Raw genomic sequence first — 57,671 nt, forward strand, 5'->3', positions numbered from 1 at the left:
TAACCGAGTTCGCGCGCGCCGGTGGAAAAGCACGATGGATTATCTCTCCTGAGCTTTCCGAGGAGGACTTTCGGGCGCTTGTCGTTGATGCAGAGCGCGCGGAAAAGCAGGTCCGGGATGCTATATCTCGATCCTATGAAGAGCTATTTTCGAAACTAACACAGCGCACTCGTGAAGCTATGGGTTGGTTGATCTTAGACGGCGTCCTTACCTTCAAGATTGGCATTCCGCGCAACCGCCTGTCAGGTATTATGCATGCAAAACAGGGACAGTTCCGCGACAAGGAAGGCAATCGAATCGGTTTTCTTGGCTCATACAATCTGACTGGCGGTGCGCGGACAAATTGGGAGGCATTCAGCGTTTTTTGCGATTGGTCCTCAGAGGAGAGCATGAGTCGCAACGATGCGATCGGATCATCTTTTGAGCGCATGTGGCTGGGCCACGACCCGAACTTAGCAGTATATGATCCGAAAGAAGCCGATCTAAGTGCCTTTGTTGCACAAGCTCGCGGATCGGCTCGCCACTACGATCTTTTCCAAGATCCCAGAATAGAATCCCCTCGTATTCCCTCACATTTTTTGAATGATGGTGGGCTTCGGGATTATCAGGAGGAGGGAATAAAAAACTGGTTCAAGAACAACGGAAAAGGCATTCTCCACATGGCGACGGGAACCGGAAAAACCGTAACCGCACTGACCGCCGTAACCCGATTGAACGAGTACATCACGTCGAAGCAAGGTGAGCTTTTGACCGTTATTGCGGTGCCCTACCAGCATCTAGCTGAGCAATGGGCGAAGGAAGCAAGCGAGTTCGGGTACGACCCCATACTGTGTTACGGCGGCTTAAACCGCTGGATGAACAAAGCACAGAGCCTTCTCAATGATCTACGGGCGAAGGTCCGTCACCATGGAATGTTCATCGTTGTAAACGCATCCCTACGTGACAACCCCTTTCAAGTGCTTATCGAGCAAGCGCCTGGTCATCTTCTGTTCGTTGGTGATGAAATGCACAATTTAGGCGCGCGCAACGCGCTCGAAGCATTGCCGCAGAACGCGCAGTTCCGGCTCGGTCTGTCTGCCACACCTGAACGTTCCGGTGATGAGGAGGGCACATCAGAGCTTCAACGCTATTTTGGGCAAACGGTCCTTGAGTTTGGCCTCGATAAAGCAATCAACGGCGGCTTTCTATGTCGCTATTTCTACTATCCAGTATTGGTTCATTTCGATGAAGAAGAGCAGATTGAGTATGATGAGCTATCCATTCAAATCAGCAAACTATTCGCCCAAGGCGAAAAACCCGACGATCAGGATGGAAGTGAAGCTCTCAAACGCCTGCTAATTCGCCGCGCACGGCTTATCGGGAAGGCCCGGGGAAAGCTGCCAGCGCTCCTCCAGCTCTTGAAGAACCAAGAGAAAGTACACCATACCCTCGTGTACTGTGGCGACAGCAAAGAAGAAGAAAAGCGGTACATCGACACGGCACTTGAGCGGATTGGATCTGGTCTAGGATTACGCGCGAACAAGTTCACTTCTGAGGAAAATGCTGCAGAGAGAAAACGGCTGCTATCGCAGTTCGCATCAGGAGAGCTTCAAGTTCTCCTTGCCATTCGTTGCCTGGACGAGGGCGTCGACGTGCCAATGACACAAACAGCATTTATCCTTGCTTCATCAACAAACCCCAAGGAGTTCATACAACGAAGAGGTCGTGTTTTGCGGAGGTTCCGCGGCAAGGACCGCGCGAAAATTTACGACTTCATTGTGACGCCGAGCCCTGAGCTCCTGGATGACAAGGGTGTTTCCAGTGTTGAACGATCGCTCATGAGGCGGGAGCTTGCCAGGTTCAATGAGTTTGCAGGTCTTGCCGAGAACCATGGAGAAGCGCTATCCAAGATACGGGAGATCAAGGAGAGGCTCAGACTTCTTGATCACTAGATTGTTTTTTCCCAACAATACTTACGCTTACGCCGAGAAAGGGCCGACGTCAGATGAGCAGTGAGAACCTGTCACCCCGCGATATACTACAGGCAGCGTCACCGCGCGTGAGGTCTAGTGTAAATGAGATACTCGAAATCGAGCATGAATATCAGAGTTACCGCAACCTGAGTTCTGCAGGTGGCGTTGAAAAAGAGATCGCGCAGCGCATCAAACAGCTTATTGAACGCGAGGTGAAAAGGTGAGAATTCAACGCCTTGTTCTTCGGAATTTTAGACAGTTCTACGGCGACTGCGTCATTGACTTCGAAACCGATGAGCAGGCGCGTATTACCGTTATACATGGGGAAAACGGCTCTGGCAAAACCTCGCTTCTAAATGCCTTTAAATGGGTGCTGTATGGACAAACTGACTTTGATACAGGCGAGCAAACGATCCTTAACGAGCTCGCTCTTTCAAAAACAGAACCGGACAACATCGTAGATCTATTTATTGAGCTTGAGTTTGAGCACGAGGGATCGATTTATACGGCGAGTCGGAAACAAGAGTATCGTCGTCTGGATGAAGGCCTAAGGGCAGAACCTATAGGAAAGTCTGTGCCCAACCTAAGTTGGGTGGATGCAGAAGGTAAATTTCAGCGCTCCCAAAACCCATCCAACCAGATCAATCAACTTATACCGGATAAGATGCACTCATATTTTTTCTTTAATGGTGAAAGAATTGAGAAGCTCGCAAATGTTTCGGCGGCTGGTGAAATTCGGGATGCAATTCGTACGTTGATGGGACTAGAAATCGTTGAAAGGGCGAGCGACCATTTGGGGCGGCTTGTCATAAAAGAGCTTCGTCGCGAGGCAAGTGAGACAGCGTCTTCAGATTATCGCGAGCTTTTGTCCCGTCAGGAAAAATGTATTGGAGATAAAGAGCAGCAGAAAGAAGCCAAGGCATTGGCACAGCGCAATCTAGCTGGTTATCAGACGGAAATTGACTCGATCAACGCTGCCTACGAGGAAATTTCCGACGTCAAAGCGAAGGCTGAGCGGCGTCGTGCGCTTGAAGATGAAAGCCAGGGCGTAAAAAACGACCTTGAAGAACTGCGTCGGGCGCGCATGGAGATGATTTCTCAAGTGGGGGCTCTTGCGTTTCTTCCGGAGAGCATTTCAAAAGTGTCTGAAAAGCTGGAAGATTGTAGACGACGGGGAGAACTTCCTTACAAGATACGCCGCACATTCGTTGATGATCTGTTGCATGCACGCCGGTGCATCTGCGGAAGTCCACTAGAGGTCGGGTCTTCCGAGCGAGACGCCGTCGAGGCCTATCGTGACAAGGCAACCGGCGAAGATTTGGAGGCTGCCTTCACAGAGACGGTAAGCAATCTGCGTGCAATGCCTCGAGAGCGTGAAAGGCTTTATAGGCAAATAGATATTTGGTCTTCTAAGGAGGCGGAACTTAGACAGCGCCAAAAGTCGATTGCCGAGGAATTGGATGAAATAAGCAACACCTTCGGTTCATCCGAAATTGAAGACGTGAAACGCCTAGAAGAGCGGCGAACAAAGCTTGGTCGACTCCAAGCAGGCGAACAGGTCACAATCGCCAAGGCAAGTGATGCGATCCAACAGCACGATGAAGAGCTTGCTGAACTAAAAAAGAATATCGAAAAAGTTAAGTCGAAGTCCGAAAAGGAGGACGTGTCCCGCCGGCGCTTGGAATTCGCAGAAGACTGTAAGAGGCTGGTGGACAATTTACATGAAGCGCTTGCTGAGGAAACTCGGAAACGCCTTTCTGAGAGGGTAAATGAAACTTTCCGTGCGATCCTGCGGAAGGACTTCTATGCTGAGATTGACCCCGACTATACGTTAAATATCTTCAAGGAGCTTCCAAATTTTGGAAAGCAACTTGTCTCAGAGAAGTCCACGGGTGAGAATCAGGTTATTAGTCTAAGTTTCATCGCGAGCTTGGTAAGCCTCGCCAAGGAACGCAAACGTGCTAAAGGATCATTCTTCAAAGGTGGTGTGTTTCCAATTATTATGGACTCGCCGTTCGGCGCGTTGGATCGGGAATACAGAGAGAAAATTGCAGAGCACATACCTCAACTTGCAGATCAGGTGGTGATTTTTGCTTCCAACTCGCAATGGAGCAAAGAGGTAGACGAGAAATGCCGGCCGTACATTGGTAAGGAGTACAGTCTCGTCTATCACGCACCGAAGTCTGCAGGAAGAAATGAAGACGACAGCTACGTGAAGCGCACGGATGGCCCGGAATTTACAAAGATTGAGGAGGGGTACCTTGGCCGCTAGAGTGAGACGACCTGCCGAATTTGATGACATGCTCAACGAGCTACGGGAGGGAGGATTTTTTTCGACCTACAAGGATGTTTTGGTTTTCGCAGCCGCTCTCGGTTTTCGACGTGGCAATCGAAAAGAGTTTAAGAAGAGCTCTGAGCCAATTGATCTCGAGATTTTTCGAGGTGATTTCGATCGAACGGTTATGAGCATTTTGGCAATCGAGGAATCGGGCGATCCGAAGATGATTGCACCTTCCAACGAGGTTGCGAGGGTTTTGTGTTTCGAGGAGTACGCAAATGGCGGCTTGGAGATCATGAAACGCGAGATTTGGGATGGCAAGCAAGACTGGCGCGAAGGCCTGCTGGCACTCGTCCAGCGAGAGGAGGATGAACATACGATGCTTGATGACATTACAGAGTTGGCAAATTTTTAGAGGGGTACTTGTTGCTTACCTTCGCCTGTGGATGAAAGTGAACATGTGCAGCCGGCTGTATTCATAGTATCCGATGCTGCAGGCGCACTAAATCTTTTGATGATTCCTGTATAATCCACGTAGAGCCGTTAGGTTGCCGAATAACCTTTTTGACAATATTTAATTCAATACCTTAGGCGGAGAACGTTCGATTTCGGTCCTGTCCCCTCCGCCACCAACCATTCGCGAACCCGTGATGAGGTCCCCAGCGGGGCCTTTTTTCTTTTTGGTTCAATAGGGTTTAGCAAGGCTGCACGACTTTCAAAGACTGGCAGTCCGGCTGAAATCGGTCTCTGAACGCCCCGGGGCTCTTTCCATCCGCCCCGTATCCAGATTGAGACGGATTCGAAACTGGATTTCTTTTCAGACACTTGGCGAGAATGGACTGCGCCGCAGTTGAGGTGATTTCGACTGCCATCGGTGCGAACAGAGACACCCAAAGGCGGCGTGACTGTGCACGCTGACGCAAAAGGCCGCGAAAAGTCTTTGATGACAAAGAGACTTTCCGCTCATAGCCTGGCGGCATGTCGAATGGGCCCTGGACAGACAAAGAAAACGACCTGATCGTCACGGATTACTTTGCGATGCTCGTCGATGACATCGCTGGGCACCGCTATAACAAGGCCGAGCACCGGCGGGCGCTTCTGCCATTGCTGCACGATCGGTCCGAGGGATCGGTCGAGTTCAAGCATCAGAACATCAGCGCAGTGCTCAAAGGGCTCGGGGAAAACTGGATCCTCGGCTACAAGCCAGCGTTCAATTTTCAGATGACGCTGGTGGATGCCGTGGCGCGGTGGCTGGCGCTGAACCCCTCCTGGCTCGATCGTACGAAACCTACAGCCAATGCAGGGGTTCTTCGCGAGGCGGTACCGATATGGATTGGCCCGCCGCCAACCTTGTCCAATCAACCGCCGCCGCAGGAACTGGAGCAGATGCTGCACATCGCGCGCAAGTTCAATGTGGCGGAGCGAGATGAAAGGAACATGGCGCTTGGGCGCGAAGGCGAAGAACGAGTCTTGCAGCACGAGCGCAGCGCTTTGAGATCGGCAGGACGCGCTGATCTGGCACGCAAGGTGCGCTGGGTGTCCGAGGAAGATGGTGACGGCGCGGGCTACGATATTGCGAGCTTCGCGCTGGATGGCAGGTCCCGTCTTATCGAAGTAAAAACCACGAATGGCTGGGAGCGGACTCCATTCCACATATCGCGCAATGAGTTGGCAGTCGCGAACGAACGGCGCTCAGAATGGTGCCTGTTCAGGCTGTGGAATTTCGCACGTGAGCCAAAAGCGTTTGAGCTCCATCCGCCGCTAGATGCGCATGTCTCGCTGACGGCTACTTCGTTTCAGGCGAGCTTTCATTGAAGCTCAGCGGAAAGCGCGCGTCGATTGCTCGTGCCACGGCGACGTCTGGAGAACTTGGATTGCTACGGGGTAGGCTGCTTACATGCGTCCCGGCATGGCGAGAGGCGACCTGTTCAAGTACTTTAGGACTAGCCGAGAATGCATCCGCGTCGCGGTGATGATGTATGTGCGGTTTCCACGTTCGCTACGGAACGTTGAAGACGTGCTGCACGAATGCGGCATCGATGTCAGCCATGAGGCGGTGCGATTTTGGTGGCACCGTTTCGGCCCAATGTTCGCGGCCGAGAGCCGCCAGAAACGCGCCGAGCGGTTACGCTCCAGGCCACAATGGCGATGGCATTTGGACGGGATGTTCGTGAGGATCAGTGGGGAACGCCACTACCTTTGGCGGGCGGTCGATCACGAAGGCGAGGTTCTCGAAAATCCCGTGACGAAGACGCGCGACCGGAAGGCGGCATTGAAATTCATACGAAAACCAAAGAAGCGCTGCGGCCGACCGGAAGTCATCGAGACCGACCGGCTCCGAACCTATGGTACCGCGGCGAGGGAAATCGGCGCCGTAGATCAGCAGGAAACGGGCCGCTGGCTCAGCAGTCGGGCAGAGAATTCGCACCTGCCATTCCGACGACGAGAGAGGGCAATGCAGCGCTTTCAGCGAATGCGAAGATTGCAAATGTTTGCCGCCGTCCACACCTCAGTCTTCAACTACTTCAATTCGGAGTGCGGCCTCTCCACCAGAGCCAACTCTGAAAAAATCCGTGCCGCCGCTCTCGCCGGGTAGCGTGGTCTTGGCGCTTTGTAAGGGGCAGGGCTATTGTCCGACCTGAGACCGGTTCGAATTCGTATCGCAGCACCAACTTGGAATATGCGCGATTGCGCGGGTTCTTTCGCCGGGAGTGTTCGGGAATCCATGAACCGGTGTTCGGAGCCGGGTGCGATCTGACACTACCGCGACTTTCCTAGAGCACGCTCAGCAGATTCTTGAGTCTGCTCCGGCACCTGTCCGCGACGAAGTCGATGAAGAGCCGCACCTTGGGATCCTGAAATCGGCGGTGCGGATAGAGGCACCCGAGTGTCGATGCCACAGGTCGGTTGTTGGGGAGCACTTCGACCAGTGCGCCCGACGCGAGATGGTCCGCCACGTCGAATAGTGGCTTGTTGGCAATGCCGCGACTGGCAAGCGCCCAATCGGTCAGTACATCGCCATCGTCCGCGTCGTAGCGACCGCGAACTGAGACGTTTTGCGAACCATCCGGGGTTTTCAGGGTCCAGAAGTACTCCGGAGAGCGCGGAAAACGGAGGAGCAGGCAGTTGTGGTCCTGATCAATCAGGTCGTCGGGTGTATCCGGCATCCCGCGCGCTTCCAGATAGTCCGGAGCGGCACAGAGCACACGTTCGCATTCCAAGATGTTGCGCAGTTTGAGGGTCGAATCCTTCAGGGCGCCGAGGTGGAAAGCAACGTCGAGCCCGTCCTCCAGCATATCGACCTTTCTGTCCGAGAGACGCAGTCGGACGGTCACATCAGGGTAGGCATCGGTGAATTCGGGGACCAGCGGCGCCACGATGCGCCGCCCGAGACCGAGCGGTGCCAGGACCCGTACTGTGCCGCGTGGCGCTCCGGATATCCCGGCCACCGCAGCCTCTGCATCCTCCAGCGCAGCGACGACCTTGATGGCATGGTCGTAGAAGACCTGCCCCGCCTCTGTCGGTGTCAGGGTACGAGTTGTGCGGTTGAGCAGGCGCACTCCGAGCCGGGATTCCAACTCCTTGATCCGTTTGCTGGCCACCGCCGGGGTCAGACGCAGATCGCGCCCGCCTGATGTGATGCTGCCCAACTCGACCACGCGCGCAAAGACCTTAAGGCTTTCAAGGTACTGCAACCGACCCGCTCCCATTTTCAACGATCCGTTGAAATAACTTATCCAATCCGCTGTCTTTGTTGAAGACGGACGCTCGTCTAGCGTCAACGGCGTTTGGAATCGTCGGTAACGGAAAGGGAAGCCATGCAAACCCGCAGCGAAATTCGTTTCCTCCTGAACGAACGACAGGTGTCTCTTTCCGACGTCGAAAGTGACTCGACGCTTCTGGACTTTCTGCGGATCGACCAACGCCTGACCGGAACCAAAGAAGGATGCGCGGAGGGGGACTGCGGCGCCTGCACCGTACTTGTCGGGCGGCTTCATGGCGGTGAGCTCCGCTACGAAACCGTCAACGCCTGTATTCGTTTCCTGGCGTCCCTGGATGGCTGCCACGTTGTTACCATCGAGCATTTGCGTGGACCGAAGGGCGCGCTGCATCCGGTCCAGCGAGCCATGGTGGATTTCCACGGCAGCCAGTGCGGTTTCTGCACGCCGGGTTTTGTCATGTCGCTCTACGCGCTCTGGATGCAGACCCCGCGCCCGAGCGTCGAACAGGTCGAGACGACCGTACAGGGCAACCTGTGCCGCTGCACCGGCTACGAACCCATTGTGCGCGCGGCGATGTCGGTGTCTGACTACGGCACGCCGACGGGCGATTTTCTCGAGGACCTGCGGGATACAACGGCGCGACGGTTAACCGCGTTGCGAGACGGCGTGCGGGTCGATCTGGACACTGGCAACAGCAGGTCGATCCTGCCAGCCGATGCCGCCGATCTTGCCGCCGTACTTGCCGAGGTGCCGGATGCAACGATCATTGCGGGCGCGACCGACGTTGGCCTCTGGGTCACGAAGTTCCTGCGTCGTTTCTCCCCGGCGGTATTCATCGGTCATCTCGATGAACTGAAAGAAATCGTACTCACCGAGGACACCTTGGTCCTTGGCGCAGGTGTGACGTATTCCGAGGCTCAGGACGCGATTTCCGAGGCATTCCCCCACCTGTCCGCATTCTGGGACAGGATTGCCGGCTGGCAGGTGCGCAATATGGGCACGGTCGGCGGCAACATCGCAAACGGCTCTCCCATAGGAGACACTCCGCCGGTGCTGATCGCCTTGGGGGCCGAGATAACGCTGCGAAGCCGCGATGGTCAGCGCCGGTTGCCCTTGGAAGACTACTTCGTTGATTACGGCAAGCAGGACCTTCGGCCGGGGGAGTTCCTGGAGTCGATCCGCGTGCCACGGAACGCAGGGAAGCTACATGGCGCCTACAAGATATCAAAGCGTCGGGACGAGGATATTTCCTCGGCCTGTGTCGGCTTCAATATCTCGGTCGAGGATGGGGTCGTCACCTCTGCCCGCATTGCCTTCGGCGGGATGGCGGCCACGCCAAAACGTGCATTCAACGCCGAAGCCGCGTTGGTCGGTCAACCCTGGTGCGAAGCGAGCCTGCAGCACGCCGCCTCACGTCTGCCGGAGGATTTCACTCCGATCACCGACATGCGCGCCTCCGCCGATTACCGGATGAAGGTCGCACAGAACCTGTTTCGCCGATTCTATCGCGACAATGTCAGCGCGCCGGTCTCCGGCCGCAAGACGGCCTGAGGAGGAGAGTGCAGATGCGCGATACCGTGACGATCCAAGGCGCTGCCCACACCGATTTGCGCCACGACTCCGCCGTCAAGCATGTGACCGGACGTGCCGACTATTGTGACGACATTGCCGAGCCTGCGGGCACGCTGCACGCATATCTCGGGACATCCGAGTTTGCCCACGGGCGCATCAAGGCACTTGACCTCGCTGCGGTTCGGGCCGCGCCTGGTGTTGTGGACGTTCTGACCGCGGCCGACCTTCCCGGCGTCAACGATGTCAGCCCGACGGGTTTGCACGACGAGCCGGTCCTTGCGACCGATCTTGTGCAATTCTGGGGGCAGCCGCTTTTTGCCGTGGTTGCCGAAAGCCGGGATGCCGCACGGCGCGCGGCCGCTCTTGCCAATGTCACATATGAGGCGCTGCCACATGTGTCCGACACTGAAGGTGCAATGGAGGCAGGCTATCCGCATGTGACCAAACCGCTGAAGCTGGAGCGGGGCGATGTCGATGCGCATATCGGCAGCTCCGAGCACCGTATTTCCGGCCGGCTCAAGGTTGGTGGGCAGGACCACATGTACCTTGAGGGGCATATCGCCTTCGCGATCCCCGGCGAGGATGACGACGTGGTGATCCACTGCTCTACCCAGCATCCGAGCGAGGCACAGCACATGGTGGCCCACGTGCTCGGCGTGCCGTCGAATGCGGTTGTGGTGAATGTCCGCCGCATGGGCGGGGGGTTCGGCGGCAAGGAAAGCCAGATGAACCTGTTCTGCGCGGTTGCAGCCGTGGCCGCCAAGCGCCTGAACCGCCCGGTCAAGATCCGCCCCGACCGCGATCAGGACATGACCTCGACCGGCAAGCGCCATGACTTCGTGATCGACTATGACGTCGCCTTTGATGGCGACGGGCGCATCCGGGCTCTCGAAGGCCAGTTCGCGGCGCGCTGCGGTTACTCGGCAGACCTCAGCGGCCCGGTGACGGACCGGGCGTTGTTCCACGCCGACAACGCCTATTTCTATCCCCACGTCCGGCTGACGTCGCGACCGATGAAGACGAACACGGTCTCCAACACCGCCTTCCGCGGTTTCGGTGGTCCGCAGGGGGCTGTCGCGGCGGAGCGGATCATTGAAGAGATTGCCTTTGCGCTGGGAAAAGACCCGCTGGAGATCCGCAAGCTCAACTTCTATGGCGGCGAGGGACGCAACCTCACGCCCTATCACCAGACGGTCGAAGACAACGTTATCGCGCGGCTGGTAGACGAACTTGAGCGGAGCTCCGACTATCAGGCGCGACGCTCTGCGATCATCGCCCACAATGCGAGTTGCGACACGGTCCGAAAGGGCATCGCTCTGACACCGGTCAAGTTCGGTATCTCGTTTACCGCAACCTGGTACAATCAGGCCGGCTCGCTCATCCACATCTACAATGACGGCTCGATCCACCTGAACCATGGCGGCACGGAAATGGGACAGGGGCTGAACACCAAGATCGCGCAGGTGGTGGCCAGCGAGTTGCAAGTCGATATCGGCCGGATCAAGATCACCAAGACCACCACCGAAAAGGTGCCGAACACCTCGGCCACTGCCGCGTCCTCCGGGGCGGACCTCAACGGGATGGCCGCCAAGGATGCCTGCGATCAGCTCAAGGCACGTCTGGTCGCCTTTGCCTGCGATCGCTGGAACGTATCCGCCGAAGAGGTGCGCTTTGCCCCGAACGAGGTTCGGATCGGCTCCGAGGTCATGCCGTTCGACGCTTTCATCGGAGAGGCCTATCGCGCCCGCGTCCAGCTCTCGGCGGCCGGTTTCTACAAGACTCCGAAGATACACTGGGACCGTGACAGGGGCGTGGGCCGGCCCTTCTACTACTTCGCCTATGGCGCGGCGGTGTCCGAGGTCAGTATCGACACGCTGACCGGCGAGTATCGCGTTGAGCGTACCGACATCCTGCACGATGTCGGAAAGTCGCTGAATCCGATCCTCGACAAGGGGCAGGTCGAAGGCGCCTTCGTTCAGGGCATGGGCTGGCTGACCACCGAAGAGCTCTGGTGGGATGATCGCGGCTGCCTGCGTACGCATGCGCCTTCGACCTACAAGATCCCGCTTGCCTCGGACCGGCCGCGCATCTTCAACGTGGACCTTGCAGACTGGTCCGAGAACCGGGAGCTGACGATCAAACGGTCGAAGGCGGTGGGCGAGCCACCTTTCGTCCTTGGGGTTTCGGTGCTGGAGGCGCTGTCCATGGCTGTAGCCTCGGTCGCCGACTACCGCAAATGCCCGCGCCTTGAAGCTCCTGCCACGCCGGAACGCATCCTGATGGCGGTCGAAAGCCTGCAGGCCGGTGGGTCATGACAACGGATCCCTTCTCCAACCTATTGTCCGGCAATGCGCCGGTGATGCGCGTGGAACTCACGCGCGTCCGCGGATCCTCGCCGCGGGAAGCTGGGGCATTCATGCTCGTGGCGGAGGGAGCCATTGCCGGTACGATCGGCGGTGGACAGCTTGAATACATGGCCATCGACAAAGCTCGTGCGCTGCTCCGTTCCGGTGAGACCAACGGCCGTATGGACGTGCCGCTCGGACCGGAGATCGGCCAGTGTTGCGGGGGGAGGGTCGAGATATCGCTGACGATGATGACCGAGGCGGATCGTGCGTGCGAGCGCAACGAGGCGCGCGCCCGGCACTCCGCTCTTCCGCATGTCTACGTGATGGGCGCCGGTCACGTGGGGCGGGCCCTTGCCGATCTGTTCCAGCACATGCCGGTGCGCTGCATTCTCGTCGACAGCCGGGCGGAAGAACTCGCGCTCGATACGGCGATGGTGGAACATCGCCTGAGTGTTCTGCCGGAAGCGGATGTGCGCGCCGCGCCGCCGGGCAGTGCCTTCGTGGTGCTCACCCACGATCACGCGCTGGATTTCCTTCTGACGGCCGAAGCACTCGGCCGTGGAGACGCGGCCTATGTCGGCATGATCGGCTCGGCCACGAAACGGGCGTCGTTCGAACGCTTCTGCCGCACGAACTGCGGCGGTGCGTCGACCGATGCCCTTATCTGCCCCATTGGGGCAAGCGGTAGCCGCGACAAGCGGCCGCCCGTGATCGCCGCGCTGGTTTCAGCCGAAGTGATCACGGCATTGACCTCTGAAACTGCCGCGGAGCGCCCGGAACGGGCAACGTCCTGACGCGTTAGGGACGGGAACCGGGGATGGCTGCCGGGAGAGCGGCTGCATGTCCCCTGCTTTGGGAGGAGGTCCGCCATGAGCGGAGCAAGTTACAGCTACAGGACGTTCGTACGCGCCGATTTCAGCGCGTTCTGGGCGTTGTTCACCGATAACCTGATCAACCTGATGGTGCTGGCGGGCATCTGCCAGTTCGTGTTCCAGATGCCGGCCGAGATCGTCTTCGGCCGCATTGTGCCCGGTGCGGCGGTAGCCATCCTGGCCGGGATCGCCGTCTATACATGGCTCGCGCACCGCGTGGCCGAGAAGGAGGGGCGGGACGTTACCGCCTTGCCCTACGGCATCTCTACACCGGTCATGTTCGTCTACCTCTTCGGGGTAATCGGGCCGATCTATTGGTCCACCAACGACGCCGTGCTGGCCTGGCAGGTCGGTATCGGCGCGGGCTTCATGGGTGGCATCGTCGCCGCGCTCGGCGCGCTGGTGGGCCCTTGGCTGAAGCGCGTCACCCCGCGCGCCGGGATGCTCGGCACGCTCTGTGGCATCGCGCTGGTGTTCATTGGCACCGTGCCCATGGCGACGATCTTTGAGGAACCCTTCATCGGGTTTGCTTCGATGATCATCATCATCTGGGGGCTTGTGGGCCGCTTTCGCCTTCCGCTCAACATTCCCGCTGGTCTGCTGGCGCTGATTGTCGGCACGCTCGTCGCGCTGTTGACTGGCAAGGCGAGCGTCAGCTTTGACGGAGTGGGCGTCTATCTGCCGCTGCCCTATCTGGGGGACCTGATCGCGGGCATCCAGCACCTGTTTGCAAACCCGGAACTGTTCCTCGTTCTGGTGCCGGTGCAGATCTACAATTTCATCGAAACGATGAACAACGTGGAGAGCGCCGAAGCAGCGGGCGACCACTACCCCGTGGCAACCTGCCAGGTGACCGACGGCGTCGGCACGATGATCGGTGCGGTCTTCGGCTCGCCCTTTCCGACCACGGCCTACATCGGCCATCCGGCCTACAAGCGCATGGGCGCGCATTCTGGCTATATCATCGCGGTTGGGCTCGTCATCCCCTTGGGCGCGTTTTTCGGGTTGCTGGCATTCCTCAACAACCTGATCCCTGTCGCGGCTGCCGCACCGGTGCTGGTCTATGTGGCGCTCAGCCTGATCACCAATACCGCGCATTCGGTCAAGACCGACCACATGGCCGCCGTGACCATCGCCATGATCCCGCATGTCTCGTCTTTCCTGATGATCAAGTGGGGCTCGATGATGGGCGCTCTCGGCGCCGTGGGCGTGGCCGCGCTCCCGCAACTGGGCGATCCGGACCTCACGGCCGCGCTGCTCCAGCAAGGCGCCCATTTCGAAGGCCATCAGGCGCTGGCGCAAGGTGCCATCCTGACCGGTCTGATTTGGGGCGCAATCGTCGCCAGCGTCATCGACGGCAACTTCCGTGTTGCTTTCGGCTTTGCCCTCGCTGCCGGTTTCATGTCGTCCATCGGGATCATCCACTCCGCCAGCCTGCACTGGCCGATGCTTGATGGTGTGACTTCCGGCTACCTGATCATCGCGGCCTTCCTGTTCCTCTACCCGGTGTTTCATCGGGAAGACGAACTTGAAAACCCGAACGTGGTGATCGACGAACCCACTCAACCGGCCGAATAGTCCTTCCCTCGGCCAACCGGGCGCGGACCTGCAGAAGGTCCGCGCTACCTTTCCTGAAATGAGAGAGCCCATGACCCGGAAGCTGATCCGCGCGCGCCTGCTGACATTTCATACCGAGCCGAATGGCCCCGACGACACACAAGCCTACGACTATATCGAGGACGGAGCGTTGCTGGTCGCCGGTGGTCGTATCGAGGCGATGGGCACGTTTTCGGATGTTTCTCCAATGGCCTGCGACGTGCCAGTGATAGACCACCGCCCCTACCTCGTGATGCCTGGGTTCATCGACACCCATATCCATTTCCCGCAAGTGCAGGTCATCGCGTCCTGGGGAGCGCAACTCCTGGATTGGTTGAACAGTTACACATTTCCAGAGGAAACCCGCTTTGCCGACACCGGTCATGCGACAAGAATGGCGAGCACCTTCTACGACGAGTTGGTGGGTCATGGAACGACCACCGCCGTCGCCTTCTGTTCCGTCCATCCGCAATCCGTTGACGCGTTCTTCTCCGAAGCCGCGCGTCGGAACATGGCGATGATTGGCGGCAAGGTGATGATGGACCGCAACGCGCCAGACGCGCTACTCGATACCGCGCAACAGGGTTACGACGAGAGCAAGGCACTGATCGACCGCTGGCACGGAACGGGGCGCGCGCGCTATGCGGTCACCCCGAGGTTTGCCATCACCTCGACGCCGGACCAGATGCGGGCCGCGGGAACGCTCGCGGCCGAGCACCCAGATTGCCTGATCCAAACCCACCTGTCGGAAAATCGTGACGAGATCGCCTATACCGCCGAGCTCTATCCGCAGGCGCGCGATTACCTCGATGTCTACGAGAGGAACGGACTGCTCGGTCCGAACACCTTCCTGGGGCATTCGATCCACCTCGAACCGCGCGAGATCGATGCCATTGCCGACAACGGGGCGCACCCGACTTTCTGTCCGACGTCCAACCTGTTCCTCGGCAGCGGGTTGTTCGACGATGCCGGGCTGCGCGCGCGCGGGATCGGCAACGCGATTGCAACGGACGTGGGCGCGGGGACGAGCTACTCGATGCTTCAGACGCTTCAGGATGCCTACAAGATCCTTCAGTTGCAGGGACAGAAACTGCATCCGCTCAGGGCATTCCATTGGATCACCCGTGGCAACGCTGTCGCGCTTGGCATGGAGGATCGTATCGGCACGCTCGATGCGGGGTCAGTCGCCGACTTCGTCGTTCTGGACTCCGCTGCGACCTCCGCAATGGCCCTCAGGATGGAACGCGCGCAAGATCTCTCTGAGGAGCTGTTCGTCCTGCAGATGATGGGTGACAGCCGGTCGGTCGTGGAGACCTATGTGGCGGGTGTGGCCCAGATCGGAGATCGTGCCGCCCGGGCAGATACAGGTCTGAAGGAAAGCGGCCCGATCCTCGCTGCTTGAGGTTCTCGCCACGAGACGCTGTCGGGATTGATTGCGGCTGGCAACCTTCGTGTCAAAGCAAGTCAATCTGATGACATGCTAGCGGATCGGTTGTGGATCTCGGGGGCGCTCTGGGAAGTTGTTTCCACGCCGATCAATACACTACGTCCTGCGGTTGCTCGGGAGGCCGGAGTAGGGCCGCAGGCGACGATCACTCTGACAACGCCTCCGGACGCTCGTCGCAGGTCTTGGCGATGTCACGTTCGAGCACAATTCGATCGTTCGAACGCCGAGCAGCCAACGTGGAGTTTTGACCCGGATCAATGCTTGAACGTGATCAGCGTTTTAGAAGTCGTTTATGAATTACAGGCCAAAGCGAAACGAAATCATCGTTGGTACGTTCACGGTCGCTTATGTTTTTGCCTTCACAATCTGGTTTCTTTCAACCGGCAACTACGAGTTCATCGTCTATGTCGCGACGATGTTTGCGCTTCTGCTAGTTGTTGGTCTCTCTCTCCGGAAAGCCGAGTACCCGACCCTCATGCTTTGGGCGCTCTCGATCTGGGGGCTCGCGCATATGGCTGGGGGAGGCGTAACCGTATCAGGCTCGGTGCTTTACAACCTGCACCTTGTCCCAATCGTCGACAATGAACGGATGTTCATTCTCAAGTACGATCAGCTTGTTCACGCTTTCGGGTTTGGCGTGACAGCATGGCTGCTGCACCATCTCCTGACGCGCAACTTTCCCGCGACCCGCGGGACCGCAACAGCCCTGATCTATCCGGCCTTGGCGTCAATGGGGTTGGGAGCGGTCAATGAGATCATCGAATTCTCGGCGGTGCTCATGGTCCCCGACACGAACGTGGGAGGGTACATGAACACCGCACTCGATCTCTGCTTCAACGCACTTGGCGCGGCAGTTGCAATGATGATCATTGCGTTCACACCCCCCCGTACCCCATCGGCCCGATCACCGTCACCACCAAGGCGCAGGCAATCGAAACTGTGATGGGCACAGGCGATTTAGCCTGAAGTGCCGGCGGATTCTGCCCGTTCCGCAACGGCCGTGTTCCGAGCGTGATTGCGATGCCCGCCAAATGCAGGAACCAAGCCATCCCTATGAAGCCGTGAAAGCCGATCCAGGGGCGCTGTCACGGCGACTCGCGGTGGCACACAGCACCCTCCGGATATTGCTTCGGGCCGCCACGATCGCACGCCACTCGGCGAGAGCAACGGGGCCGTTCGTCTGGAAGTGGCGTCAAGTCGGCGCGGGGAAAAGACAGTCATACTGCTCGTGTAGAGACCGCCACTCGCAAGTCTGACATCCACTTCACCCGTGATGCCTTGAGACGATGCGGTGTCAAAGGCGTCTCCCGGAGGCGTCAAACCGCATCTCGTCATCTTCGCGCCACGACAAGCCGACCTGTTCTCCCTCGGAGGGGATTGCAACCGCGCCATCCTGACGGACGGTGACAGCATTGCCGCCTGCAATGGTGAGGTGAATGAGCGTTTCGGCCCCGAGCGGTTCCGCATAGAGGACCAGCCCGGTCGTCCTGCCTTGTCCAACTGGCGCGATGGCCACATGTTCGGGGCGAATCCCGATCTTCGTGCCAGCTGGTGCGCCAAGGATTTCAGCTTCGATGAAATTCGTCGGGGGAGAGCCAATGAAGCCCGCGACGAACTCTGTCTGCGGGTTTGCATATACCTCCAGAGGCGCGCCGATCTGGTCCGCCACGCCTTCGTTCATCACGATCATTCGATCCGCCAGCGTCATCGCCTCAACCTGGTCATGGGTCACGTAGAGCGCGGTAACGCCGAGTTCGCGCTGGAGATTCTTGATTTCCAACCTCATCTGCACCCGAAGCTTGGCATCGAGGTTCGAAAGCGGCTCGTCGAACAGGAATACCGACGGTCGACGGACAATGGCGCGCCCCATGGCGACTCGCTGGCGCTGGCCACCCGACAGTTGGCGCGGACGCCGCTTGAGATAGGGTTCGAGTTGCAAAAGCTCCGCGGCCTCGGCCACTCGCGCATTGATCTCCGCCTTGGGCATCTTCGCGATCTTGAGCCCGTAGGCCATGTTCTGCTCGACCGACATATGCGGGTAGAGCGCGTAGTTCTGGAACACCATCGCGATGTCGCGATCCATCGGTTCCTTCTCGTTTACACGCTGGCCGTCTATGCGGATTTCGCCTTCGGAAACGCCTTCCAGCCCGGCCACCATGCGCAACAGGGTGGATTTTCCGCAACCCGAGGGGCCGACGATGACGATGAACTCGCCATCTGAAATTTCGATATCGACGCCGTGGATGACCTCGGTCTTGCCGTAGGATTTTTTCAGGGATTCGAGAGAGACGGTTGCCATTTACTTCTCACTGTCCACGAGGCCACGGATGAATAGCTTCTGCATGCCGATGACGACCACCACCGGCGGGATCATCGCCAGGATCGAGGTCGCCATGATGACCGGCCAGTCGGCGGTATCATCGCCACTTGGGAACATCTGCTTGATGCCCATGACGATGGTATTCATCGACGGGTCGGTGGTGATCAGAAGCGGCCAGAGATACTGGTTCCAGCCATAGATGAAGAGGATGACGAAGAGCGCGGCGATGTTGGTGCGGCTCATCGGCAGAAGAATATCGACGAAGAAGCGCATCGGTCGTGCTCCGTCCACCCGCGCCGCCTCTGCGAGTTCGTCCGGCACCGTCATGAAGAACTGGCGGAACAGGAAGGTCGCCGTGGCCGAGGCAATCAGCGGGAAGATCAGGCCGGAATAGCTGTTGAGCATTCCGAAATTCGCCGCGACCTCGTAGGTCGGCACGATGCGCACTTCGACGGGCAGCATCAGCGTCAGGAAGATCAGCCAGAAGAAGACATGCCGCCCGGGGAAGCGGAAATAGACGATCGCGAAAGCCGAGAGCAGCGAGATCGCGATTTTGCCGAGCGAAATACCAAAGGCCATGATTGCCGAGTTGAGCAACATCCGTGCCACCGGCGCATTTATGCCGGAGGTCAGTGCCTTGGAATAATTCTCGTAGAACTGGTCGCCGGGCCAGAGTGGCATCGGTGGACGCACGATCTCGGGCTGGGTCACGGTGGAGGCGACGAAGGCCAGCCAGATCGGGAAGAAGATGAAGGCCACACCGATGATGAGGCCGAGATGGGTGAGCCAGAGGCCGGCGCCGCGACGCTCGACCATGCCGGTATGTGCATCATGCGCCATCAGTAATGCACCCTCCGTTCGATGAACTTGAACTGGATGATGGTGAGGATGCCGACGATCACCAGCAGGATCACCGATTGCGCCGCCGATGAGCCCAGATCCTGCCCGACGAAACCGTCGGCATAGACCTTGTAGACGAGGATCGTCGTCGCCTGTTGCGGCCCGCCCGAGGTAATCGTGTGGATCACGCCGAAGGTCTCAAAGAAGGCGTAGACGATATTGACAACCAGCAGGAAGAAAGTGGTGGGTGACAGGAGCGGGAAAACGATGGTGCGGAAGCGGGTCCAGAAGCGGGCGCCGTCAATTGCTGCGGCCTCGATCACCGATTTCGGGATCGCCTGAAGCCCGGCGAGGAAGAACAGGAAATTGTAGCTGATGCGCCCCCAGGAGGAGGCCACGACGACGAGCCCCATGGCCTCGCCCTCGTTGAGCACGTGGTTCCAGTCGTAGCCGAGTTGGCCGAGATACCAGGTCACGACGCCGACGCGGGTGTTGAACATGAAGAGCCACAATACGCCGGCAACGGCCGGGGCCACCGCATAGGGCCATATGAGCAGCGTCCGGTAGGTGCCGGAGCCCTTGATCAGCCGGTCGGCGAGGACGGCGAGATAGAGTGCCACGCCCATCGAGACGAGCGTCACCAGGATCGAGAACACCGCGGTCGTGGCGAAGGATGCGCGGTAATACGGGTCCGAGAGCAGGAACTCGAAATTGCCCAGCCCCACCCATTGCATCGAGAGCCCGAACGGGTCGGGGATGAAGAGCGACTGCCAGACTGCCTGACCAGCCGGATAGAAGAAGAAGATGGCGGTGATGAGCATCTGCGGCGTGGCCAGCAACAGCGGCAGCCAGATGCCCTTGAAGGTGACCCGTTTTTCCATGTCGCGTGGAGGCGCCCCGGAGTGCCGGGGCGCCCTTTTTCCCTAGCGTGTGGATTGCTCGAAGCGACGCAGGAGCGCGTTGCCACGCTCGACGGCGCTGTCCAGCGCTTCCTTGGCGGTCTTGTCTCCAGCCCAGACGCCTTCGAGTTCTTCGTCGATGATCCCGCGGATCTGGTCGAACGAGCCAAGGCGGAGACCTTTGGAGTTGCCGGTCGGTTCCTTGGCGGTCATCTGGATGACGGCAATGTCCGTGCCGGGGTTGGAGTCGTAGAAACCCTGACTGCGCGTCAGTTCAGATGCCTCTGCCGTTATAGGCAGGTAACCTGAATCCTGATGCCATTGTGCTTGCACTTCGGGCGAGGAAAGAAACTTGAGATACTCCGCGACGCCCTTGTATTCCTCAGGATCGTGACCGGCCATTACCCACAGGGACGCGCCGCCAATGATCGTGTTTTGTGGCGCGTTGCCCTGACCTGCCCAATACGGCAACGGGCGAATATCGAAGTCGAACTCGGCCTCGGTGCTGATACCTCCGTATCCGGCCGAAGATTCAGTGAAGAGTGCACATTCTCCGGCCCGGAAGTTCGCTCCACCCTCATTTCGTCGCCCGGTGTAGATGAACTTTCCGTCCTTTGCCCATTCGCCCATCTTGGCGACATGCGCGACCTGGGCTTCCCCGTTGAATGCAAGTTCGGTGTCAGTACCGCCGAAGCCGTTCTCCTTCGTTGCGAACGGAACATCGTGATAGGCCGAGAAGTTTTCGAGATGGACCCAGCTTTGCCACGCCGTGACCAACGGGCAATCCACGCCGGCGTCCTTCAACTGCGTGAGAGCTTCGTCGACCTTCTGCCAAGTCGAGAGGTCCATGTCCGGATCTAGTCCAGCTTCTTCGAACTTGTTTCGGTTGACCCAAAGAACCGGTGTCGATGAGTTGTAGGGCATAGACAGCATCTCGCCGTCGGGCGTCGTATAATACCCTTTGACCGCGCCGATGTAGACGTTTGGGTCCCAGTCAATCCCAGAGTCGGCCATCACTTCGTAGACCGGCTTGATCGCGCCCCCGGCTGCCATCATGGTTGCTGTTCCGACCTCGAACACCATCAGCATATGGGGCTGCTCGCCTGCGCGGAACGCGGCGATCCCGGCATTCAGGGTCTCGGAGTAGTTTCCTTTGTGGCTTGGCGTAACGACATAGTCACTCTGGCTTGCATTGAAGGCTTCGGCCTGTCCAGCGAGACGATCTCCGTTGGCACCCGTGAAGGCATGCCAGAATTCGATCTCGGTCTGCGCGGCAGCTGATCCCACCGTTACAACAACAGCAGCAAACGCCATTATCGATGTCTGTAGCTTCATGTTCTTCCTCCCTTGAACATTGGTTATCCACTCTTCGAAATGAAACGCTCCGGTTTTGCCGGAAGGTGGTTCGTTGGTGTGACGCAACCATAGCGAGGTCTATTATTCGTGCATAGAATCGGGTGACGCCACAACGAATTCCTTTGAGCTGCGCCGGTCGGTTTCGTGGGCCTTGTCAGAACGGGTCCAATTGAGCGGGGCAGGGTGGCCTCGCCGGGTCCTGGGAGGACGAAAGACGCCCCGTCCGCGTGCTTCCGGTCGAGCCGCGAGATCATCCGCCTGGCGGTCATAATGTACGTTCGCTACCCGCTCTCGCACGGCAATGTCGAGGACCTGCTGCAGGAACGAGTCATCAATGCAATCCCGTAGCGTTCCGCCCCGGTTCGATCCGGTGTTCGCAACCGTCCGCACCTCGGTCTTCAACCGTTTCAATCCGGAGCGCAGCCTCTCGTCCAGAACCGACCTCAGTAAGAACCGCGCCGCCGCTCTCGCGGAATGATTCGGTCTCTACGCGACATAAGGGACTGCCATTCTGCCATCGTGGAGACGAGACCGGTGTGATCTGACACCTCCTGCTTGCCTCTCTCCGGACACCGCCCAAGCCATAGCGCGCGCGGCGGCAACGGCCATGCTGGTCCGAACCGGGGACAGCCCTATCCTAGTCGACATGAGCAATCGCACCGGCACCAAAACCCATCGCGGATACCAGGTCATGTGGTTCAAACGCGACCTGCGCGTCGAGGACAATGCCGCTTTGTCTGCGGCGGCGGCCCGCGGGCCTGTCCTGCCGCTCTACATCGTGGAGCCGGACTACTGGCGATTGCCGGAGACCGCGGCCCGGCATTGGGCCTTTATCGCCGAGAGCCTACGCGCGCTGTCACGTTACCTTGCACGACTCGGCCAGCCCCTCGTCCTGCGCACCGGCGATGCCCCGGCAGTGCTGGAAGAGCTGCACGTGCGGCACGGGATCGCGGAGTTGCACGCGAACGAGGAAACCGGCGGCGGCTGGACCTATGCGCGGGACCGTCGCGTCGCTGCCTTTTGCCGTGCGCACGGCATCCGGTGGCACGAATATCGCCAGCACGGGGTCGAGCGCGGCCCCGGTTCGCGCGACGGTTGGGCGGCCCGTTGGGATGCCCTGATGCGCGAGCCACAGGCGCGTGCGCCTCATCTGGCCCCGCTCGCCGGTGTTGACCCCCAAGGCGTGCCGGCAGCGGTCGATCTCGGCCTACTTGCAGACCCGTGCCCCGAACGCCAGCTGGGCGGGCGCAAGGCAGGACTGGCCCTTCTGTCGAGCTTCCTTGGCGAACGCGGGGCGACCTATCGGCGCGGCATGTCCGGCCCGGAAACCGGTGCGCGGGTATGTTCCCGCCTCTCGCCGCATATCGCCTATGGGACGCTCTCGGTGCGAGAGATCACTCAGGCGACCTGGGCGCGGCAGTCGGAGCTGCGGCGCAACGGCACCGCCGGTGGCTGGAGGCAATCGATGCAGTCCTTTTCCGGCCGCCTGCACTGGCATTGCCATTTCATCCAGAAACTGGAGGACCGGCCAGATATCGAGACAAGGAACCTGCACCGCGCCTATGACGACCTGCGCCCGCGCGTACCCGACCGGACCCGTCTGGAGGCCTGGTGCAAGGGCGAGACGGGCCTTCCTTTCGTCGATGCCTGCATGCGCTCGCTCGCCGCGACCGGCTGGTTGAACTTCCGCATGCGGGCAATGCTGATGTCGGTTGCGAGCTACCACCTATGGCTGGACTGGCGTGCACCGGGGCTGCACCTCGCCCGGCGCTTCACCGATTTTGAACCGGGCATCCACTGGCCCCAGGTGCAGATGCAATCGGGCACGACCGGTATCAACACGCCGCGGATCTACAACCCGGTCAAACAGGGTCGGGATCAGGACCCGAAGGGCGAGTTCGTCCGGCGCTGGCTGCCGGAGCTGCGCGACATTCCGGACCGGCACATTCACGAGCCCTGGCAGGCAGAGAACGCCGACGCGGTGCTGGGCCGGATCTATCCATTTCCCATCCTCGATCACCTGGCCGCAGCGCGGGATGCGCGGCAAAAGATCTGGGCGGTCCGCGCTCTGCCCGGTTTCCGCGACGAAGCCGCCGCCCTGGTCGTCAAACATGCCAGCCGCCGAAAGACGCGCCGCCGAAAGAAGAGCTCCGATGCGCAGATGTCGCTCCCGCTCGATGCCCCCGGGGGACCGTAATGCCGCGCAAGCCTCTGCCCGAGAAAACCTGTCTCCAATGCGGCCGGCCATTCGCGTGGCGCCGGAAATGGCGGCGCGACTGGAACGATGTGCTGTATTGCTCGAAGCGCTGTCGCGGTGTGGCCGGGACCGCGCGCAGGGCTGGCCGAAATTGTAGGCCAGCCGCCGCCACCGCGCCCCGGACAGGACCGTGATGACACCGGACCGCCCCCATCGTCGCGCCGTTCCGGCTGGCCGCATCTCGCGCTTGCATCGGCTCGGCGCGCTGACAACCGGAATTTCCGGGCGGCTCGCCGTCGATGGCGCCCGCAGCCTTTTGCGCGGTGACCCGCTCGACCTGCAAAAACTCCTGCTCACCCCCGCAAATGCCCGCCAGTTGGCGGACGACCTGGCCCGGATGCGCGGCGCCGCGATGAAACTCGGGCAGTTGATTTCGATGGAAGCGGGCGATGTGTTGCCGCCGGAGTTGGCGCAGATCCTGTCCCGGTTGCGTGCCGCAGCCGACCCGATGCCGCCGCAGCAACTCAAGACCGTTCTTCGCGACGCCTGGGGCAGCGACTGGCGCCGCGCCTTTCGGCGTTTCGACACTCGCCCCATCGCCGCTGCCTCCATTGGCCAGGTGCACCGCGCCCGCCTGCGCGACGGGCGGGAGCTCGCGATCAAGGTCCAATATCCCGGGATCGCCGAGAGCATCGACAGCGATGTCGCCAATCTCGGCGCGCTCGTCCGTCTGTCCGGGCTGCTTCCGAAGGGTTTCGACCTTGTTCCCTACCTGGACGCGGCGCGCGTGCAGTTGCGAACCGAGGCCGATTACCTGCAGGAGGCCCGCGAGATTACCACCTATGCACGGATGCTGGGGGACACGGAGGCCTTCCTTCTGCCCGAGGTTCTGCCGGAGTGGTCGACCCGCTCCGTGTTGAGCATGAGCTACATACCATCCCGACCCATCGAAACGCTGGCTGAGGCTTCGCAGAGTGAACGCGATCAGGCCATGCGGCGCCTGCTGGCGCTGTTTTTGGACGAGCTCTTCCGATTCCGGACCGTCCAGACCGATCCGAACTTCGCCAATTTCCGGCATTGTCCGACGACCGGCCGCATCGTGCTGCTGGATTTCGGGGCCGTCCGGACATTCGAACCGAAGCTTGTCGAGGCCGTGCACAGTCTCGTAGCGGCGGGAATGGCGCAGAATCTCGCGGCCGTCGAAGCCGCTGCCGAAACACTTGGCATCCTGTCGAACACGACGCCCGCCGCCTTTCGAAAGTCGTTTCTGGAGATTGCGGCGATGGTGTTTTCCGACCTGCGGCAGGAGGTGTTCGACTTCGGAACCTCGGACCTTCTGGAGCGGCTCCGCGAGACTGGCCGCGCTCTTGCTGCGGAGCCCATCGCCCCGCCCGAGATCCCGATCGATCTGCTCTATCTCCAGCGCAAGGCGGCTGGCCTGTTCCTCCTGGGAACGCGTCTGCGTGCCCGGGTCGCGGTCGCCGAACTGGTGGAACCGCATCTCGGACCCCGCGGGTCCTACGGCGCCGGTGGTGTATTGAGCAAAACCACGTCATTCAAACACGGATAAGGTCCCTAACGGGCTGTTGGCCTTGACCTCGGCTGTGGTAACCACGTGCAGGTGTGCCTGATCGTGAGCACATTCCGAGTGACTGACTGCGGAACAGCCCGTCCTCGGTAATCGAAGCGGAACGGAATCGCTGGCAACGATCGCGTTCGCACTCTGATGCATCACATGCCTGATTCAATGATTGCACGCACTCCGCGAAAGGTTTTGCGATGGTGATGCCAAAGGAAGTTGGGTTGCCGCGGGGCAGGGGGCTGAACGGCGTCGTCTGTCGGCGAAACGCAATCCGTTCAATTGCTTAAGTGCCAGCCGTAAATCTGTCAGGCTCTGATGGCATCGGTTTGACCCAATACTTGCATCCGGGCACCGGCAGAAACGCGCTTCGCGTCACCGAACCGGCACGTAATTCCGTTGGCGTACAGACAATATGTTCGCGAGGATCAACGGCGAGCGCCACTGCCGTTGGCGAACATTTGATCATGAGGTCGCGGTTCTGGAAAGCTCCGCTACGAAGACGAAGGTCAGTGAAGGCTGCGAGAGAACGTTCAGCGTGCGGCCGACGTAGCCGGCACCATAGCCGGGGAGCGAGCCGGAGAGTTCCGATCCGCAAAGCGGCCCAGTACCAACTCTGACGTGGCCGCGACTGCGCCGGCAGTCGGAATGGGGGTCCTACAGCGTCTTCCACATATATTGTGGCGCGGATCGAAGTTTCTACAAGACGCCGTATTTTGTGAAGGCGTCGGTGCTGGACATGCCGGCTTCGACGGCTTTCCTGACCACCTTTTCCGTGCTTGCCTTCTCAAGTGCCTTTTCGAGCACTTCAGCTTCGTGCTTCTGAGGGATGATCAGCACACCGTCGAGATCGCCGAACACGATGTCGCCGGGGTCGATCCAGACCCCTCCGATCTCGATCGGACAGCGGTAATCCGCGACCTTGGTCCGAACACTCGAATCCTGAGCATAGCGGCCCCGGCTGAACACCGGCCAGTCCTGTTCGAGGATCTGCGGCGTGTCGCGATGGTATCCGTTCACCACCGCGCCGACCGCGCCGCGCGTGCGCGCCGTGGCCGTCAGCAACTCGCCCCAGTAGGCGCAGCGCATGTCGCCACCGCTGGCAAGGTAGATCTCGCCCGGCTCAAGCTGGTCCAGCGCCTGTGTCAGCACGCCAAAGGGCTGTTTCTGCGGACCGTAGACGTCGATCATCACCACGGGCATCGCGCGGCCGACGAGTTTCATGTCTTCTTTCATCGGCTGGACCGGTTGCGGTAGGAACTGGTGCATCAGCCCCATACCGTCGAGAATATCGCCAACGACGGGGGTGTAGAGTTCCGCCTTCACGCGGTCGAAAAGGTCCTGGTCTTTCATCTTGTCACCTATCGAGGGGAAACGGGCATTCGGGCTCAGAGCTCCGCCTGGAAGTAGCGGATGGCATTGTCGAAACAGATATCCTCGACCATGCGCCCCAGGAGCGCAGCATCGTTGGGGATCTCGCCATCGCGCACGCCATGGCCGAGGAACTGGCACAGGATGCGGCGGAAGTACTCGTGGCGGGTGTAGGAGAGGAAGCTGCGACTGTCGGTCAGCATGCCGATGAACTGGCTCAGGAGGCCGAAATTGGCGAGCTGCGTCATCTGCCGCAGCATCCCGTCCTTCTGGTCGTTGAACCACCAGCCGGAGCCGAACTGAACCTTGCCCGGGATCTCGCCATCCTGGAAGTTGCCGCACATTGCGGCGATCATCTCGTTGTCGCGCGGGTTGAGGCAATAGAGGATCGTGCGGGGCAGTTGCCCGGTCGTCTCCAGGGCATCGAGCAGCTTTCCGAGCGCGCCGGCGATGGGCTCGTCATGTATCGAGTCGAATCCGCAGGCCTCGCCGACTTCCGCGACCTTGCGGGTGTTCACGTTCCGAAACGCGCCGATATGGTATTGCTGCGCCCAGTCGCGCCGGTGGTATTCCCGCCCGAGGAAGAGGAGCAGGTTCGTCCGGTAGGCCGCAAACTCGCTGTTGCTTGGTATGATGCCTTCGCGGCGCTTCTTCAGGATAGCGTCCAGTTCGGACTCCGTGGCTTCGGAATAGGTCACCACATCGAGCGCATGGTCGGAGATAGTGCAGCCAAGCGCGGCGAAGTGATCCATTCGTTGGATGAGCGCTTCGTAGAGCCGTTCCATCGAGTTGATCGCGACGCCCGAGGCCTGTTCGAGTTTTTCGAGGTAGTCGACGAAACCGGGATGCTGGATGTCACAGATCTTGTCGGGGCGGAAACAGGGCACCACCCGCGCCGTGAAACGGTCGTCCTTCTGGGCGGTAGCGTGCGGCGCCAGGTCGTCTACCGGGTCGTCCACGGTGACGGCGGTGTGAACGTTCATCCGATCCATGATGTTGCGGGCCGTGAAATCGGGCTGCGCGAGCATCTCCTGCCCACGGGTCCAGATATCCTCGGCAGTGTCGGCCGAGAGCAGAACATCGTCGATACCGAAGGGGCGGCGCAGTTCGAGATGGGTCCAGTGATAGAGCGGGTTGCCGATGGTCGCGGGCACAGTGCGCGCCCAGGCGTCGTATTTCTCGCGCGGGCTGGCCGAACCGGTGCAATAGGTCTCGCAGACCCCATTCGCGCGCATGGCGCGCCATTTGTAATGGTCGCCGCGCAGCCAGATATCCCAGAGATCCTTGAACTGGTAATTCCCTGCAATCTCCTGCGGGGGCAGGTGGCAGTGATAGTCGAAGATCGGTTTGTTTTCTGCGTAGTCGTGGAAAAGGATGCGCGACATCTCGGTATCGAGAAGAAAGTCGTCATGGATGAAACCGGGCATCTCTGTGGTCTCCTTGAATCGCTCAGGGGCGAAGAACGTCTGTCTGGGATTGCGGGGTGCGGAAATGGTCAGAACCCGTGCAGCGCGCCACCGTCGACGACGACAACATGACCGGTCACGTAGCGCGCGGCATCGGCGGCAAGATAGGTCATCGCCCAGCCGATATCCTCCAGCTCGCCTGTGCGGCCCATGGGGATGCGGCCAAGTATCTTGGCAAGCCGCTCCGGGTCTTTCGAAGTGGCGAGACGGAACAGCGCCGTATCGATCCAGCCCGGCGCCACCCCGTTGACCCGAACGCCGGAGGGCGCGAGTTCCGTCGCCAGCGAGCGGATCAGGCCAAGATAGGCTGCTTTGGAGGCCGAGTAGCCGGTGACATTCGGAATGCCGAGGAACGAGCTCATCGAAGCGGTGAAGAGCACCGAGCCGCGCCCGGTTTCCTTGAGCTGGGGCAGGAAGGCGCGGGTCATGGCGAAGGCGCCCGTGACATGGACGTCGTAGACGGAACGGAAGTCCTCGACCGACATGTCCTCGATTGGTTTCTTGCAGGTGCCGCCGGCGTTGTTGACAAGGATGGAGATCGGCCCGGCTTTTCTCTGGACGTCTGCGGCCAGCGTCTCCGCGGCGCCGAAATCCGTCACGTCATAGGGCAGTCCGGTGGCCTTCGGGCCGAGCGCCGCAACCGCGGCTTCGACCTTTTCGGCATCGCGGCCGATGACGACCACTTCGCCGCCGGCCTTGACGAAACACTCGGCCATGGCAAGGCCGAGGCCAGATGTCCCGCCGGTGACAAGGGCGCGATGCCCAGCGAGAGAGAAGGCTGATTGAAAATCCATGTTATTCTCCGATCCGTTTTTCCGGGTCCGCCGCCGCTTGATCAGGCGACGCTGGTCTTGTGAGAGACGCACAGACGGTCGATCTCGCTCCAATCCAGTTCGACGCCCAATCCGGGCGCCTGTGGGGCTATCGCCCAGCCGCGTTCGTCGATGGGCAGCGGCTCCTTGAGCGGGAACTGGAACGCCTCCTCCGGCACGAAAAGCTCGAAATACTCGCAGTTCTTCACCGCGCAGGAGACGTGGAGGTTCGCGATATCCATAAAGCCCATGGTGGTGGTATGGATCTCGCAGTTCATTCCAAAGGCCTCGGCGAGGTGGCAGATCTTCATGGTTCCGGTAACACCGGCCTTCCACGAGACATCGGCGCGCACGATGTCGGCCGCCCGCTGGGCGATGGCCTGCGCCACGCCCCAATGTGCTCCACGGGTGGTTTCGGTTGCAGCGACCGCGATGTCGAGTGTCCGGCAGAGCTCGGTGTACTTCGCCAGTTCGAAATCGCGGAATGGCTCCTCGAACCACACATAACCGAGTTTCTCGAGGTTGCGGCCGACGCGGATCGCCTGCTCGAGCGTGTAGTCGCCCACGGGATCGCTGAAGAGAAGGAAGTCATTGCCCACAGCCTCACGCACGGCCGCATGTACCTCGATGTCGCGCCGCCAGGGCGACGGCGAATGCACCTTGTAGCCGGGCAGGCCCTTTGCCTTGTAAGCAAGCGCCTCGTTGACGTAGTCGTCGTCCTTCTCGTGAAAGAGGCCGCTGGCATAGGCGGGAAGGCCATCGCGCGCTCCGCCGAGGTGTCGATAGAGTGGCAGGTCCGATGCCTTGGCTGCGATGTCCCATAGGGCAACATCGATGGGGCCGGGCAGGTAGACCGGGAAAAAGGTAAGATGCCGGTCAACGGTCCAGAGATCGTGCCAGATGCGCTCGCGTTCCCCCACTCCGCGGCCAAGGACAACCGGCGCAATGATGTCGTGCAGGTAAGTTTCGGTGATCTTGCCGGAACGGGCGGCGAGCGCGGAGGCATACCCGTCGATGCCGGCATCGGTCGACAGGCGCAGAACGACAACATCCCAGGACATATTGTCCCCGGCGCGATTCTCGGGGAACAGCGAAAGGTCCCGCTTGCAGTGCCATGTTTCGAGCTTGGTGACTTTCATCGGTGAAACATCCTGGGTCTGGTGTCCTGTGCATTGGTTGCACGCAAAGCGTTTCGTTGCGCGTGCCGGTGGTGGCCGCGGGGTTCGCCTTTGGCGAGCATTCGGGTTTGGTGGGAAACGCCGCCCAAGCAGCGCCTCCGGATCAGACGAACATGTCGTCGCGCTTGGAGAAGATTTCCTCGCGGAACTCTTCCAACATCTTGAGGTGGGCGGTCATCTGGTGCGACGCGCGGTCAGGGTCATTCGCCCGGATCGCCTCGACGATCTTCCTGTGATGCTCGATCGCCGCCGCGTCGTGGTGCGCCACCTGCAATTCGACATATCGAATACGGTTCAGGTGGGCGCGGATCGCTGAGACCGTATCCAGTAGCGTCGTGTTGCCGGCGAGCCGCATGATCGCGCAGTGGAATTCCTCGTCGAGCCGCGTGAAGGCGGTGTAGTCCTTTGCTTCGACCGATCTGGTCTGAGCGGCGATCAGCCTGTCGATCTCGTCGTCGAACAACCGGCCTTCGGGGTCGCTGGCCGACCACTTCCGCGCCGCCTCGGCGACTGCGTGCACCTCCAGCACTTCGCGCACTTCTTGCGATTCGCGCACCTTGTCGCGCGACAGGTAGCTGACCCGCGCACCGCGCTGCGGCAATACCTCCAACAGGTCGGCCATTGCGAGCCGAAAGAACGCCTGACGTACGGGCGTCCGGCTCACGCCGAATTCGGCGGCAATCTCGTTCTCGAAGATCATGTGGCCAGGCGGGTATTCGAGCGTCACGATCCGTGTTTGCAACTGGTCGAAGATCACGCCTTCGAGTGTTCCGCCCGCGGCGCGCCGTTCAGCGACAAGTCTTTCAGCCTTTCCGCGGCTCACTTCATTCCTCCCGATTCTGACACGCGTTGCAGCATGTCATTGCAGCTCGTGCTTTTCTTCCTCCCGTCTATTTGCTTCCGCCTTCGAAAGCACGTTTCAAACTATCAGTATCCAACCTGACACGTTCAAGAGCGGCGTGGTCGAAGACCACCCCGTGCCCGGGCCGATCCGGCGGACGGGCGACCGCGCCCTCGACGACAATGGGCTCGGCGAGAAGGCCCAGTTCCGTGAAACTCCCGCCAACGACATTCTCCAGCATGAACCCGTTGGGGATACCGCATAGACCCTGCAGAGACAGTTCCATCATGTAATGCGGCGCCATCGGGCGGCCGAACGCCTGTGCCAGATGCGCGATCCTGAGCCATTCGGTGAAACCGCCGACGAAGGCGATGTCGGCCTGGACAAAATCCACCGCGCCCACGGTTAGATAGTCGAGAAACTGGCTCCGGGAAAACAGGCTTTCACCGAGCGCAATCGGTGTGTTGATGGACCGCTTGAGTGCCGCGTGCCCGGAGATGTCATCGCAGCGCAGCGGTTCTTCGATCCATCCAAGCCCGAGGTCGGCGAAACGCGACGCCTTTGCTACAGCCTCGCTCGCAGTCCATTTCTGGTTCAGATCGACAAAGACCCTGCCACCACTCCCCAGCAATTCGGATGTGCGGACGATCCGCTCCAAGTCGTTGTCAATCTCGGCGCGGCCGATCTTGATCTTGATGGCACGGTAGCCGCGCGCGATGTAGTCTTTCACGCGTCCCAGGTAATCGTCGATCCCGTCGCTCTCGGAGAGGTTGATTTCCGATATGTAGGCCGGGATTTCCGGGCGCGTACCTCCAAAGAGCCGCCAGAGCGGCTGTTGATGTATCTTGCCGATCAGGTCCCACACGGCAACGTCGAACGCGGCAATTGCAAGGGTATTGACCCCGGTTCCGAGGCGGCGGGACTGGCGTTGCAACTTCTGCAGAATGCGTTCGTAGTCGAGTGGGTCCATGCCGATGACCAGTGGCGCAAGGTAGGTCTCCGCCAATTCCGCAATCGCGCTGCCGCCTATGTCGACCGAATAGGTGAACCCAACACCGTGCAGTCCGGTACTGGTCTTCATTTCGACCATCACGAATTCCAGCGCCTGCACCTTGTTGGTGGCGTCCTCCCACGGAACGCTCGGCGGGAGTCGATACGACGAAACCTCAATTTTCTCGATCTTCATGGCGCCCGTCCTGGCCCGGAAACTCATTTCTTTCAGGCAATAACTACCGTGTTGCATACTTGGATACAAGTGTGTAAGTTCTGCCTGCCGCGAAATGGAGGAGATTTCGAGCGTGCAGATCAGGGGCAGTTCAGGGAGAGGTCGGTGTTGCAGCGAACGCGGCAGAACACCCAATTCCGGGACGGCACCGGTGGGCGCTCGGCGGGCAGTCAGGCGAGGGGATAACGCCGTCGCAGGCGTCCCGGATCTCGCGCGGCCGTCGCGATCAATCGGAACCGAGAACGCGCTTCGGTATCGCCGGGGCCTTGTTTCGACCCTTCTTGAGCGCCGGGCGTCTGACCGGCGTTGTGAACCTGACCAAAGCGACCCTTGCCAAGGCCATTCATCCGAACGGCAGAACCGACCACCAGACCCTTAGGGAGAGAAGAATGAAGCAGATATTCGCATCAGCCGTCGCGGCACTCATCGGCGGCATGCTTGTGACCGGCAGCACCGAGGCGCAGTCCGTCGTGCTCAAATACGGCGAACTCAATCCGGATTCGCACCCGATGACCGTGATCGCGAATGAATTCGCACGCCTGGTCAAGGAAAAGAGCGATGGCGATATCGTCGTTGATGTCTTCCCGTCGAGCCAGCTTGGCGACGAGCGGACCGAGCTTCAGGCGCTTCAAATGGGTGCCGTCGACATGTTCCGCGCCAATGCTGTCAGCCTTGGCGACTTTGGCGCAACGAAGTCCAACCTCTTCTCGCTTCCCTATCTGTTCCGCGACCGTGACCACCTCTGGGCCGTCCTGAACAGCGAAATCGGGCAGGATATCCTGGGCGATGTGCAGGCCTCCGGCACACGCATGGTAGGGGTCGCTTTCATGGAAGAAGGGCAGCGTAACTTCTTCTTCCGCGATGCGCCGGTCTCCGACCTTGCCGGTATCCAGGGCAAGAAAATCCGCGTTCCGCAGACCCAGATCCTGCTCGACACAGTCAAGGCCTTCGGTGCTTCGCCGACGCCGATTTCCTATTCCGAGCTCTACTCCGCCCTGCAGACCGGTGTCGTGGACGGTGCCGAAAACCCGCCGACCGGATATCTTGCCAACAATTTCTACGAAGTCGCGCCCTACTACATGATTGACGGCCACACTTACAGCCCGTCGATCATGGTCATGTCGGAACTGACGTGGAACAAGATGACACCGGAGCAGCAGGCGATCATCAGCGAAGCAGCTCGCGAGACGGAAGAGTTCAACAAGACGCTTGCAGCAGATGCGGACGCCAAGGCATACGACGAACTCAAGGAGAAGGGTGCCACGATCATCACCGTCACCGACCTGGCCGATTGGCCGAAATCGGTGGAGCCGGTTTACCAGAAATACGGTGCCGAATTCACCGACGTAATCCAGCAGATCCTCGCCGTCGAATGATCTGAGACAGTGAAAGCGGGGGCCCAGCCACGTTGCAAGTCAGGGCCCCCGACTTCACCGCTGGATGAAGGGCGGAATTTTTCCATGAAACTGCAAACCTTTACCGAGCCCGTCTACGCGTTCGTGCGCGTCGTCTGCAACGTGATGCTGGCGATCCAGGTTGTACTGATCTGCTACGTCGTCTTCGCGCGCTTCGTGCTGAACAATTCCCCGTCCTGGGGCGAGGAATTCTCGCTCCTGCTGATGGTGTGGTTCTGCCTCCTGAGCCCCGCCGAAGCGTTGAAGGAAAACAGGCACCTCGCGATTACGTTGCTTGAGAAAGTCCTTCCGGGGCCCGTGATCCGGGTGGTCGATGCCGTCAACCACGTCCTTATCCTTGTCTTCGCCGTCTTCATGGTTGTTGAGGGGACCGGCCTGGCGGAGCTGACGGTCCGGAACATCATGCCCGGCATGGGGGTCTCCGCGACCTGGCTCTATGCCTCCGTGCCGGTTGCCGGCGCGATCCTTGCCATGGCCGCTGTCGAACGGTTGATCGAGATCCTTTCGATCCCCGGCAAAGACTACCTCGAACTTGGGTGCAAGAACTGACATGGAGATTCTCTCCGATATCCCCGCGACGATCCTGTTGATCGGATCGTTCCTCCTGATGATCGGGCTCCGTTTGCCGATCGTGTTCGCCATCGGCCTCTCCAGCGTGATGACGACATTCTATCTCGGGCTGCCATTGCAGATGGTGGCGCAGAACATGGTAAAGGGCCTCAACGTCTTCGTCCTTCTCGCAGTGCCGTTCTTCATCCTCGCCGGCGATATCATGGCTGCTGGGGGTATCGCCGACAAACTGGTGCGCTTCGCCAATTCTCTCGTCGGCTGGATGCGCGGCGGGCTGGCGATGGTGAACATCCTCGCTTCGATGTTCTTCGGGGGTATATCCGGCTCCTCCGCTGCTGACACAACGGCTGTCGGCAAGATGCTCATCCCGATGATGAACCGACAGGGCTATGACGCTCCGTTTTCCACAGCGGTCACGATCACCAGTTCGGTGCAAGGGGTTCTCGTCCCGCCGAGCCACAACATGGTCATCTATGCGCTGGCGGCGGGTGGTGTCTCCATCGGCGGTCTGTTCCTTGCGGGGATGGTGCCAGGCATCCTGCTTGGCGTGGCGCTGATGATCTACAGCTACGTCATCTCCCGTGTGCGGCAGTATCCGACTGGCGACAGGTTCAGCGTCCGGGAACTGGCCCGCAGCTTTTGGAGCGCCATTCTGGGCCTCGGCACCGTGCTGATCGTCGTCGTCGGGGTCATCTCGGGTGTCTTCACCGCGACCGAATCCGCGGCCATCGCGACGGCCTACGCCTTCTTCATCACCTTCTTCGTCTATCGCGAGATCCCGCTCACGGAGATCTGGCCGATCCTGACGCGCTCCATCAAGACGCTCGGCATCGTGATGATCCTGATCGGCACGTCGACGGCCTTCGGCTGGCTTCTCGCCTATCTCAAAGTGCCGGCGCTGATCGCCCATTCGATCTTCTCGATCTCCGAGAACCCGATTATCGTGCTGCTGATCATCAACCTGTTCCTGCTCTTCATGGGCGCGCTGATGGACATGTCGTCGCTGATCCTGATCTGTACGCCGATCCTTCTGCCGATCGCGAAGCAGGTCGGTATAGACCCGATCCATTTTGGTGTGATCCTCGTTCTCAATCTCGGCATCGGGCTTCTGACCCCACCCGTGGGCAGCACGCTCTTCCTCGGTAGTGCGATCTCCGGGGTGAGCATCGAACGGATCAGCAAAGCGACCCTGCCGTTCTATGCTGTCATGCTGGTCATGTTGCTATTGGTGACGTTCGTTCCGGCGCTGTCGATGACCATGCCCGGGCTACTCATGAAATGAGTGAATATCCCCGCGGTTGGGTACAGCCGGGAAGCGATATCAAGCCTCTGTCACAGGTGGCACCAATTCGACGAAGGGAGCGGGTTATACTATGTCAGAGCTCGACGATGGGCCGTTCTCGGACCTGATTCTTCTCGATCCCGCCGACAACATCGCGGTACTCGCACGTGGCGCCGAAGCGGGGCGGGTGGAGGCGGTCGGCAGTGGCACCGTCACCCTCGCCGAGACGCTCGGCATGGGCCACAAAGTGGCCGTGAAACCGATTGCCCGAGGCGATGATGTGCTGAAATACGGCTTTCCCATCGGAGTTGCGCGTTGCGACATCGCTCCGGGCTCACATGTTCACCTGCACAACCTCGAAAGCCGCTACACCGTCATTCGGGATTGGGAGGCGCAGTCGTGACCGACACCATCGAAATGCGGGCCTGGCCACGGACGGATGGCCGCAAGGGCATTCGCAACACCGTCGTCGTGGCCTATCTCGTCGAATGCGCCCACCATGTCGCCCGCGCTATAGCCCAGCCCTACGAGGGGCGGGATGTTCATGTCATCGGGTTTCCCGGCTGCTTCCCGAACGACTATGCACAGACCATGATGGAATCCCTCTGCACCCATCCGAATGTCGGGGGGGTGCTGCTGGTTTCGCTCGGCTGCGAGAACTTCCAGAAACGCCGACTGCGCGATGTGATCGAGGCTTCCGGCCGGCCGGTAGACCTCGTCACGATTCAGGCGTCCGGCGGCACAAGGAGCGCCATCGCCAGTGGGCGGAAGTGGGTTGCGGAGACGCGCGACGCGCTCGACGTCCAGCCGACTGTCCCCATGTCTCCCTCGGAACTGGTGATCGGAACCATCTGCGGCGGATCGGATGCCACATCGGGCATTGCGGGCAACCCTGCTGCCGGGCGGGCCTTCGACCTGCTCGTTGCCGAGGGCGCGACCTGCATCTTCGAAGAGACAGGCGAACTCATCGGATGCGAACAGATCATGGCAGAGCGCGCAGCCACACCGGAAATCGGGGAGGCGCTGATCGACACAGTGCAGAAGGCTGTGCGTTACTACGATGCCATGGGCTACGGCTCGTTTTCGCAGGGAAACGCCGAAGGCGGCCTGTCCACCATCGAAGAGAAGTCGCTCGGAGCCTACGCGAAATCGGGCCACTCGCGGATTAGCGGGATCATCAAGCCAGGTATCGCGCCACCCACCGCCGGGCTCTACCTGCTCGATGTGGTTCCCGATGGCGCGCCGCGCTTCGGCTTCCCGAACATCAACGACACCGCCGAAATCGTCGAGCTTATCTCGTGCGGGGCGCATGCGGTGATCTTCGTGACCGGGCGCGGCTCCGTCGTCGGGTCCGCCATTTCGCCGGTACTGAAGGTCTGCGCCAACCCTGAAACCTATGCCCGCATGGCGGAGGACATGGATGTGAACGCCGGTCGGATTCTGACCGACAAGGCAACGCTTGACGGCGTCGGCGCCGAGATTCGCGACAAACTGGTTGGCCTCGCGCGCGGCAGTCGTTCGGCATCCGAAGACCTCGGGCACCATGAATTCGTTCTAACCTACAAATCCTTCGAGCCGCTCGGTCCCAATTGCCTGCCCGCTGCAGTATAGGTATTACACGGCGTAATTGCTTGAAGTTATGCCGCGATTCACTTCGTTAATTCAAGCGGTTAGGTCGGCGACGTGCCGAAGTCCGCGTTTCCCTGCCGCGTTGGTAGGTTCCTTGTCAATTTCGGTTACGCTTCATTTGAGCGAGTACGTCGACCGCCTTTCACTCGTTGACGATAGCGCGCCCGAGATAGGCGATCTTGCCGCCGATTGCTTCGTGACGGGGTCGGCCACATTCAAGCGACCGGTGGGCCGCGGCTGCTACCTGCGGCTCTGCTCGGCATGGATATTGCCGAACATCAGCGTCCACCGCCGGATTGATTTTCTTTCGGGAGAGGGGACATCTCGATCCCCCGTCCGGCGAGCAAGGCTCCGCGCCTTGAAAACCAAGCGCGAGCCAAGAGCAGAGCCGCACGGTTTGCGGGATGACCACAGCAGGAACCCGTGGCCGGTGACGGAGCGGTGGCGCGTGCGGGCCCGTTTATCTGACCTTCGCAAGCGCCAACCAGGAAACGCGACGGCGCCCAAGTCACCCGATGAGGGCGATACGATCCTGCGCGACGGGCTCTGCTTCTGTTTCGCAGGGAAGAAGCCTGTTCATCAGTTGCTCGGCCATTTTCAATGTTGATTGGGGCAGCGCCTTGGCATCCGTTTCAAGCAAACGGGCCTTCACCCGCGTTGCGAGTTGGAGCCGCCAGTCAGGCGCCAGCGATATGCTTTCTTGCGCGGCCCAGGCCTCGACCTGATCAACGAGCGGCAGGTCCGGTTTGACTTGATCGATGAAGAGCCGGTCCGGTCGGCGCTCGATCCGGTCTACGAGCGGGGCCACGAGATCGAGGCCGATGAGATCCTCAATTTGCGCTCTCTTCATGCCCACGATCTCGTCGAGCCCGATCACCCGATCCGGGCAGGCTGCGTGGCTCGAAGCGCGCAGGCGTTTGGCCTGCACCCGTCCCGAATCCGACCCGTCGAGAAGAACCGGCGGCAGATCTGTATCCTCGTTGGCCAGAAGAGCCGCCATAGCCTGCATGACACGTTGACCGGTCGCGGGCGCAAAGACGATCTCTCGCCGGGGTCGGAACCGGCCCTCGCCAATGAGCAGTGTCTTGAGCAGGGAGAGGTAGGTCTGGTCAGTGGTGCTGCCAACCAGCACCGGTTGGGCACCGCCGAGCATTGCCTCCGCCACCGCGATGTTCAGCGCCGAGCGCACGGCGAAGCTCGCACCTCGCTTTGTGTCTGATCCTTCCTCGGAGCGCAGATCGTTGGACACCAGGGTCGATCCATCCCGTCCAACAAAGACCTTTCGAGCGCGTTCGAGCCTATCGGCATCCACGAGGAATGGCGAATGGGTGGTGTAGACGATCTGGTTCGTTGCGGCGAGCCCATCAAAGAAGGTGGAAAGATCGCGCTGCGCCAGCGGATGCAGCGAGTGCCCCGGCTCGTCTAGCAGCAGAACCGCGTTGCGATGCGCGCCCTGGCCTTCATGGAGAAAGACAAGAAAGAAGCTCAGGAACCATTGTAGTCCAGTCGAGCGGTTCTCGAGTTCGACCTCTTGCGGGCGACGAGCATCGTTGACCCAGATACGGAAGTGGTTTCCATCGGCTTCGAACCGGAAGCGGTAGTCGCCCTGTTTCCACCACTGGCCAAAGCGTTCGGTGAGTTTCGTGCTTGCCGATTGCAGCAGGATTGACCGGGTCCGCTTGGCCTCGGCGATTTCGCTCAGAAGCTGAGCGTCCGGGCCTTCGTCCGGTTTGCGCGCCTGCTTCAGGAAATCGAACAGCTTTCCGGCCTTGCTCTCTTCCGCGAGGCGCAATTCCGTGGCCTCGTCGCGGATTTCCCGGAAATCCCTGCCGAGTTGCAGGATTTCTTCCGCCTCTAGCCCGACGAAACCGAAGAGAACGCGGAGCGTGCGCGCCTTCGCTGCTTCCTTGGCGCCGAGATCACCACGAACCATGTTCTCGACGACATGGGGTAGGTAGATCTCCGCATCGAGGTTCCCGTAGTTCGAGTAGTAGACGAATTTCGGCATCCGCGAGAGGACCGCGTCGCGAACGTCGTCTATCTGGCCCGGATCAGGTTTCAAAATCGCCGACATACGCGTGCCCAGTTCGGTCTGAAGCGACCGGAGTTCCGCGACGATTGCCGACGTCGCGGGTGGGTCCTCCGGAATAACCGCAGCGACCTTGTCGCGAAGTCGGATCAGGTCGTTGGCTGTCAGAGGCTCACCCCCGTCCAACTCAGCTTCCATCTCGCGAATTGTCTGCAACGCGGCCGACTTCAGATCGGCCTGGCTCTCCGGCGGAGCCACTTGCACAATTCGGTGTTTTGACGCTGACAAGATCGGGCTGATATCCGAACGCTCTTCGAGCTTTTTCGGGCGATACAACGGGAAGCTGACGGTGTAGCTGCCGTCGTAGTTTCGTCCGACACAGACAGACGATGCGAATTCGACAGGGATCTTCGCCAATTCGGCCAGTTGCGCGGCGTCTTCGCCGGTATCGAACTCGGCCGAGACAAACTGGAATGCGCCAGGATTGGCGCGGATCGCCCCAAAGAGCGCCTTGGGGAAGTCTGAGGTCGGTTTGATCTCGCCACCGCCCGCCGGATTGAACTTCCATAGCGGCAGAAGAAGGTTGGTCTTGCCAGACTCGTTTACGCCGATCAGCGCGGTGACATGATCCAGTTCAAGGTACCCGGAGTCGGCAACAGACCGAAAGTTGGTGACACGATAGCGACGGAGCTTGAAGCCGTTTTCCCGCTTGTGGCTCTCCGTTTCGAGACTGCTGGAAACAGCCTTCGTTCCCACGTCCTGGGAAATCGTCTTGTCAAAATGCATCGGTGTCTCCTTCAGATCCGTATTCGGCGCAACTTGGCAACATTCGTGCGTCGCTAGTTGCAGACCGCTTCGCGAGCGGCGTCGAGCACGAGAGTTGATTTGTAAGGAGAACGCGTGAGATCCGGTTTTCATCCCCGCTTTCGCGCCTTGATCGAGAAGACGGCCTAAATTACCTGGAATTCGTAAACCGGCCCTTTTCAAATAAAATGGCGCGCAGAGCCAAAAATGCCCGACGCGCCAGATGCCTCCCAAGGTGTGAGGATATTCAGCCAGCCTTGTCGTACAGAACCACGGCACGCGCGTCCTGGGCAAACTCCTTGAGTTTGCGGCGCAAAAGCGCTTCGTCGGCCAAGTCTCCGAGATATTCCTGAAGAACCGCAATGGCGCTGTCGTCCCCTGGCACTCGCATGTCCTCGCGGATCAGTTTCTGCACGAGATCGTCCGCACCATTTGCCGGATCGTCCCTCAACGACGCGGCCCACGCGGCTATGAACCGAAAACTCCGAATCCGCACATGAAATTCTAATTCTGCGTCGCGCGCGAATTTCGCTTCGATCGATTTCTGGCGCTGCTTCAGTACGGCCATTTTTCTCCTTTCCAATGTTCCTGCTTGATTGAAGCCGTTCGGGCTTATGCCGCTTGCCGTTCCTTTTTCTCGGATGGAAGATCAGATTCGAAAGACAGTGTGTCCTGCGCTTCCGGTTGCACATCGACGGGTGCTTCGAGCAAAGCAACGACCTCAAGGCCGAGCATGCGCTCCCGTTCCGCAGCAAGGATCATCTCTTCGACGGTATTGTAGAGGCTGTCGCGGGACACGCCGATCAGGTCAAGCTGGCGATCGGACAGGCGGTCAAACACGGCCATGATTGCGGCGATGTCACGGCCGAAGCGCCAATCGTCATAGGCTTGCCGGAGGCCTGTCAAACCCCACCGGCGAGGCAAACCGTCTGCTTCCGCCCGGGATGAGCCGGACGTCGAGAATAGGCGTTTGAACATGTCGTAAATCTCCAGTTTTTTATGCCGCGGGTCAGACGGCGAGGACGTTGACCGCTTCTTCCAGCTGCAGGATTGCGCGTTTCATGTAGAAACCCTGCAACGCGAGATGGTTGGCGAAGATTGACCTGTCGCGGTCGCCGTTGAGCACGACAAGCGGTTGAAGTTCCGCGCCTTTTTCGAGGCCGTCGAGCGCCTGGTTCCAGATCATGCCAAGGCCGCGCTCCCGGATCACCCGGTCGAAGTCATGCCCCAGTCCGGAGAGCAGAACATGATAGCCATGCAGCATGCCCTTGTTGTGGTAGAAGACATCGTCGGCGCGACGGCTCAATATCCACCAGCCGGTATCCTGGGCCCGCTCGAGTTGCGCGGTCTGCGCGCCGAGATCGGCCGAGATCCGCGAGAGCGTGGCTGCCAGAGTATCGGCGCGACGTTCGAACACCGCCTCGCCTTGAGCAAGGCGCGCATTGTACCGCTCCAGCGCCGCGAGCCCTTGGCGATATTGCGACTCGGACGAAACGGAAGGAAGGAGCGAGCGAGACGGCTCCCAGATCCAGATATCCGGCGGAAACTGTAGGAAGCCGGTTGCTCGTTCCAGGTCCGGATCGTCGCTGGAAGACCCGCGTGTACGTGCAATCTGATCGAGCATCTCGAAGCTGAATCGACCAACCGCATCGATGATCCCCGTTTGGAAATTCGGCATGTTGTCGAGAACCGCGGCAGGAGCAATGACCGGATCGTTTGGCGTCCAGCCGTTCTCGTCGAGCTCGCGTCGAATGATCGCGGCTGCGGCCGAGATGGCGGCGCTTCCGGTAGCATCCTCGGCCTCGCTCGCGGGCGGGGCGGTGATGATCGAATGCTTGAGAGGACCGAGAACGCCGTAGCCAACAACGGCCCATAGCACCACCCCGATCCCCAGAACACGCGCGCTCCGCACGACGCGAAACCGACGACGCTTGTGCCGCGGACGCGCCTCTTGCGGTTTTGCGGGCACAGGCAGGAGCGAGGCTCCGTGGGTGTCGTTCAGGTGGTCATGCGTTGTCACTGGGCTCTTCCCCTTGCGGCTATGACACAACAACGCCGCAGCCGCGGGTTTCATCCCGCGCAAAACGAAAACACCGCGCAAAAAACCGGCCGAAAAAAATTTCCGCGAGGAGGGGATGAATTCCTGACGACAGACGTATGTGTCTCAGGATGTGAAAGCAGGAGATGTCAAAGATAATGGACGCGCGCTCTGAATTGGAAAGGAATCTTGACGAGTATGTCGCCAGCTTGAGGCGTTACGCGATGGTTTTGACGCGTAACCGCGACGCGGCCGACGATCTTGTCCAGGAGACTTTGACCAAGGCGATTGCCGCTGCCGACCAATGGCAGCCAGGGAGCGATCTGCGGGTTTGGCTCTTCCGCATTCTGCACAACACTCACGTAAGCGAGAGGCGGCGCCACAAGGTGCGCGAGGATGCCCGGCTCCTGATCCCGGAGGCGGTCGAGAACATCGACCCGACCAAGCGGATCGAGTTGCAGCAGGTGCTCGATGCCTTGCAGGAACTGCCCGAAGCGCAGCGTCTGCCCATCGTGCTCGTGGCCATCAAGGAGATGAGCTACGCCGACGCCGCGCGTACGCTCGATCTTCCGCTTGGAACTTTCTACAGCCGTCTGGGGCGGGGTCGTGCAGCGCTCCGCAAGATCGTGGGCGGACTGAAATCGAAGCGTCTGAAACTCGTCGTTTAAGGAGGCTGATACAATGACAACAGAAGCCCAGAACACATTGAACGCCTATATCGATGGCGAGCTTGGCCCCGAGGAAGCCGCCGAACTGGAGGCGCGTCTGGCCCGTGATCCGGAGGCCCGCCAAACGCTTGAAACTCTGTCACGTCAGAAAGGCCTGGTCGTTGAAGCGCTGCAAGCGATCGACACCGGGCCGGCGGATCTGCAGACCGAGCGGTTGAAGCGCCGACTGGCCGACAGGTTAGCTCAGCGCACCGTTCCTCTTTCGCACAGGCCCAGCCTCGGCTGGTTCCGCGCCGGCGCGCAGGTTGCCGCCGCATGTGCCCTCATGGCCTTTGGCTGGTGGGGACATGCGACGGTCACCGCCCCGACTGCGGGCGTTCCCGAATATGTCTCCGAAGCAGTCGGTGCCCATCAGGTCTTTGCCGAAGATCCCGACTATCCCGTCGAGTTTGCCGGAGCTGCAGTCGATGGCGCGGCGGATTGGTTCTCTGGCAAGATTGGCGTTCCAATATCGGCACCGGATCTTGACGAATATGGTGTGGCGCTGGTCGGCGCTCGCTTGTTGGGCACCAAGGAGGGTCCGCTGGCGCAGTATGTCTATGAAGATGGCAACGGTTCGCGCTACACACTCACGCTGGCCCAGCATCCGAAATCGGAGCCTATCGGGCCGCTCACCATCGTCGACTACCCGAGCCGGTCGGTTGGATACTGGCGCACGGCCGATGTCGACTTCGCCCTTGTGGGCGAGGGCGGTGCGGAGGACGTACAGAAAATCGCGATGGACCTGTCGAGCAAGACTTGACCTTGGGTGATCGCTGATTTTCGCGGGTCCATAGGGGCGGTTGAGGCCACATCGGGTGTCCGCCACAAACAGCGATCAAGTCGGACTTTGCGGCTGGATCTGCTATTTTCCCCGGTCCGGTGGTTTTGGGATCAAACTTGCCAAGCGTGCTTGAAGATGAGCCGCGTGGCAACGCGCCAAACGTGAACACGGGCAATTCAATCCCATCTTCTTGCGGAGCGTCCCTCGTCCTGCTCACATCCCGCTCCGCACCTTGAGGGCCGACCACCGCGTCGGCCCTCTCATTTTTTGCCTTCCAACAGGGATGAAACCGCGTCTTCGCGCGTCTTTTATTTGACGGTCGCGCAGCCAATGCCGACCGCGACCGTAAGTGAAACAAGAACAGGAGACCCGGATCCGGGCCCCTCTGGCAACCGAATGGCAGCCGGTTGTGATGTCGGATCCCTCGAACAGCGCCGTTTGACGCTGCCCAAGGAGATCCGATGAAGATTCGTCATGAATTCCCGCGGGATCTGCATCTGCAGACCGATCACCTCGTGATACTGCCCAGGCGACCGCATCGGGAATCCGACACGCCGGGTCGCGTCAGGGGAATGCTCGGGTCGGGCGCAGCGCTGGCCGCGATCTGGGCCGCACTGCACTGGGATGATCCCACCAGCTGGGTGATCGGCTTGCCGACCGTGGTCGCCGGTGCCGCGGCGACATGCTTGCTACCCGTTTCACCACCTCAAACTTTCTCCGTTGTTGGCGCGTTGCGCCTTGCGGGGTTTGTCTTCGCGGGCGTTCTTCGGGGCGCGCGCGACGTGAGCATGTTTACCCTTGTTCCAAGCCGGCTGCGTTCGGGGTGCCTGAACTTCCGTACACGCCTCGCCGAAGGACGCCCGCGCAGGCTGTTTGCCCTCCTTATTACGCTTTTGCCCGGAACCCTGACCGTCCGGTTGGAGGGGGACCAGCTCACCGTGCATGCGCTCGACTGCGGCCCAGCCGCGCGGGCCGATCTGGATGCGCTGGAAGCTCGCATCGCCGGTCTCTTCCGCCTGTCACTCGATGGAGACGCCTCATGATCCTCGACATCCTCACCTTGGTGACGCTCGCAGCGACATTGGCAGTGCTACCACGACTCGTCCTCGCGCGTGATGCGGCGGACCGTATCCTCGCCATGCAATTGGCTGGAACAGGCACGGTCGCCATTCTGCTGTTGCTCGGCGCGGCGGAAGCCGCACCGGCGCTGTTCGACATCGCTCTGGTCTTTGCCGCGCTGGCCGCGGTGGCTGGAATCGCCTTCGTCGCGCTTGGTCGGAGGAACGCATGACGGAACTGCTGCATTTTGCCGGTATCGGCCTCATGATCGCGGGAACCGCATTTCTCGCAATGGCCGCACTCGGCGTCTGGCGCCTGCCGGACCTGCTCTCGCGCCTGCATGTCCTGACCAAGGCCGACACGGCCGGGGTCGCGCTGATCGCGCTCGGCGCAGCCTGCCTCGCACAGAGCTTCGCCGCGACGCTCTCGCTCCTGCTCTGCACGTTGCTGGTCGCCCTGTCCGGCGCCACGACTGGCCACCTGATCGCGCGGGATCACGTTGAATCCGCCTCATCTCAGGAGGAGTCGCCGTGATGATGGTGTTCGATGCTGTCCTAGCTGCCGCCTGTCTCGTCGCCGCGGCGATGGCACTCTTTGCGCGCGACCGGATCGCCGCGGTCGCGGCCTTCTTGGTGATGGGGTTGCTGATCGCCCTTGCCTGGCTGCGCCTCGGCGCGCCGGATGTGGCGCTGGCCGAAGCGGCCATCGGCGCGGGCCTGACCGGCGCACTGCTCCTGCGAAGCGCGCACCGCATTCCCGCGGCGCCGACAAAGCCGTTGCCTTCTGCGCAATGGCTCGGAGCCGGGGTGCTGTCGGTCGCGGTGGGCGGCGCGATCGTTTGGACCAGCATGAGCATCGGTGCCGCCCCGGCCTATCCGCCGCTCGTCGCCGTAGCAGTGCCGGAGAGCGGTGTGGAGAACCCGGTCACCGCGGTCCTGCTCAATTTCCGCGCCTGGGACACGCTGCTGGAGATCGCCGTGCTGTTCGCGGCGCTCGCCGTCGTTGCCGTGGTCAAGCCGGTACGCCCGCGCATTGCGCCGCTCGGACCGCTGATGCTGCCCTTCGCCCGCGTGGTCCTGCCGCTGACCATCCTGCTGGCCGGCCATCTGCTGTGGCAGGGTGGCCATGCGCCCGGAGGCGCCTTTCAGGCCGGCGCGGTGCTGGCTGGCGGCGCCATCGCGCTCGGCTTGAGCGGGGCGGTTCGCCCGATCCGCTGGGGCCGGGCCGGGCTGGCGTGGCTCTCTATACTCGGTCTGGCCGCTTTCGCGGTCGCGGCCCTTGCCGCCGAACTGCTGACCGGCGCGCTGCTTGGCTATCCCGCGGGCGCCGCCAAGGCCTGGATCATCGCGATAGAGAGCGCGCTCACCCTCTCCATCGCCGCAACACTGCTGCTTCTCTTCTTTGGACCCGCCGAAAGACACTGATATGATTTCTGACTTCGCCTTCCTCCTCTCCGGAGCCGGATTGATCGGCCTTGCACTCTTCCGGCTGGCCACCAGCGCCGACCTGCTTATGCGGGTGCTGGGGCTGAATGTGCTCGCCATCGGCATCGCCATGGTGCTGCTGGTGGCGGCGCGTGGTGCGGCGGGAACGGACGCCGTGCCGCAAGCCTTCATCCTGACCGGCATTGTCGTGTTGGTCGGTGTCACCGCCGCGCTTCTGGCGCTGGCCGAGCGGGTCGCGGAGGCACGCGATGAGTGACATCTCGCTCATTGTGCTGTTGCCGCTTCTCGCGGCCGTGCTGACCGCGGCCCTGCCACCGCAGGCCGCCGCTGTCGGGGCCCTCGCCACCGCGCTCAACGCGCTCCTAGCGGCCAATCTCGGACGGCAGATCCTCCAGGGTGGCCCGGTCACCGAGGCAATCGGCGACTGGGCGGCGCCGCTCGGCATCGCCTTTGTCGCCGACGGCCTTGCCGGCGTCATGCTCGCCATGACCGCGATCGTCGGCCTCGCCGTCAGTCTGCAAGCCGCCGCGGGACCGGCGCGCGCGGGGTTCTGGCCGCTCTGGATGGCGACATTGGGCGCGCTCAACGGGCTGTTTCTCTCCTCGGATCTCTTCAACATCTATGTCGCCTTCGAGATCCTCGGGCTGGCGGCGGTGGGCCTGACCGCCCTGGCCGGTACGCGTGCCGCCCTGCGCGCCGCCTTCGACTACCTGACAGCCGGCCTCGTGGGCAGCCTGTTGGTGCTGCTCGGCATTGCGCTCAGCTATTCGGTGACCGGCCGGGTGGACATGGAGGCCGTCGTCCTGCTCACGCAGAGCGACACCGGCCGCATCGCCCTGGCGCTTATCGCCGCCGGGCTGGTCGTCAAGGCCGCGCTCTTTCCGCTGCACTTCTGGATGCCGGCCGCCCATTCCAGCGCCGCGCCTGCGGCCAGTGCGCTGCTGTCGGCGTTGGTGGTGAAGGGGGCGCTCTACCTCGTGCTCCGGCTCTCGCTGGAAGGTGGCGCGGGGACGGAGTTCCTGCGTAACACGCTGGCTGTCCTCGGCGCCGGTGGCATGCTCTGGGGGGCCTGGAACGCGCTGCGCGCCGAACGGCTGAAGCTGCTGGTCGCGCATTCAACCGTGGCCCAGATCGGCCTGATCGCGCTGGCCATCGGGGTGGCGGGCAATCCGTTTGAAACCGGCCTCTGGCAAGCGGCGGCGCTCCTGATGCTCTCGCATGCGCTGGCAAAGGCGGCGATGTTTCTCGCCGTGGGCCGGATAGCCGAAGCCCTCGGCCATGACCGGATCTCCGGCCTGAACCGCGAGGAGCTGCGCCCGGGGCCGGCCGAGTTCGCCTTTGCCATCGCCGCGATCAGCCTCGTCGGCCTGCCGCCCACCGCCGGCTTCATCGGCAAATGGTTCCTGATCGAGGGGCTGATCGACGAAGGTGGCATCCACTGGATCGCGCTGATCCTGCTCGGCACCGCGCTATCGGCGGCCTATCTCTCCCGCGTCGTCTCGCGCTGCCTGCGGGGCGGCCCGCATGTCGCGGCGACCGCGCAGCGCCCGCCCTGGCGCACCGGCGACGTCGCAGCCCTCGGTCTAGCCACAGGCGCCTTGCTGCTCGGGCTCGCCGCCGCCCTTCCCATCACGCTTCTGGAGACCCCGTTCGCATGAGTTCCGTTCTGCCCCTTGCCATCCTGATGACCTCCCTTGGCGTCGCGCCGGTCATCCTGATGATGCCGGACAGCGCCCGCCGTCTGCGCACCGGCTTTAACCTTGCCGCCGCATCGCTGAAGGTGGCGCTGGTCGCGTGGCTATCCTATGAGGTGGCACATGGCGCCAGCTTCGACCTCCGGCACAGCATCGCGCCGGGGCTGGAGCTGCACCTGCAGGCGGACGCGCTGTCGGTGCTCTTCCTCGCGCTCTCCTCCATCCTGTGGCTGCTGACGACGATCTATGCCGTGGGCTATCTCGAAGGCGGCACGGATCGCAGCCGCTTCTTCGGATTCTTCAGCCTCTGCGTCGCCTCCACCGTCGGCATCGCCATGGCCGGGAACCTCTTCACCTTCCTGGTCTTCTTCGAACTGCTGACGCTGGCGACATGGCCGCTCGTGGTGCATCGCGGCACGTCCGAGGCGCACCGCGCCGGGCGGATCTATCTCGCCTACACGCTGGGCGGCGGGCTGGCGCTGACGCTGGGAACGATCTGGCTCTACGCGCTGGCGGGCGAGGTCGCTTTCGAACCGCGTGGCGTTCTGGGCGAGTTGCCCCAGACCGCGCCGCTGGCGCTTACCGCGATCTTCGTGCTGCTGATCGCCGGCGTCGGGGTCAAGGCCGCGCTGGTGCCGCTGCATGGCTGGCTGCCGCTTTCCATGGTTGCGCCCGCACCTGTCAGCGCGCTCCTGCACGCGGTCGCGGTGGTCAAGGCCGGTGCCTTCGGCATTATGCGGATCGTCTACGACGTCTATGGCGTCGAGACCGTACAGGCGATGGGGCTCGCCGCGCCGCTCGCCGGGCTGGCCGCGCTCACGATCCTCTGGGGCTCGTTCCGCGCCCTGACGCAGGACGACCTGAAGAAGCGTCTTGCCTATTCGACCGTCAGCCAGGTGAGCTACATCACGCTCGGCGTTGCGCTGATCTCGCCGGTGGCGGCCATCGGCGGGCTTGCGCATCTGGTGCATCAGGGGATCATGAAGATCACCCTTTTCCTCGCTGCCGGTAATTTCGCCGAAGGCGAGGGCGTGAAGACCGTGCGCGCGATGGATGGCATGGGCCAGCGCATGCCCGGCGCAATGCTCGCCTTCACCGTCGGCGCGCTTGGCATGATCGGCATCCCGCCACTGGCTGGCTTCGTGAGCAAGTGGTATCTCGGCGCCGGCGGCCTCGATGCCGGCCAACCGATGGTGATCGCGCTGCTCGCTGGCTCCAGCCTGCTCAACGCCGCCTATTTCCTGCCGATCCTCTATCGCGGCTGGTTCTGCCCGGTTCCCGAAGGCGCCACGCCCGGCCGCCGTCTTGGCTGGATGCTCGCCATTCCGCCCGCCACCACGGCCACGCTGGTTCTTGCTGCCGGTCTGCTGGCCAGCGCACCCTTCAGCCCGCTCGGCTGGACCCGATTCATCGTTTCCCTGGAGTATCTATGATCGCCCTTCCGCTTTGGCTCGTCCCCGCCGCGCCGCTCGCGCTGCTTGTCCTGTTCGCCCTGCCGCAGGCGCGCGACGCGTTGCGCACCCTGCTGCCCCTTGCGGCGCTGCCGGCGCTGTTGGCCGCACTTGCCGCGCCCAGCCCGATGCCGGTCCGGCTCGACTGGCTGCTTCTCGGCGCCGAGTTTGCACTGACCGATATTGGTGCGGCTTTCCTCTTCTTCACCGCAGCCCTATGGGGACTTGCGGGCTGGCAAGCGCTGCGGCTTCTGGCCGACGACCCGCATCGCGATCGCTTCCTCGCCTGTTTCCTACTGGCCATGAGCGGTAATTTCGGCCTGCTCATCGCGCAGGACATGGCCTCCTTCTATAGCTTCTTCTCGATGATGAGCCTCGCGTCCTGGGGCCTCGTCCTGCATGGCGGTGGCGTGGCACAGCGCTTTGCCGGAAAGATCTATATCGCCTTTGCCGTCGCAGGGGAGGTCGCACTCTTCGCCGGGCTTGCCATGGGTGCCTTCGCCACCGGAGAGCTTGCCTTGTCCGCGATGGGCGGGGAGGGCGTGCCGCCGTTGGCCGTGGCCCTGGCCGCAGGCGGGTTGCTCGTCAAGCTGGGCGCTGTCCCGCTGCATCTGTGGCTGCCCCTGGCGCATTCCGCAGCGCCCGCCCCGGCCAGCGCCGTGCTCTCAGGTGCCATGCTCAAGGCCGGCCTCTTCGGTCTGATGATCGTGCTGCCGCTTGGCGACGCTGCATGGCCCGCGGCCGCAGCCACACTGGCCGCAATGGCGCTGGCCGGGTTGGTCTTGGCTCCTGCCCTGGGGCTGGTGCAGGGCGATCCGAAATCCGTCCTCGCCTATTCGAGCATCGGCCAAATGAGCCTGATGGCACTCGGTCTCGCGGCGGCTCTCGCTGCGCCCGAAAGCTGGTCGCTGATCGCCCCGGCATTGATCCTGCTCGCGACGGTCCACGCCTTTGCCAAGGCTGGGCTCTTCCTCGGCGTGCCTGCTGTCTGGGCGTCTCCGCGGGGCGCTACCCGGCGTGCCATCTTGTTGACACTGGCCCTACCGGCACTCGCGCTGGCCGGACTTCCGGGAACGGGTGGGTTTTCCGCCAAGGACGCCCTGAAATCGGCCCTTGTGGACATGCCGCAAGGGTGGATGCTGTGGCTCGCCCCGGCGCTCATTCTTGCCAGTCTCGGCACAGCGCTGCTGATGATACGCGCGCTCTTGCTTCTTGGGTCGGCCGAACACAAACCCTCCGTGCCGCCCGATGCGATCCTGCCATGGTTTGGGCTTGTCCTTCTCTCCGGGGCCGGCCTTTCGCTTGCGCCGGTGAGCGTTGTTGCGTCCGCGTCCATCAAGCTCGCCGATTTTCTGCCCGTCGCAATGGCCGTAGTCTTTGCTTTGGCCGCGCTCGTGCTGACACGCGCCACGCGCTTGCGGGTTGATCCGCCGGCGCCCGGAGAACTGCTCGGGGTGTTCCGCCGTGAACCCGAACCCGAGCCCCTGCTGGCCCTGCCGCCACCGCCGCGCAACTCCCGTGGTCTTGTCCTGCGCCGCGGCCGCCTTAGCGTTGCACGGCCTGAGCAAGGGTCGCTGGCAATTCTTGGCATGACCGCTGCTCTTGCTCTCTTCGCGCTCTTGCCGGAACCGGCGGCCGAGCCGCCGGGCAATCCACCTGAGATCACCGGACCATGATTAAAGGTTCGCCTCGATCAACTGCCGTACCAAGGGATTGGGGAAACGGCGCGGGAAGGTCATCGCCCAGAACCGCTCCGTCAACCCGGTTGTCTCGGCATGCTCGACCAATCGCCCCGAGGCCAATTCGTCTGCGACAACGACCGGAGGCACCAGCGCAACGCCCATATCCGCCCTGACCATCAGGCGCATCATCGCCATGTCCTCGATCTCCGCAGCGATTTGGCAATGCGCGCCGAGCCGGTTTGCCAGCGCGTCGAACCCGGTGCGAATCTCGGAGCCCCGCGCCGGTAGGACGATGGGCTCGCGGCCCAAGACATCGGCAAGGCTACCGGCCATGCGCACTGAACTGCCGACGATCGAGATCGGTTGTTCCGAGATCAGATGTGCCTCGATGCGCCCCAGTGCGTCGTCAGGAGGCGGTGTCGTTCCTAGGATCACGTCGAGCGCATGGGCGCGCAGGCCTTCGAGCAATTCTCCCAGCCTTCCGGAGCGCAGCACTAGGTCGGTGTCGCTTCGCCCGACAAGCGGCGCCAGAAAGCGCATCTGGAAGTTCCGCGACAACGTAGCTTCGGCCCCAACGCGGAAGGCCCGCCGCACTTGTCCGGTCTGTCCCAGCGTGTCTACCAGATCGCGTCCGGCTGCAAAGATCGCGTCGGCATGTTCAAGGGTGATCCGGCCAGCTTCGGTCAGGTGCAAAGCGCGCCCGCGTCGCTCGAACAGGTCATGGCCCAGTCGAGCCTCCAGCGCCCGAACCTGGGTGGAAAGCGCAGATTGCGACAGGTTCAGCAGGTCTGCTGCGCGCGTCAGGTTCCCCTCATGCGCCACGGCGTGGAAATAGCGCAGGTGGTTGTAGTTCAGATTGGCCATCGTTCACCTGAATAGAACGTTTCGTCCTAATCATTGTATTTTTCATTGGATCGCGCGTCCACCATAACCGACGAAACCATTGCCGAAGGAGACGCCCCGTGAACGCCGTCCTGCTCTTGTTGCTCGCCCCGTTGGCTGTTCTGATCGCGGGCGCAGTGCGGTTCCGGGAAACCCGCATGCCCGACCGCCCGCCGCGCGGGCCGGAAAGTGCCGCACTGGTTGCATTCGGCTTGTCCGTGATCGCTGCCGCAACGCTGCCGTTGACCGGCTCGATCACGTCTCCGGTGCTGGGCTTCGGAGAGATTGGCTTCTCGGTACGGCTCGACATCGTCTCGGTGGTCATGTTGCTGCTCACCAGCGGGTTGGCCTGGGTCATCCTGCGTTTCTCTGCAACCCACCTGCAAGGCGAGCGGAAGGAAGGGCATTTCACAGGCTGGCTAAGTGTGACGCTTGCGGGCGTGATGTTACTTGTTTCTGCCGGCCACCTTGCGCAGCTCGTGCTGGGATGGGCGCTGACCGGCATCGGTGTGAATCGGTTGCTGATTTTCTATCCCGAGCGCGCCGGAGCACGGCGAGCCGCGCGTAAGAAGATGCTCGTGGCGCGCTGCGCGGATTTCGCCTTGGTCGCGGCGGCAGGTTTGCTGGTGATTGCCTTCGGCACGTCCGAGATCGCAGCGATTGCCGAAGCTGCGCGCAGCGGCGATCTACCGCTCGCGGCCGTCGCTGCCGCCGGTTTTCTCGCACTTGCCGCGATCCTCAAGTCGGCTCTATTGCCAGCGCATGGCTGGTTGACCGAGGTCATGGAGGCACCCACGCCAGTCTCGGCGCTGCTTCATGCCGGGGTGGTCAATGCAGGCGGTTTCCTTCTGATCCGCTTCGCAGACGTCATGCTTGGCGCGCCGGCCATACTTGCGGCGCTCGTATTGATCGGTGGCCTCTCGGCGCTGATCGGTGCGCTGGTAATGCTCACGCAACCGGCGGCAAAAACGGCGTTGGCCTGGTCCACCATTTCGCAGATGGGGTTCATGGTGCTCCAATGCGGCTTCGGCCTGTTCGCCCTCGCGCTGCTTCATGTCGTTGCACACTCGCTTTACAAGGCACACGCCTTCCTGACCGCTGCCGATGCGGCGAAAACCGTGCAAGCTGCGCGTCGCCTCGGACCGGTCGCGATCCCGGGCGCCCGGGCCGTGGGGCGCGCCATGGGCATTGCGCTGGCGATCTACGTTTTGGTCGGACTGCCGCTCGGGCTTGTTGAAAAGTCGCCACAGGCGGTTGCCCTTGGGGCGATCCTCGTTCTTGGCATCGCCTATCTCGTGGCCCAGGGACTGGCCGACGAGGCCCCCCGCGCGCTTGGTGTGGCGACGGCCCGTGCCTCGGCACTTTTCGCAACTGGCTATTTCGCCTTCCAGTGGTTGGCCAATGCAATGACCGCCGGCGCCCTGCCTCCGACTCCGGTGGCAGGTCCGCTGGAATGGGCAATGATCGCACTCACCGTCGCGAGTTTCGGTGCCTTGGCGGTGGTGCAGGCATTGTTGCCGGCCTGGTCCGCGCATCCGGCCGCCCGCGGCCTACGCATCCACCTTGCAAATGGCCTTTACCTCAATGCCCTGACAGATCGTCTGGTCGGAGCCTGGGCCAAGATACCGGTCCCGGTCCCGATTTCCCCCGTAATCGACGCGCCCGGCACGCAATTGCCTGCCGATCCCATCCCCAAGCGTTCAAATGCCAAGAAACCTGTGGAGGTCTAAGAGATGTTCATCAAACACGAGGACTTTATCCCTGAGCTTCAGACCTATCTCGCTGCCGCCGAGGAGGCCGCCAAGGAGATGGCGCCGCTTTTCCCGCTGGATCGGGCCGTGGCGGTGAACCCATTCCACGGACAAGCCGACATTTCGATCGCGCTGGCGGCTGCGCGACTGGAGCGCGCGGCCGGGCTGCGGATTTTTCCCGATCGAGCATATCACGCCAGCCGGATTGCGCGTGGAGAGGTGACCGAGGCCGACATCGAGCAAGCCCTGGACGAGCTTTCGCCCGGGACGGGTGTGAACCTATTGTCGGTGCTGGCCGCGTTGCACGAGACCGCGCCGATGGCCACCGCGACCCCGACTGTGGCCGAGCTTGCCGCCGCGGCTGTTGGGACGGATTGGCCCGGTCTCGTGACCGAGAGGATCGGCGCCTGGGCTCAGGGGTATTTCGACCGGGGCCACGCGCTGTGGGGTCGTGCGCCGCGCCCTTCCGCCTGGGCCGACTGGCGGGACTGGGCGACACATGACCTTACGCCGGAAATCCTCGGCTGCGCCGGGTTTGCAGAACTGGTGAGCCAGACCGACCGTAACCCGGTACGAGCGCTTGCCGAAGCTTGTGTCGCTCTTGGTATCGATTCAGACGCGGCGCCAGCGGCCTTCCGGCGGTTGCTTTGGGACATGGGCGGTTGGGCCGGACATGCCCGTCATCTCTCGTGGGAGGCGGAACTCGCGGGTGAGGCCGACAGCACGCTTTGCGAGATGCTCACGATCCGACTGGTCTGGGAACAAGCGCTCTACGCGCAGTTCGGCGCGGCCGTCGTCGAGGGCTGGGGAGCGGCGTGCCAGCGGCACCGTCAACCGATCCGTGCGCGCATCGACCATCTTGTCGATGCCGTTCTTCTGCGGGCATCGGAAATCGCCTCCGGCCGCCGGCTCGACGGGGTGCTCGCAGCCACGGCTCAGCCGGAAACGCCCCCCGACATCTCGGCGCAACTGGTCTTCTGCATCGACGTCCGTTCGGAACGCTATCGCCGCGCGCTCGAAACGGTCGCCCCGGATATCCGCACCCATGGCGCGGCGGGATTCTTCGGGCTGACCCTGACGCATCGCCCGGCCGCCTCGAACGAGACCGAGGCGCATTGCCCGGTCCTGCTGAGCCCGGCCCTGGAGTCGCGGGAAAGGTGCGCCGACGATACGGTGCGGCGTATTCAGGGGAGGGCAACGCGTGCCGTCTCGCGCTTTTCCAGGGCGGCGGTTTCGAGCTTTGCCTTTGTCGAATCTGCCGGCCTTCTGCGGGCCGGCGATCTCTTCGTGGGCTCGCTTTCGCGCAGCCGGAGCGACAGCGACCACGGTCCCGCGCCACAGCTGACGCTCGATCCATCCGGTCCGGAGGCAGTTGAGGTAGCGGAATCTGCTCTCCGCGCGATGGGCTTGACCGGGCCCTTTGCGCCGCTGGTCGTCTTTGTTGGCCACGAGGCACATGTCACCAATGATGCTCAGTCCGGTCTGCTGCAATGCGGGGCCTGTGGTGGCCATAGCGGTGCGACCAATGCGCGGGCGCTGGCACAGCTTCTGAACGAAACCCCGCTGCGGCGCGCACTCGCCGCGCGGGGCATCGAGATCCCGGACTTGACTGTGTTCAGGGCCGCAATCCATGACACCGCGACCGACGCTGTCACGCTGTTTTCCGAAGACCCAGTGGGTGTGCGTCACGAACCATCGGTCAAGTCGCTGCAGGACGCGCTCAAGCGGGCCAGTGCGATGGCGCGGGCCGAGCGGGCGGTGTCGTTGCCCGGTCGCTCGGATCCGAACGCACTGGTAGAACGCGGCACCGACTGGGCGCAGACCCGCGTTGAATGGGGTCTGGCCGGGTGTTCGTGGTTCATCGCAGCCCCACGCGCAGCGACATTGGGACGAGATCTCACCGGACGCGCCTTTCTGCACGACTACGATGCCAACAACGATCCAGATGGAAACTGGCTGGCGCAGATCCTTGGCGGGCCCGTTTGCGTCGCGGCATGGATCAACCTGCAGTATTACGGTGCGACCGTGGTGCCGGAAGCCTTCAGCGCCGGGAACAAGCTCGTCCATAATGTTGTTGGCGGTTTCGGTGTATTGGACGGCACCTCCGGTGCGCTGCGCGGGGGACCATCGCTGCAGGGCACCACGATTGGAGACTTCAAGGTTCATGAGCCTGTCCGCTTGCAGGTTCGGATCGCCGCGCCCCGCGCATTGATTGACAGCGCTCTGAGCCGGGTTCCCTTGGTCAAGACGATGCATGACGCAGGTTGGCTGCATATTCAGCCCATGCCCGGAGTGCCTCACTAGGAAGACGAGCGACCTTCCTTGGCAGGTCGCTTTGGGAACCAAAAGGATCTACTCGAACATGAGGTTAGCCTGGCTTCTCACCAACAAGCACGCCCCGCTCTCGCCGAGTGGCACCGACACGGTGCGGTACACGGGGCAGGCTCTCAGTTTACTCGGAGGTGAATTTGAAACCGTCTGACGCCACCCGTCGGGGGTCGTAACCGGTATCTCCAGCGCCAACGGTGAAAAAGACGAGACCGGCCACTGCTGGGGGCAGGGCCGAAGGGTAGTCACGCAGAGCAAGGGCGCGTTTGCGCCGTAGGCGTTAGGAAGAACTGTGCCCGAATTTTGCCCACCCGCCTCGGGCACCACGGTTTGGACCTCCGGCTGTTCGGTTGATTGGGCAGATCCATAGGCCACGTGTCCGGGGGCTCGTTCATTTCAGGGCAGAGAGAGCGGAAATGGTTTTAGGCGCGTTGGAACGCGTCGTTGAAATTGTACATATGTGCGCCAGGAATGCCGAAGACGGTGTCCACGCACGCGATGAGCGCATCGAAGATGGACTGTCCGGTGTTCCTGATCCCGCTCCGATCAGCTGTCACGTTGCGGCGTCTTCACCGGAAGGAGCGTCCCGCAGCACTCCCCGAAACCGATCCGGAAACCGTCGCCCTGCGCATGCCCGCGCAGCGTGAGTGTGTCGCCATCCTCGATGAATGTACGCGTGCCGCCGTCGATTTCGACGGGGTCCCTGCCGCCCCAGCTCAGTTCAAGGAGCGAGCCGCGACTGCCCGGCTCGGGGCCCGATATCGTGCCGGACCCGAGAAGATCCCCCACTCGCATTGGGCAGCCGCAGGTGCTGTGATGGGCCAGTTGCTGTGCCGTGGAATAATACATCTCCCGGTAATTCGTCCGGGAAATCACCGTCTCTCGACCGCCCTCCGGCGCCAGCGCCACGTCGAGCGCGATGTCATAGAGCATCGGCCCTGCGTCCCGCAGATGCGGTGGCAGCGGGACCTCCCGCGCCGGTGTGTCCACCCGGAACGGCTCCAGTGCCGCGGCGGTCACAACCCAGGGTGAGAGCGACGTGGCAGTGGCTTTGGACTGAAACGGGCCAAGCGGCTGGTATTCCCAGGCCTGAATGTCGCGCGCCGACCAGTCGTTCAGAAGCACATAGCCGAAAATGTTCTCGAAGGCTTCGCCGACCGTAAGCGGGCGGTCCGAAGGCACTCCCACGATGGCCCCAATTTCAAGCTCGATATCGAAGCGTGCGGAGGGGGCGAAACGCGGCGCGCTGTCCTCTGAGCCTTTCACCTGTCCCCAGGGGCGCCGCACCGGCGTACCGGAGACCACCACCGAGGAGGCGCGGCCATTGTAGCCGATTGGGATGTGGAGCCAGTTCGGCGGTAGCGCATTCTCTGGCCCTCGGAACATGGAGCCGACGTTGAACGCGTGATGCCGGCTGGCATAGAAATCGGTGTATTCCGCAATATCGAAGGGCAGGTGGAGCGTGACGCTCTCCATCGGATGCAGAACGCGCGCCCGCAGAGCGTCGTCGTCGCGCAGAAGCGCGTTCCCGGACGATAGAAGATGGCTCAGGGCAAGGCGCAGCACGCTCCAGCTTGCTGGCCCCTCCGCCATGAATGCATTGAGCGTGGAAGCGCGCAGTGCGCCCGCAGCATCGCCAATCTGCAACAGGCCCGCATCGACGGCCGCGGGGAGATCAAGCACCTGGTCGCCGATCGCCACCCCCAACCGCCTCTGGGTACCTCGGACGTTAAAGGAACCGTAGGGCAGGTTCTGGATCGGGAAGTCACAATCCGCAACGTTGGCGGCATCGACCCAGCTGCGGAGGGTGGGGTCGTTGGTCTGGTCCAGCACCAAAGAGTTCCTTTCATGCTGGGCGGGCGAAACGGCGCCCGCCCATGGTCAGCGTCCGAACCCGGCGGAATACGGAAGCCATGTCGCCAGCCCCGGCATCATCAGCAGGAGGACGAGGCCGAACAGCATCAAGAGCACGTAGGGGAAGGCACCGCGAACCACCTCGGTGAGAGAGGCGTCTGTGATGCCCTTGATGACAAAGAGATTCATGCCAACCGGCGGGGTGATCATCGCCAGTTCCAGATTGATCATCAGCAGCACGCCGTACCAGACGAGGTCGATCTCCAACGCGTTCATCGTCGGCAGCAGGATCGGTGTGGTGATCAGGATGATCGCGATTGATTCGAAGAACATTCCCATCACGAAGATCATCGCCATGACCATGAGCATGAAGCCCAGCGGGCCGAGGCCAATCTC

The 57,671-nt window shown here is 61.5% G+C and carries 50 protein-coding genes (2 of these 50 only partly in view); 32 read left to right on the plus strand and 18 right to left on the minus strand.

Going from position 1 to position 57,671, the window contains the following annotated elements; translation table 11 throughout:
- The 5 genes from ARC39_RS04440 to ARC39_RS04465 all read left to right on the plus strand — a co-directional run.
- On the plus strand, positions 1-1,931 hold the 3' portion of the coding sequence (locus ARC39_RS04440) for a DEAD/DEAH box helicase family protein (protein WP_068110687.1). The gene continues 157 nt to the left of window position 1, outside the view; 1,931 of the gene's 2,088 nt are visible here — the last part of the coding sequence; its start codon lies beyond the left edge, outside the window; it ends in the stop codon at positions 1,929-1,931.
- A gap of 241 nt (positions 1,932-2,172) precedes the next feature.
- Positions 2,173-4,224, plus strand: coding sequence for an AAA family ATPase (locus ARC39_RS04450; protein WP_068110692.1), 2,052 nt, complete (start codon positions 2,173-2,175; stop codon positions 4,222-4,224).
- Positions 4,214-4,645, plus strand: coding sequence for a DNA phosphorothioation-associated protein 4 (locus ARC39_RS04455; protein WP_161470929.1), 432 nt, complete (start codon positions 4,214-4,216; stop codon positions 4,643-4,645). Before ARC39_RS04450 ends, ARC39_RS04455 begins: the two co-directional genes overlap by 11 nt.
- A gap of 563 nt (positions 4,646-5,208) precedes the next feature.
- Positions 5,209-6,045: a protein NO VEIN domain-containing protein gene (locus tag ARC39_RS04460; protein WP_068110696.1), complete on the plus strand. Its 837-nt coding sequence runs from the start codon at positions 5,209-5,211 to the stop codon at positions 6,043-6,045.
- Positions 6,046-6,139: 94 nt separating this feature from the next.
- Positions 6,140-6,826 carry an IS6 family transposase gene (locus ARC39_RS04465; protein WP_068111628.1) on the plus strand — a complete coding sequence of 229 codons (687 nt, stop codon included), beginning with the start codon at positions 6,140-6,142 and terminating at the stop codon, positions 6,824-6,826.
- Positions 6,827-7,004: 178 nt separating this feature from the next.
- Here ARC39_RS04465 and ARC39_RS04470 read toward each other — a convergent pair whose 3' ends face one another.
- The gene (locus ARC39_RS04470) at positions 7,005-7,925 is read right to left on the minus strand and encodes a LysR family transcriptional regulator (RefSeq protein ID WP_068111632.1); all 921 of its coding nucleotides are present in this window, start codon (positions 7,923-7,925) and stop codon (positions 7,005-7,007) included.
- Positions 7,926-8,048: 123 nt separating this feature from the next.
- Between ARC39_RS04470 and xdhA the strand changes: the two genes are divergently transcribed.
- From xdhA to ARC39_RS04500, 6 genes are all read left to right on the plus strand, one after another.
- Entirely contained in the window at positions 8,049-9,503 is a 1,455-nt protein-coding gene (gene xdhA / locus ARC39_RS04475; protein WP_068110699.1) for a xanthine dehydrogenase small subunit, read from the plus strand.
- Positions 9,504-9,517: 14 nt separating this feature from the next.
- On the plus strand, positions 9,518-11,839 hold the full coding sequence (gene xdhB / locus ARC39_RS04480; protein WP_068110701.1) for a xanthine dehydrogenase molybdopterin binding subunit: 2,322 nt from the start codon (positions 9,518-9,520) through the stop codon (positions 11,837-11,839).
- Positions 11,836-12,666, plus strand: a complete 831-nt coding sequence (gene xdhC, locus ARC39_RS04485; protein ID WP_068110704.1) for a xanthine dehydrogenase accessory protein XdhC — start codon at positions 11,836-11,838, stop codon at positions 12,664-12,666. Before xdhB ends, xdhC begins: the two co-directional genes overlap by 4 nt.
- Before the next feature lie 75 nt (positions 12,667-12,741).
- Positions 12,742-14,322 carry a permease family protein gene (locus ARC39_RS04490; RefSeq protein ID WP_068110707.1) on the plus strand — a complete coding sequence of 527 codons (1,581 nt, stop codon included), beginning with the start codon at positions 12,742-12,744 and terminating at the stop codon, positions 14,320-14,322.
- Between the two features lie 70 nt (positions 14,323-14,392).
- On the plus strand, positions 14,393-15,742 hold the full coding sequence (gene guaD / locus ARC39_RS04495) for a guanine deaminase (protein WP_068110709.1): 1,350 nt from the start codon (positions 14,393-14,395) through the stop codon (positions 15,740-15,742).
- Between the two features lie 337 nt (positions 15,743-16,079).
- Positions 16,080-16,730: a DUF2238 domain-containing protein gene (locus ARC39_RS04500; protein ID WP_078059071.1), complete on the plus strand. Its 651-nt coding sequence runs from the start codon at positions 16,080-16,082 to the stop codon at positions 16,728-16,730.
- Positions 16,731-17,081: 351 nt separating this feature from the next.
- On the opposite strand, the gene ARC39_RS04505 is transcribed toward ARC39_RS04500, so the two are convergent.
- From ARC39_RS04505 to ugpB, 4 genes are read right to left on the minus strand one after another with little or no spacing between them, the layout of a single operon-like run.
- Entirely contained in the window at positions 17,082-18,086 is a 1,005-nt protein-coding gene (locus tag ARC39_RS04505; protein WP_068110711.1) for an ABC transporter ATP-binding protein, read from the minus strand.
- Entirely contained in the window at positions 18,087-18,923 is an 837-nt protein-coding gene (gene ugpE / locus ARC39_RS04510; protein WP_068111635.1) for a sn-glycerol-3-phosphate ABC transporter permease UgpE, read from the minus strand.
- A 23-nt stretch (positions 18,924-18,946) separates the two neighbouring features.
- Entirely contained in the window at positions 18,947-19,828 is an 882-nt protein-coding gene (gene ugpA / locus ARC39_RS04515) for a sn-glycerol-3-phosphate ABC transporter permease UgpA (RefSeq protein WP_068110717.1), read from the minus strand.
- A 42-nt stretch (positions 19,829-19,870) separates the two neighbouring features.
- Complete coding sequence (ugpB, locus tag ARC39_RS04520) at positions 19,871-21,181, minus strand: sn-glycerol-3-phosphate ABC transporter substrate-binding protein UgpB (RefSeq protein ID WP_068110718.1); 1,311 nt, start codon at positions 21,179-21,181, stop codon at positions 19,871-19,873.
- 355 nt (positions 21,182-21,536) lie between these two features.
- Here ugpB and ARC39_RS25800 point away from each other — a divergent pair, with 355 nt between their 5' ends.
- The 4 genes from ARC39_RS25800 (at position 21,537) to ARC39_RS04530 (ending at position 24,969) form a co-directional block, all read left to right on the plus strand.
- Positions 21,537-21,680, plus strand: a complete 144-nt coding sequence (locus ARC39_RS25800) for a hypothetical protein (protein ID WP_161470930.1) — start codon at positions 21,537-21,539, stop codon at positions 21,678-21,680.
- Positions 21,681-21,809: 129 nt separating this feature from the next.
- A complete protein-coding gene (locus ARC39_RS04525) occupies positions 21,810-23,399 on the plus strand; it encodes an FAD-binding domain-containing protein (protein ID WP_236545122.1) in 1,590 nt (529 codons plus the stop codon).
- Positions 23,399-23,593, plus strand: a complete 195-nt coding sequence (locus ARC39_RS25185; RefSeq protein ID WP_078059072.1) for a DUF2256 domain-containing protein — start codon at positions 23,399-23,401, stop codon at positions 23,591-23,593. Before ARC39_RS04525 ends, ARC39_RS25185 begins: the two co-directional genes overlap by 1 nt.
- Positions 23,593-24,969 (plus strand): ABC1 kinase family protein, encoded by a 1,377-nt coding sequence (locus ARC39_RS04530; protein WP_078059073.1) that lies wholly within the window; start codon positions 23,593-23,595, stop codon positions 24,967-24,969. The genes ARC39_RS25185 and ARC39_RS04530 overlap by 1 nt, the downstream gene beginning before the upstream one ends.
- 708 nt (positions 24,970-25,677) lie before the next feature.
- Here the strand turns inward: ARC39_RS04530 and ARC39_RS04535 are convergent.
- From ARC39_RS04535 to ARC39_RS04560, 6 genes are all read right to left on the minus strand, one after another.
- Positions 25,678-26,331, minus strand: coding sequence for an RraA family protein (locus ARC39_RS04535; protein ID WP_068110720.1), 654 nt, complete (start codon positions 26,329-26,331; stop codon positions 25,678-25,680).
- A gap of 35 nt (positions 26,332-26,366) precedes the next feature.
- Positions 26,367-27,776, minus strand: coding sequence for a glucuronate isomerase (gene uxaC, locus ARC39_RS04540; RefSeq protein WP_068110721.1), 1,410 nt, complete (start codon positions 27,774-27,776; stop codon positions 26,367-26,369).
- Between the two features lie 68 nt (positions 27,777-27,844).
- Positions 27,845-28,609, minus strand: coding sequence for an SDR family NAD(P)-dependent oxidoreductase (locus ARC39_RS04545; RefSeq protein ID WP_068110727.1), 765 nt, complete (start codon positions 28,607-28,609; stop codon positions 27,845-27,847).
- Between the two features lie 41 nt (positions 28,610-28,650).
- Positions 28,651-29,766: an enolase C-terminal domain-like protein gene (locus tag ARC39_RS04550; protein WP_068110730.1), complete on the minus strand. Its 1,116-nt coding sequence runs from the start codon at positions 29,764-29,766 to the stop codon at positions 28,651-28,653.
- Between the two features lie 142 nt (positions 29,767-29,908).
- Positions 29,909-30,628, minus strand: a complete 720-nt coding sequence (locus tag ARC39_RS04555; RefSeq protein WP_068110732.1) for a GntR family transcriptional regulator — start codon at positions 30,626-30,628, stop codon at positions 29,909-29,911.
- A 67-nt stretch (positions 30,629-30,695) separates the two neighbouring features.
- Positions 30,696-31,832 carry a mandelate racemase/muconate lactonizing enzyme family protein gene (locus ARC39_RS04560; RefSeq protein WP_068110734.1) on the minus strand — a complete coding sequence of 379 codons (1,137 nt, stop codon included), beginning with the start codon at positions 31,830-31,832 and terminating at the stop codon, positions 30,696-30,698.
- A 428-nt stretch (positions 31,833-32,260) separates the two neighbouring features.
- Here ARC39_RS04560 and ARC39_RS04565 point away from each other — a divergent pair, with 428 nt between their 5' ends.
- The 5 genes from ARC39_RS04565 (at position 32,261) to ARC39_RS04585 (ending at position 36,749) form a co-directional block, all read left to right on the plus strand.
- On the plus strand, positions 32,261-33,247 hold the full coding sequence (locus ARC39_RS04565; RefSeq protein ID WP_068110737.1) for a TRAP transporter substrate-binding protein: 987 nt from the start codon (positions 32,261-32,263) through the stop codon (positions 33,245-33,247).
- 84 nt (positions 33,248-33,331) lie between these two features.
- The gene (locus ARC39_RS04570) at positions 33,332-33,835 is read left to right on the plus strand and encodes a TRAP transporter small permease (RefSeq protein ID WP_068110740.1); all 504 of its coding nucleotides are present in this window, start codon (positions 33,332-33,334) and stop codon (positions 33,833-33,835) included.
- A gap of 1 nt (position 33,836) precedes the next feature.
- The gene (locus tag ARC39_RS04575) at positions 33,837-35,138 is read left to right on the plus strand and encodes a TRAP transporter large permease (protein ID WP_068110743.1); all 1,302 of its coding nucleotides are present in this window, start codon (positions 33,837-33,839) and stop codon (positions 35,136-35,138) included.
- Positions 35,139-35,229: 91 nt separating this feature from the next.
- Positions 35,230-35,541 (plus strand): UxaA family hydrolase, encoded by a 312-nt coding sequence (locus ARC39_RS04580; RefSeq protein WP_068110747.1) that lies wholly within the window; start codon positions 35,230-35,232, stop codon positions 35,539-35,541.
- A complete protein-coding gene (locus tag ARC39_RS04585; protein ID WP_201455712.1) occupies positions 35,538-36,749 on the plus strand; it encodes a UxaA family hydrolase in 1,212 nt (403 codons plus the stop codon). The genes ARC39_RS04580 and ARC39_RS04585 overlap by 4 nt, the downstream gene beginning before the upstream one ends.
- Positions 36,750-37,275: 526 nt before the next feature.
- Here the strand turns inward: ARC39_RS04585 and ARC39_RS04590 are convergent.
- The 4 genes from ARC39_RS04590 to ARC39_RS04605 form a co-directional block, all read right to left on the minus strand.
- Positions 37,276-39,582, minus strand: a complete 2,307-nt coding sequence (locus ARC39_RS04590) for an ATP-dependent nuclease (protein WP_068110750.1) — start codon at positions 39,580-39,582, stop codon at positions 37,276-37,278.
- A 265-nt stretch (positions 39,583-39,847) separates the two neighbouring features.
- Positions 39,848-40,168 (minus strand): ATPase inhibitor subunit zeta, encoded by a 321-nt coding sequence (locus tag ARC39_RS04595; RefSeq protein WP_068110752.1) that lies wholly within the window; start codon positions 40,166-40,168, stop codon positions 39,848-39,850.
- 44 nt (positions 40,169-40,212) lie between these two features.
- A complete protein-coding gene (locus tag ARC39_RS04600) occupies positions 40,213-40,578 on the minus strand; it encodes a hypothetical protein (RefSeq protein ID WP_068110754.1) in 366 nt (121 codons plus the stop codon).
- A 31-nt stretch (positions 40,579-40,609) separates the two neighbouring features.
- Positions 40,610-41,620 carry a DUF2333 family protein gene (locus tag ARC39_RS04605; RefSeq protein ID WP_068110758.1) on the minus strand — a complete coding sequence of 337 codons (1,011 nt, stop codon included), beginning with the start codon at positions 41,618-41,620 and terminating at the stop codon, positions 40,610-40,612.
- Positions 41,621-41,796: 176 nt separating this feature from the next.
- On the opposite strand from ARC39_RS04605, the gene ARC39_RS04610 reads away from it, so the two are divergent.
- The 10 genes from ARC39_RS04610 (at position 41,797) to ARC39_RS04655 (ending at position 50,454) form a co-directional block, all read left to right on the plus strand.
- Positions 41,797-42,306 carry a sigma-70 family RNA polymerase sigma factor gene (locus ARC39_RS04610; RefSeq protein ID WP_068110761.1) on the plus strand — a complete coding sequence of 170 codons (510 nt, stop codon included), beginning with the start codon at positions 41,797-41,799 and terminating at the stop codon, positions 42,304-42,306.
- Positions 42,307-42,319: 13 nt separating this feature from the next.
- Positions 42,320-43,108 (plus strand): anti-sigma factor family protein, encoded by a 789-nt coding sequence (locus ARC39_RS04615; protein ID WP_068110764.1) that lies wholly within the window; start codon positions 42,320-42,322, stop codon positions 43,106-43,108.
- Positions 43,109-43,590: 482 nt separating this feature from the next.
- On the plus strand, positions 43,591-44,172 hold the full coding sequence (locus ARC39_RS04620; protein ID WP_068110767.1) for a Na+/H+ antiporter subunit E: 582 nt from the start codon (positions 43,591-43,593) through the stop codon (positions 44,170-44,172).
- A complete protein-coding gene (locus ARC39_RS04625) occupies positions 44,169-44,420 on the plus strand; it encodes a monovalent cation/H+ antiporter complex subunit F (RefSeq protein WP_068110768.1) in 252 nt (83 codons plus the stop codon). The genes ARC39_RS04620 and ARC39_RS04625 overlap by 4 nt, the downstream gene beginning before the upstream one ends.
- On the plus strand, positions 44,417-44,722 hold the full coding sequence (locus ARC39_RS04630) for a cation:proton antiporter (protein ID WP_068110769.1): 306 nt from the start codon (positions 44,417-44,419) through the stop codon (positions 44,720-44,722). The genes ARC39_RS04625 and ARC39_RS04630 overlap by 4 nt, the downstream gene beginning before the upstream one ends.
- Positions 44,722-45,612, plus strand: a complete 891-nt coding sequence (gene mbhE, locus ARC39_RS04635; protein WP_068110770.1) for a hydrogen gas-evolving membrane-bound hydrogenase subunit E — start codon at positions 44,722-44,724, stop codon at positions 45,610-45,612. Before ARC39_RS04630 ends, mbhE begins: the two co-directional genes overlap by 1 nt.
- 1 nt (position 45,613) lies before the next feature.
- Positions 45,614-45,889: an NADH-quinone oxidoreductase subunit K gene (locus tag ARC39_RS04640; RefSeq protein WP_068110771.1), complete on the plus strand. Its 276-nt coding sequence runs from the start codon at positions 45,614-45,616 to the stop codon at positions 45,887-45,889.
- Positions 45,882-47,291, plus strand: coding sequence for a complex I subunit 5 family protein (locus ARC39_RS04645; RefSeq protein ID WP_068110772.1), 1,410 nt, complete (start codon positions 45,882-45,884; stop codon positions 47,289-47,291). Before ARC39_RS04640 ends, ARC39_RS04645 begins: the two co-directional genes overlap by 8 nt.
- Positions 47,288-48,760 carry a complex I subunit 5 family protein gene (locus tag ARC39_RS04650; protein ID WP_068110773.1) on the plus strand — a complete coding sequence of 491 codons (1,473 nt, stop codon included), beginning with the start codon at positions 47,288-47,290 and terminating at the stop codon, positions 48,758-48,760. The genes ARC39_RS04645 and ARC39_RS04650 overlap by 4 nt, the downstream gene beginning before the upstream one ends.
- Entirely contained in the window at positions 48,757-50,454 is a 1,698-nt protein-coding gene (locus tag ARC39_RS04655) for a proton-conducting transporter transmembrane domain-containing protein (RefSeq protein WP_068110774.1), read from the plus strand. The genes ARC39_RS04650 and ARC39_RS04655 overlap by 4 nt, the downstream gene beginning before the upstream one ends.
- On the opposite strand, the gene ARC39_RS04660 is transcribed toward ARC39_RS04655, so the two are convergent.
- Complete coding sequence (locus ARC39_RS04660) at positions 50,455-51,324, minus strand: LysR family transcriptional regulator (RefSeq protein ID WP_068110775.1); 870 nt, start codon at positions 51,322-51,324, stop codon at positions 50,455-50,457.
- Positions 51,325-51,422: 98 nt separating this feature from the next.
- Here ARC39_RS04660 and ARC39_RS04665 point away from each other — a divergent pair, with 98 nt between their 5' ends.
- Both ARC39_RS04665 and ARC39_RS04670 read left to right on the plus strand, forming a co-directional pair.
- Positions 51,423-53,072, plus strand: coding sequence for a proton-conducting transporter transmembrane domain-containing protein (locus ARC39_RS04665; protein WP_236545123.1), 1,650 nt, complete (start codon positions 51,423-51,425; stop codon positions 53,070-53,072).
- A gap of 3 nt (positions 53,073-53,075) precedes the next feature.
- The gene (locus tag ARC39_RS04670; RefSeq protein ID WP_068110776.1) at positions 53,076-55,397 is read left to right on the plus strand and encodes a DUF2309 domain-containing protein; all 2,322 of its coding nucleotides are present in this window, start codon (positions 53,076-53,078) and stop codon (positions 55,395-55,397) included.
- 570 nt (positions 55,398-55,967) lie between these two features.
- Here ARC39_RS04670 and fahA read toward each other — a convergent pair.
- Together fahA and ARC39_RS04680 are read right to left on the minus strand one after the other, a co-directional pair.
- Positions 55,968-57,254: a fumarylacetoacetase gene (gene fahA, locus ARC39_RS04675; RefSeq protein WP_236545124.1), complete on the minus strand. Its 1,287-nt coding sequence runs from the start codon at positions 57,252-57,254 to the stop codon at positions 55,968-55,970.
- 48 nt (positions 57,255-57,302) lie between these two features.
- Positions 57,303-57,671, minus strand: the end of a protein-coding gene (locus ARC39_RS04680; RefSeq protein WP_068110781.1) for a TRAP transporter large permease. It continues 915 nt past the right edge of the window; the window shows 369 of its 1,284 coding nt (coding positions 916-1,284); its start codon lies off the right edge, out of view; its stop codon occupies positions 57,303-57,305.

The organism is Tropicimonas marinistellae (assembly GCF_001509585.1).
GTDB classification, from domain to species: domain Bacteria; phylum Pseudomonadota; class Alphaproteobacteria; order Rhodobacterales; family Rhodobacteraceae; genus Tropicimonas; species Tropicimonas marinistellae.

Bases quoted from the DNA above. Each gene is read 5' to 3' on its own strand.
- ARC39_RS04460 (WP_068110696.1), top strand. From the start codon at position 5,209: ATGTCGAATGGGCCCTGGACAGACAAAGAAAACGACCTGATCGTCACG.
- ARC39_RS04465 (WP_068111628.1), top strand. From the start codon at position 6,140: ATGGCGAGAGGCGACCTGTTCAAGTACTTTAGGACTAGCCGAGAATGC.
- xdhA (WP_068110699.1), top strand. From the start codon at position 8,049: ATGCAAACCCGCAGCGAAATTCGTTTCCTCCTGAACGAACGACAGGTG.
- xdhB (WP_068110701.1), top strand. From the start codon at position 9,518: ATGCGCGATACCGTGACGATCCAAGGCGCTGCCCACACCGATTTGCGC.
- xdhC (WP_068110704.1), top strand. From the start codon at position 11,836: ATGACAACGGATCCCTTCTCCAACCTATTGTCCGGCAATGCGCCGGTG.
- ARC39_RS04490 (WP_068110707.1), top strand. From the start codon at position 12,742: ATGAGCGGAGCAAGTTACAGCTACAGGACGTTCGTACGCGCCGATTTC.
- guaD (WP_068110709.1), top strand. From the start codon at position 14,393: ATGACCCGGAAGCTGATCCGCGCGCGCCTGCTGACATTTCATACCGAG.
- ARC39_RS04500 (WP_078059071.1), top strand. From the start codon at position 16,080: ATGAATTACAGGCCAAAGCGAAACGAAATCATCGTTGGTACGTTCACG.
- ARC39_RS04505 (WP_068110711.1), bottom strand. From the start codon at position 18,086: ATGGCAACCGTCTCTCTCGAATCCCTGAAAAAATCCTACGGCAAGACC.
- ugpE (WP_068111635.1), bottom strand. From the start codon at position 18,923: ATGGTCGAGCGTCGCGGCGCCGGCCTCTGGCTCACCCATCTCGGCCTC.
- ugpA (WP_068110717.1), bottom strand. From the start codon at position 19,828: ATGGAAAAACGGGTCACCTTCAAGGGCATCTGGCTGCCGCTGTTGCTG.
- ugpB (WP_068110718.1), bottom strand. From the start codon at position 21,181: ATGAAGCTACAGACATCGATAATGGCGTTTGCTGCTGTTGTTGTAACG.
- ARC39_RS25800 (WP_161470930.1), top strand. From the start codon at position 21,537: ATGCAATCCCGTAGCGTTCCGCCCCGGTTCGATCCGGTGTTCGCAACC.
- ARC39_RS04525 (WP_236545122.1), top strand. From the start codon at position 21,810: ATGCTGGTCCGAACCGGGGACAGCCCTATCCTAGTCGACATGAGCAAT.
- ARC39_RS25185 (WP_078059072.1), top strand. From the start codon at position 23,399: ATGCCGCGCAAGCCTCTGCCCGAGAAAACCTGTCTCCAATGCGGCCGG.
- ARC39_RS04530 (WP_078059073.1), top strand. From the start codon at position 23,593: ATGACACCGGACCGCCCCCATCGTCGCGCCGTTCCGGCTGGCCGCATC.
- ARC39_RS04535 (WP_068110720.1), bottom strand. From the start codon at position 26,331: ATGAAAGACCAGGACCTTTTCGACCGCGTGAAGGCGGAACTCTACACC.
- uxaC (WP_068110721.1), bottom strand. From the start codon at position 27,776: ATGCCCGGTTTCATCCATGACGACTTTCTTCTCGATACCGAGATGTCG.
- ARC39_RS04545 (WP_068110727.1), bottom strand. From the start codon at position 28,609: ATGGATTTTCAATCAGCCTTCTCTCTCGCTGGGCATCGCGCCCTTGTC.
- ARC39_RS04550 (WP_068110730.1), bottom strand. From the start codon at position 29,766: ATGAAAGTCACCAAGCTCGAAACATGGCACTGCAAGCGGGACCTTTCG.
- ARC39_RS04560 (WP_068110734.1), bottom strand. From the start codon at position 31,832: ATGAAGATCGAGAAAATTGAGGTTTCGTCGTATCGACTCCCGCCGAGC.
- ARC39_RS04565 (WP_068110737.1), top strand. From the start codon at position 32,261: ATGAAGCAGATATTCGCATCAGCCGTCGCGGCACTCATCGGCGGCATG.
- ARC39_RS04570 (WP_068110740.1), top strand. From the start codon at position 33,332: ATGAAACTGCAAACCTTTACCGAGCCCGTCTACGCGTTCGTGCGCGTC.
- ARC39_RS04575 (WP_068110743.1), top strand. From the start codon at position 33,837: ATGGAGATTCTCTCCGATATCCCCGCGACGATCCTGTTGATCGGATCG.
- ARC39_RS04580 (WP_068110747.1), top strand. From the start codon at position 35,230: ATGTCAGAGCTCGACGATGGGCCGTTCTCGGACCTGATTCTTCTCGAT.
- ARC39_RS04590 (WP_068110750.1), bottom strand. From the start codon at position 39,582: ATGCATTTTGACAAGACGATTTCCCAGGACGTGGGAACGAAGGCTGTT.
- ARC39_RS04595 (WP_068110752.1), bottom strand. From the start codon at position 40,168: ATGGCCGTACTGAAGCAGCGCCAGAAATCGATCGAAGCGAAATTCGCG.
- ARC39_RS04600 (WP_068110754.1), bottom strand. From the start codon at position 40,578: ATGTTCAAACGCCTATTCTCGACGTCCGGCTCATCCCGGGCGGAAGCA.
- ARC39_RS04610 (WP_068110761.1), top strand. From the start codon at position 41,797: ATGGACGCGCGCTCTGAATTGGAAAGGAATCTTGACGAGTATGTCGCC.
- ARC39_RS04615 (WP_068110764.1), top strand. From the start codon at position 42,320: ATGACAACAGAAGCCCAGAACACATTGAACGCCTATATCGATGGCGAG.
- ARC39_RS04620 (WP_068110767.1), top strand. From the start codon at position 43,591: ATGAAGATTCGTCATGAATTCCCGCGGGATCTGCATCTGCAGACCGAT.
- ARC39_RS04625 (WP_068110768.1), top strand. From the start codon at position 44,169: ATGATCCTCGACATCCTCACCTTGGTGACGCTCGCAGCGACATTGGCA.
- ARC39_RS04630 (WP_068110769.1), top strand. From the start codon at position 44,417: ATGACGGAACTGCTGCATTTTGCCGGTATCGGCCTCATGATCGCGGGA.
- mbhE (WP_068110770.1), top strand. From the start codon at position 44,722: ATGATGGTGTTCGATGCTGTCCTAGCTGCCGCCTGTCTCGTCGCCGCG.
- ARC39_RS04640 (WP_068110771.1), top strand. From the start codon at position 45,614: ATGATTTCTGACTTCGCCTTCCTCCTCTCCGGAGCCGGATTGATCGGC.
- ARC39_RS04645 (WP_068110772.1), top strand. From the start codon at position 45,882: ATGAGTGACATCTCGCTCATTGTGCTGTTGCCGCTTCTCGCGGCCGTG.
- ARC39_RS04650 (WP_068110773.1), top strand. From the start codon at position 47,288: ATGAGTTCCGTTCTGCCCCTTGCCATCCTGATGACCTCCCTTGGCGTC.
- ARC39_RS04655 (WP_068110774.1), top strand. From the start codon at position 48,757: ATGATCGCCCTTCCGCTTTGGCTCGTCCCCGCCGCGCCGCTCGCGCTG.
- ARC39_RS04660 (WP_068110775.1), bottom strand. From the start codon at position 51,324: ATGGCCAATCTGAACTACAACCACCTGCGCTATTTCCACGCCGTGGCG.
- ARC39_RS04670 (WP_068110776.1), top strand. From the start codon at position 53,076: ATGTTCATCAAACACGAGGACTTTATCCCTGAGCTTCAGACCTATCTC.